The sequence below is a fragment of the Pseudoalteromonas sp. SR44-8 genome (assembly GCF_014163635.1).
Taxonomy (GTDB): Bacteria; Pseudomonadota; Gammaproteobacteria; order Enterobacterales; family Alteromonadaceae; genus Pseudoalteromonas; species Pseudoalteromonas rhizosphaerae.
The window spans coordinates 1-57,671 of the sequence record NZ_JACJDS010000004.1; the positions used below are offsets into that span (position 1 = coordinate 1).

At 40.4% G+C, this 57,671-nt stretch carries 46 protein-coding genes and 1 pseudogene (1 of these 47 running past the window's edge); 16 read left to right on the plus strand and 31 right to left on the minus strand.

Annotated features, from left to right (window positions below; genetic code table 11):
- Positions 1 to 235: 235 nt before the first annotated feature.
- The 9 genes and pseudogenes from H5183_RS21925 to H5183_RS02505 form a co-directional block, all read right to left on the minus strand.
- Positions 236 to 553, minus strand: a pseudogene (locus tag H5183_RS21925) (ISAs1 family transposase).
- A gap of 105 nt (positions 554 to 658) precedes the next feature.
- Positions 659 to 1,273: a hypothetical protein gene (locus H5183_RS02470; protein ID WP_182730846.1), complete on the minus strand. Its 615-nt coding sequence runs from the start codon at positions 1,271 to 1,273 to the stop codon at positions 659 to 661.
- 149 nt (positions 1,274 to 1,422) lie between these two features.
- Entirely contained in the window at positions 1,423 to 1,947 is a 525-nt protein-coding gene (locus H5183_RS02475; RefSeq protein ID WP_182717832.1) for a hypothetical protein, read from the minus strand.
- A gap of 826 nt (positions 1,948 to 2,773) precedes the next feature.
- Complete coding sequence (locus tag H5183_RS02480) at positions 2,774 to 3,025, minus strand: hypothetical protein (RefSeq protein ID WP_149980101.1); 252 nt, start codon at positions 3,023 to 3,025, stop codon at positions 2,774 to 2,776.
- Positions 3,026 to 3,068: 43 nt separating this feature from the next.
- Positions 3,069 to 3,473, minus strand: a complete 405-nt coding sequence (locus H5183_RS02485; protein WP_145236169.1) for a DUF1761 domain-containing protein — start codon at positions 3,471 to 3,473, stop codon at positions 3,069 to 3,071.
- A 284-nt stretch (positions 3,474 to 3,757) separates the two neighbouring features.
- Positions 3,758 to 4,288: a response regulator transcription factor gene (locus H5183_RS02490; RefSeq protein WP_182730847.1), complete on the minus strand. Its 531-nt coding sequence runs from the start codon at positions 4,286 to 4,288 to the stop codon at positions 3,758 to 3,760.
- On the minus strand, positions 4,285 to 5,526 hold the full coding sequence (locus H5183_RS02495; RefSeq protein WP_145236312.1) for an ATP-binding protein: 1,242 nt from the start codon (positions 5,524 to 5,526) through the stop codon (positions 4,285 to 4,287). The genes H5183_RS02490 and H5183_RS02495 overlap by 4 nt, the downstream gene beginning before the upstream one ends.
- A 55-nt stretch (positions 5,527 to 5,581) precedes the next feature.
- Positions 5,582 to 5,986, minus strand: a complete 405-nt coding sequence (locus tag H5183_RS02500) for a DUF4440 domain-containing protein (RefSeq protein ID WP_145236175.1) — start codon at positions 5,984 to 5,986, stop codon at positions 5,582 to 5,584.
- An 8-nt stretch (positions 5,987 to 5,994) separates the two neighbouring features.
- Complete coding sequence (locus tag H5183_RS02505; RefSeq protein WP_145236178.1) at positions 5,995 to 7,308, minus strand: amidohydrolase family protein; 1,314 nt, start codon at positions 7,306 to 7,308, stop codon at positions 5,995 to 5,997.
- Positions 7,309 to 7,461: 153 nt separating this feature from the next.
- Here H5183_RS02505 and H5183_RS02510 point away from each other — a divergent pair, with 153 nt between their 5' ends.
- Positions 7,462 to 8,538: a ketoacyl-ACP synthase III gene (locus H5183_RS02510; RefSeq protein WP_145236180.1), complete on the plus strand. Its 1,077-nt coding sequence runs from the start codon at positions 7,462 to 7,464 to the stop codon at positions 8,536 to 8,538.
- A gap of 55 nt (positions 8,539 to 8,593) precedes the next feature.
- On the plus strand, positions 8,594 to 8,980 hold the full coding sequence (locus H5183_RS02515) for a VOC family protein (protein WP_145236314.1): 387 nt from the start codon (positions 8,594 to 8,596) through the stop codon (positions 8,978 to 8,980).
- A gap of 20 nt (positions 8,981 to 9,000) precedes the next feature.
- Here H5183_RS02515 and H5183_RS02520 read toward each other — a convergent pair whose 3' ends face one another.
- Together H5183_RS02520 and H5183_RS02525 are read right to left on the minus strand one after the other, a co-directional pair.
- Entirely contained in the window at positions 9,001 to 10,362 is a 1,362-nt protein-coding gene (locus H5183_RS02520; protein ID WP_149980098.1) for a M17 family metallopeptidase, read from the minus strand.
- A 94-nt stretch (positions 10,363 to 10,456) separates the two neighbouring features.
- Positions 10,457 to 10,906 carry a hypothetical protein gene (locus tag H5183_RS02525; RefSeq protein ID WP_145236186.1) on the minus strand — a complete coding sequence of 150 codons (450 nt, stop codon included), beginning with the start codon at positions 10,904 to 10,906 and terminating at the stop codon, positions 10,457 to 10,459.
- Positions 10,907 to 11,068: 162 nt separating this feature from the next.
- Between H5183_RS02525 and H5183_RS02530 the strand changes: the two genes are divergently transcribed.
- From H5183_RS02530 to H5183_RS02540, 3 genes are all read left to right on the plus strand, one after another.
- A complete protein-coding gene (locus H5183_RS02530) occupies positions 11,069 to 11,239 on the plus strand; it encodes an oxidoreductase-like domain-containing protein (protein ID WP_182730848.1) in 171 nt (56 codons plus the stop codon).
- Between the two features lie 300 nt (positions 11,240 to 11,539).
- Positions 11,540 to 14,188 carry a TonB-dependent siderophore receptor gene (locus H5183_RS02535; RefSeq protein WP_182730849.1) on the plus strand — a complete coding sequence of 883 codons (2,649 nt, stop codon included), beginning with the start codon at positions 11,540 to 11,542 and terminating at the stop codon, positions 14,186 to 14,188.
- A 107-nt stretch (positions 14,189 to 14,295) separates the two neighbouring features.
- Entirely contained in the window at positions 14,296 to 15,750 is a 1,455-nt protein-coding gene (locus H5183_RS02540; RefSeq protein WP_182730850.1) for a sulfotransferase, read from the plus strand.
- Here H5183_RS02540 and H5183_RS02545 read toward each other — a convergent pair.
- Complete coding sequence (locus tag H5183_RS02545; protein WP_145236199.1) at positions 15,704 to 16,618, minus strand: alpha/beta hydrolase; 915 nt, start codon at positions 16,616 to 16,618, stop codon at positions 15,704 to 15,706. The two genes, H5183_RS02540 and H5183_RS02545, sit on opposite strands and share 47 nt — an antisense overlap.
- A gap of 123 nt (positions 16,619 to 16,741) precedes the next feature.
- Between H5183_RS02545 and rlmF the strand changes: the two genes are divergently transcribed.
- Positions 16,742 to 17,689, plus strand: coding sequence for a 23S rRNA (adenine(1618)-N(6))-methyltransferase RlmF (rlmF, locus tag H5183_RS02550; protein ID WP_182730851.1), 948 nt, complete (start codon positions 16,742 to 16,744; stop codon positions 17,687 to 17,689).
- Positions 17,686 to 18,699 (plus strand): low-specificity L-threonine aldolase, encoded by a 1,014-nt coding sequence (gene ltaE / locus H5183_RS02555; RefSeq protein ID WP_145236205.1) that lies wholly within the window; start codon positions 17,686 to 17,688, stop codon positions 18,697 to 18,699. Before rlmF ends, ltaE begins: the two co-directional genes overlap by 4 nt.
- Here ltaE and H5183_RS02560 read toward each other — a convergent pair.
- The 11 genes from H5183_RS02560 to H5183_RS02610 form a co-directional block, all read right to left on the minus strand.
- The gene (locus tag H5183_RS02560) at positions 18,676 to 19,266 is read right to left on the minus strand and encodes a thymidine kinase (RefSeq protein WP_145236208.1); all 591 of its coding nucleotides are present in this window, start codon (positions 19,264 to 19,266) and stop codon (positions 18,676 to 18,678) included. The two genes, ltaE and H5183_RS02560, sit on opposite strands and share 24 nt — an antisense overlap.
- 114 nt (positions 19,267 to 19,380) lie before the next feature.
- Positions 19,381 to 19,854, minus strand: a complete 474-nt coding sequence (locus H5183_RS02565) for a methylated-DNA--[protein]-cysteine S-methyltransferase (RefSeq protein WP_145236211.1) — start codon at positions 19,852 to 19,854, stop codon at positions 19,381 to 19,383.
- A complete protein-coding gene (locus H5183_RS02570; RefSeq protein WP_145236214.1) occupies positions 19,851 to 21,212 on the minus strand; it encodes a DNA-3-methyladenine glycosylase 2 family protein in 1,362 nt (453 codons plus the stop codon). The genes H5183_RS02565 and H5183_RS02570 overlap by 4 nt, the downstream gene beginning before the upstream one ends.
- Before the next feature lie 78 nt (positions 21,213 to 21,290).
- The gene (locus H5183_RS02575) at positions 21,291 to 21,917 is read right to left on the minus strand and encodes a superoxide dismutase (protein WP_145236217.1); all 627 of its coding nucleotides are present in this window, start codon (positions 21,915 to 21,917) and stop codon (positions 21,291 to 21,293) included.
- Between the two features lie 31 nt (positions 21,918 to 21,948).
- Complete coding sequence (locus H5183_RS02580) at positions 21,949 to 22,455, minus strand: hypothetical protein (RefSeq protein WP_182730852.1); 507 nt, start codon at positions 22,453 to 22,455, stop codon at positions 21,949 to 21,951.
- A 90-nt stretch (positions 22,456 to 22,545) separates the two neighbouring features.
- On the minus strand, positions 22,546 to 23,037 hold the full coding sequence (locus tag H5183_RS02585; RefSeq protein ID WP_149980086.1) for a GNAT family N-acetyltransferase: 492 nt from the start codon (positions 23,035 to 23,037) through the stop codon (positions 22,546 to 22,548).
- Positions 23,038 to 23,064: 27 nt separating this feature from the next.
- Positions 23,065 to 27,816, minus strand: coding sequence for a PAS domain-containing protein (locus H5183_RS02590; RefSeq protein WP_182730853.1), 4,752 nt, complete (start codon positions 27,814 to 27,816; stop codon positions 23,065 to 23,067).
- Between the two features lie 112 nt (positions 27,817 to 27,928).
- Positions 27,929 to 31,069 (minus strand): efflux RND transporter permease subunit, encoded by a 3,141-nt coding sequence (locus tag H5183_RS02595; protein ID WP_182730854.1) that lies wholly within the window; start codon positions 31,067 to 31,069, stop codon positions 27,929 to 27,931.
- Between the two features lie 11 nt (positions 31,070 to 31,080).
- Positions 31,081 to 32,301, minus strand: coding sequence for an efflux RND transporter periplasmic adaptor subunit (locus H5183_RS02600; RefSeq protein ID WP_182730855.1), 1,221 nt, complete (start codon positions 32,299 to 32,301; stop codon positions 31,081 to 31,083).
- Positions 32,298 to 33,557: a TolC family protein gene (locus H5183_RS02605; RefSeq protein WP_182730856.1), complete on the minus strand. Its 1,260-nt coding sequence runs from the start codon at positions 33,555 to 33,557 to the stop codon at positions 32,298 to 32,300. Before H5183_RS02605 ends, H5183_RS02600 begins: the two co-directional genes overlap by 4 nt.
- Before the next feature lie 53 nt (positions 33,558 to 33,610).
- On the minus strand, positions 33,611 to 33,991 hold the full coding sequence (locus tag H5183_RS02610) for a hypothetical protein (RefSeq protein WP_182730857.1): 381 nt from the start codon (positions 33,989 to 33,991) through the stop codon (positions 33,611 to 33,613).
- A gap of 166 nt (positions 33,992 to 34,157) precedes the next feature.
- On the opposite strand from H5183_RS02610, the gene H5183_RS02615 reads away from it, so the two are divergent.
- The 6 genes from H5183_RS02615 (at position 34,158) to bfr (H5183_RS02640) (ending at position 40,211) form a co-directional block, all read left to right on the plus strand.
- A complete protein-coding gene (locus H5183_RS02615; protein ID WP_145236243.1) occupies positions 34,158 to 35,021 on the plus strand; it encodes a cation diffusion facilitator family transporter in 864 nt (287 codons plus the stop codon).
- A 112-nt stretch (positions 35,022 to 35,133) separates the two neighbouring features.
- Positions 35,134 to 36,207, plus strand: coding sequence for a PepSY domain-containing protein (locus H5183_RS02620; RefSeq protein ID WP_182730923.1), 1,074 nt, complete (start codon positions 35,134 to 35,136; stop codon positions 36,205 to 36,207).
- Between the two features lie 289 nt (positions 36,208 to 36,496).
- Positions 36,497 to 36,778, plus strand: a complete 282-nt coding sequence (locus H5183_RS02625; RefSeq protein ID WP_182730858.1) for a hypothetical protein — start codon at positions 36,497 to 36,499, stop codon at positions 36,776 to 36,778.
- Positions 36,779 to 36,901: 123 nt separating this feature from the next.
- Positions 36,902 to 39,040: a TonB-dependent receptor gene (locus tag H5183_RS02630; protein ID WP_182730859.1), complete on the plus strand. Its 2,139-nt coding sequence runs from the start codon at positions 36,902 to 36,904 to the stop codon at positions 39,038 to 39,040.
- 222 nt (positions 39,041 to 39,262) lie between these two features.
- On the plus strand, positions 39,263 to 39,736 hold the full coding sequence (bfr, locus tag H5183_RS02635) for a bacterioferritin (protein WP_182730860.1): 474 nt from the start codon (positions 39,263 to 39,265) through the stop codon (positions 39,734 to 39,736).
- Between the two features lie 10 nt (positions 39,737 to 39,746).
- Positions 39,747 to 40,211 (plus strand): bacterioferritin, encoded by a 465-nt coding sequence (bfr, locus tag H5183_RS02640; RefSeq protein ID WP_145236253.1) that lies wholly within the window; start codon positions 39,747 to 39,749, stop codon positions 40,209 to 40,211.
- A 98-nt stretch (positions 40,212 to 40,309) separates the two neighbouring features.
- Here bfr (H5183_RS02640) and H5183_RS02645 read toward each other — a convergent pair whose 3' ends face one another.
- From H5183_RS02645 to H5183_RS02660, 4 genes are all read right to left on the minus strand, one after another.
- Positions 40,310 to 40,504, minus strand: coding sequence for a (2Fe-2S)-binding protein (locus H5183_RS02645; protein ID WP_145236256.1), 195 nt, complete (start codon positions 40,502 to 40,504; stop codon positions 40,310 to 40,312).
- 405 nt (positions 40,505 to 40,909) lie between these two features.
- The gene (locus H5183_RS02650; protein WP_259397088.1) at positions 40,910 to 41,536 is read right to left on the minus strand and encodes a YceI family protein; all 627 of its coding nucleotides are present in this window, start codon (positions 41,534 to 41,536) and stop codon (positions 40,910 to 40,912) included.
- 524 nt (positions 41,537 to 42,060) lie between these two features.
- Positions 42,061 to 42,582 carry a type 1 glutamine amidotransferase domain-containing protein gene (locus H5183_RS02655; RefSeq protein WP_259397089.1) on the minus strand — a complete coding sequence of 174 codons (522 nt, stop codon included), beginning with the start codon at positions 42,580 to 42,582 and terminating at the stop codon, positions 42,061 to 42,063.
- A gap of 396 nt (positions 42,583 to 42,978) precedes the next feature.
- The gene (locus H5183_RS02660) at positions 42,979 to 45,027 is read right to left on the minus strand and encodes a TonB-dependent siderophore receptor (protein ID WP_182730862.1); all 2,049 of its coding nucleotides are present in this window, start codon (positions 45,025 to 45,027) and stop codon (positions 42,979 to 42,981) included.
- Positions 45,028 to 45,130: 103 nt separating this feature from the next.
- Between H5183_RS02660 and H5183_RS02665 the strand changes: the two genes are divergently transcribed.
- Both H5183_RS02665 and H5183_RS02670 read left to right on the plus strand, forming a co-directional pair.
- Positions 45,131 to 45,988: a LytTR family DNA-binding domain-containing protein gene (locus tag H5183_RS02665; protein WP_182730863.1), complete on the plus strand. Its 858-nt coding sequence runs from the start codon at positions 45,131 to 45,133 to the stop codon at positions 45,986 to 45,988.
- A 294-nt stretch (positions 45,989 to 46,282) separates the two neighbouring features.
- The gene (locus tag H5183_RS02670) at positions 46,283 to 46,840 is read left to right on the plus strand and encodes a TMEM165/GDT1 family protein (protein ID WP_145236272.1); all 558 of its coding nucleotides are present in this window, start codon (positions 46,283 to 46,285) and stop codon (positions 46,838 to 46,840) included.
- A 13-nt stretch (positions 46,841 to 46,853) separates the two neighbouring features.
- On the opposite strand, the gene H5183_RS02675 is transcribed toward H5183_RS02670, so the two are convergent.
- The 3 genes from H5183_RS02675 to H5183_RS02685 form a co-directional block, all read right to left on the minus strand.
- Positions 46,854 to 48,047 (minus strand): PepSY domain-containing protein, encoded by a 1,194-nt coding sequence (locus tag H5183_RS02675; RefSeq protein ID WP_182730864.1) that lies wholly within the window; start codon positions 48,045 to 48,047, stop codon positions 46,854 to 46,856.
- 17 nt (positions 48,048 to 48,064) lie between these two features.
- Positions 48,065 to 50,221: a TonB-dependent siderophore receptor gene (locus H5183_RS02680; RefSeq protein WP_182730865.1), complete on the minus strand. Its 2,157-nt coding sequence runs from the start codon at positions 50,219 to 50,221 to the stop codon at positions 48,065 to 48,067.
- Positions 50,222 to 50,320: 99 nt separating this feature from the next.
- Positions 50,321 to 50,884 (minus strand): hydrolase, encoded by a 564-nt coding sequence (locus H5183_RS02685; protein ID WP_182730866.1) that lies wholly within the window; start codon positions 50,882 to 50,884, stop codon positions 50,321 to 50,323.
- Positions 50,885 to 51,017: 133 nt separating this feature from the next.
- Between H5183_RS02685 and H5183_RS02690 the strand changes: the two genes are divergently transcribed.
- Positions 51,018 to 55,556: an EAL domain-containing protein gene (locus H5183_RS02690; RefSeq protein WP_404936099.1), complete on the plus strand. Its 4,539-nt coding sequence runs from the start codon at positions 51,018 to 51,020 to the stop codon at positions 55,554 to 55,556.
- A 4-nt stretch (positions 55,557 to 55,560) separates the two neighbouring features.
- Here the strand turns inward: H5183_RS02690 and H5183_RS02695 are convergent, their stop codons facing one another.
- Positions 55,561 to 57,671, minus strand: partial view of an ATP-binding protein gene (locus H5183_RS02695; protein ID WP_182730867.1) — the 3' portion only. 667 nt of this gene lie beyond the right edge of the window; only the last 2,111 of its 2,778 coding nucleotides appear in the window; its start codon lies beyond the right edge, outside the window; its stop codon occupies positions 55,561 to 55,563.

Sequence of the window (57,671 nt, forward strand, 5' to 3'; positions counted from 1 at the left end):
TATAGAAACCATATTATAAATAATAAATATAATAAATAATACGAAGAAGTTAAACTTAAATAAAAGATTTAACATATAAGTCATATAATACTTTTAGCCGCCCAATAAAAACTAGACTCATTATTATTAAAAATATATACGGTATAAATTCAATGCTATTAAAACTAATTGTTGTCTGGTAGTAAGTTATCATCATATTCACTTGAACAAAGGTCTTGTTTCAACTTTAACACGACTAAACCCACCACTGTAGTGGCATAGTTAATTTAGAACAGTCTTTCATCCAAGAAGAAAAAGAATCTTGAAACTGCGTCATATCAATGCGACTCATCACACGAGCGATTGTGTCATGGCGAGGGATACCTTGCTAAAGAGGAACGTACTTCCTGAGCCAATCTAATCTATCATGGCCAAAATCTTCAATATCTTCCCAGCCTTGGCACCCAGATATGACAGCGCTGACAGCTAAGAATATGATATCAAGTAGTTTATTGACAACTTTCCCCTGCTGGCGAGGGTCATCAATTGATTCGAAATATTTAAATAGTTGAATAGTTGAATCTCAGGCATGGGGGCTCCTTAAAAAGGAGTATAAGATCATACTTTTAAGTCAAGATAAAGTTCGTGATCTTACCCTGAGACCTGACCCCATTATTTTTTACTCTACTGAATATATGGAGGTAACTTCAACTTTATTATCTTTCAAATGAATATTAGCTTTCCACAATTGAGAATTTATATAAACTTTTATAGAGTATGCATTCTTTTCAAATAAGCCTGTTACTACTGGACTAATTGAAACAGCGCCAGGAATACTGGTGAATTTATTTAATTGACTGTCAAAAAACCAGTCAAACATATTCACCCTTTTTTTAATGGCGTTCTCTTTGTTATTTCTCAACTCTTCCATAAACCTCCAGATAACCCCATAATCTTCTATAGCAACGGTAGGCTCTAAACGGATGGCTCCATCAAAGTTACAACTTTGATTAGTCACAGCGACTTCCAATGTGGCAACATAGGGCTCAACTTTATATCCGCCAACCACGCCATAATGTTTTTTGTAGCAAATGCCATCAGTATTCGAAGGCTCTTCTACAAATATTGTATCACCACATTTAAAATGGAATTTGCCCCTTGCGTCATTTAATTTCTTCATTACCATTAGCTTATGCTGGTTATTTAGAACGCTTTCTCCACAGCTAACATGCAAATTACTAGTACTAACAACACTTGCAATAGCTAGAATCGTCGGACCTATCGCGACCACCATGATTTCTCCTCTGGTTTATAACTATCGGGGTCATATAACTATCGGGGTCAGATCTTGTTTTTTGCCACTAATTACATAAAGACAAAAAGTAAGACCTGACCCTATTCACTTTATTACTAAAGGGTGACTCTGTTTACTTTTCTGTTAGTTTAATCATCAGGCAAGGTAAGTAAATCATCAACTATTCCTAACTTACTAAGCAATGAAATGAATCTTGACTTTTTTTTATCTATCACATATTGCGCATCCATAACTACCGAAAAAACAACGTACTCAATGCCTTTTTCAAAATTCAATCTATCTCTTTTTATTAGCGTAGTGTAAGTTTTGACTTCAAGAGGTTTAAATATTACATCTCCTTCAAGTGGCGAAAACTCTACATTTTTAAACGATAATGGGTTGTCAAACGGGTTACTCGTTGCATACACGTCTTTTGCTCTATAAAACTTAAAAGCATGCTCAGTAAAATGAGTTTCATCGAAATAATTTGAAATTACTTTAATTTCAAATGCCGTATTATTTCTTAAAACAACACTCGTATTGCAATATACCAAATCGCAAATAGTATATACTACGGCTTCAATAGCTTTAGGTGGTTTTTCAATCGCATTTGAAAAGCATACCTGTGAATTAACTATTAAAAATAATAAAGTTAAAAATCTATATTTTGACATTATATTTCCTTGATGCACTATCGAAAAATTTGTGCCTTTCCTATTTTACTTTACGAGCACTTACTTCCTTCTAAAAAACTTTCCGAATATTTTATATATACAATCAGCAGTATAACTAAAAAGTGTAAGGAAGAAATAAAACAATAACGACAATGGTACTATTATTGTCAACAACCCCCAATCATTTGCACTATAAGAGATTTGGCAAATTGTCAATGCAACTATTGAAAACACACATAGTAAAGTAAATGCATTTTCTTTTACATCTTCAAAAAGAAAGCTCAAAGAAAAGAAATTGGATTTAGAACGGAAAATATAAAAAATACAAGTGGTTAACGCTATGGCTATCCCATAGTGGTGATTTAAACTAATCACCAATAAAAATTGAAATATAATAAAAATAAAAATTACTTTTTTAATCATTTTTATTCCTTATTGATTCTAAAACTATTTACAAAACGCGACATAGCTAGAGTATGTTTTCTTTGTTCCTTGCAGATACATTACCCCATATCCAACTTCGTAAGAAGCTCCGAGTGCATCTATAGAAAATGAATCTAGACGATGCTCAATTGCATACGCAGCTCCGTGTACCTTTGCGCTGTACTTCTTAAAACCTCTCAAAAATGCAGCTCCTATTGTTTCAATTTCCGAAGTAGACCAACCTCGGATACCATCAATATCATAAAAAAACTGTGCAATTACTATTTAAAGTCGTATTAAATTAAAGAGTTACAGTTTATTTATAGTTAAATCAGATACAGGAACAATCAGACTAAAAAATGATTAAATCAATAAAATATGAATATACGCTCAAATTAAATGACTACTTAAACGTAACTTTGCCGCCGATCATTTTATACGCGGGTGCGCCTCGAATAATTGCTTCTCGAGCAAAAGGGCGTGAGCAGTTGGGGCATACGCAAGGAATTGTGGTGAAATCTTGACTGATCCGTTCGATAAAACATTTAACCAATGCCCCTTTGCCGCCTTTACGATATTTGAATAGAGGAGCTTTACATTGACTACAAAAAATATCGACCGTTTTAGTAGGGCCTTTTTTATTTGGTTTTGCCATTATTTTGTTACTTTTACTACAAACACGCGAATAGATTAACAGCTTATGGCCAAAGTCCAAAGATTAAGCCCATTAAAGTAAACTGTAAAATATGGTAACCGCTATTGATTAAAAACAGCTTTAGTGGTCGTTGTTCATAAATATAGCTCATTCCTAAGGCACTGCTTACCCAACATAGTCCAACCGCAAAGCCAACGCCTACCGCAACCCCTAAATGTGGATGTGGTCCTAAAAACAGTGATAAGCCAAAAGCGATAAATAAAGATAAAACAAAACCGCCACCAAATACCCATTTTGGATTTGTTGCTTTTAAATCCAGCTCCGTTAATCCACAGCCTTCTAACCAGGCTCGTTGAAACAACCAAGGTGAATACCAAACGCCTCCTAACATAAAAGAAGACATGGCAGCTAATAATACGGCTACAAAATCCAGTTGTGATAAATCCATAATGACTACTTATGCTGATTGCAAAAAATACAATGATATTTTTACTGTAGTTAATGAACGCCATTGCAGCAACTATCTAAACTGCAAAACTATCTATGATGCGTGGCTGGTGCCCAAATATAAATGCACTAAAGTAATCTGAGCTTCATTTAAAGTGACTACAGGCGACTGTATTACTTAGTTGACCGGGTAAAACTTATTGCCTAAAAGGCAACAATAAACTTACTGAGCATTACTAAACCGGAAACCGTGATCCGCAATAACGCTCACTATTGCGCTAGGATTTACTGCTGAACTGGTTTTTTTTGTAGCTTACGCTGTAAAGTCCGCCGATGCATATTAAGTTGCCGAGCAGTTGCTGAAATATTACCTTGATTGGTATGCAGCACTTGCTGAATATGTTCCCACTCAAGACGCTCTGGCGACATAGTTACAATATCATCTGCAATTAACTCAGTAGTTGGCTCGCATGTGCCTGTTAAGGCTCGTAATAACGTGAGCATATCAACGGGTTTTGTTAAATAATCATTTGCACCTAGGCGCATAGCCTCTACCGCTGTGGCAATACTGGCATAGCCTGTTAATAATACAATATGTGCGTCTGTTAGTAATGCTCTCAGTGGTGCGATAAGAGCTAAACCGTTATCGTCAGCTAATTTCATATCTAACAGAATATGTGTCGGTGCGAAGTTTTTAGCTATGCCAATAGCCTCGGCTTTATCATGTGCCAGCTGACATGCAAAACCGTGTTTGGTTAAGCGCCGCGCTAGCGTATTGGCAAGATTAATATCATCTTCAATAATTAATAGCTTCATACAGGCTCAACTTGTGGCTCATCAATGGTTAATTGTACTTTGGCAACCGCGCCACCTTGTGGGTGATTAAATAATGTTAAAGAGCCTTGTAAACGCTCAAATGTTACATTTGAAAGCATAACTGCAAGCCCCATCCCCGTTTCACTAGGCATTAGCTGACCCCCTAACTCTGCCAATTGTGCTGCGCTAAATCCTTTACCAAAATCACGTATAACTAAACTCACTGTTTTAGGGTTATCTGGAGTCTGTTGCCAGTTCAATTCCAGTGTTTGTTGCTGTGCCTGTTGATTGGCAAAAGCAGCATTTTGCAACAAGTTTAATATCGCTGGCAGTAACATAGCATCATTAGTAACCGAGCTAGCAGGCGCTGCATTTAGCCAATTAAGCTGTTGATCGGGATACTGTAATAGCATTGTATCGCTAATTTGTTGAGCTAATGCGTTTAACGATACAGTCGCTGCAACCGTTTGTGTGCGTAGTTCAGATGACAGGGTACGAAACTGTTTTAACTGCTGTGCGCATTGCAACAAGGGCTGCTGCATGTCTTTCACAATCTCATTATCGGGCTGCTCTTCAAGAAGCTCTTCATACAATAATTGTAAATTGGCGATTGGGCTGGCTAATTGATGAGTAATTTGTGCCGCAGCACCATCAAGCGTGACTAACTGCTCTGCTCGTAATTGTTTTTCTCGCACAGTTGCAATTGTGCGCTCTCGCGAATGCAGTGCACGGTTCATAGTGCCGATAACGAATGCTATAACGCTAGCACTGATCACAAAGTTAACCCACATACCCACAAAGTGACTGGTCATTTGCATATGATGCATGCTGTGCTGAGGCATTTTAAATAGCAGCACGCTATAGGCGGTGATCGCTAATACAGCAATATAAGCTAAGCCGCGAGCACTGACACTCACCGCAGCAATCATTATTGGTAACAACAGTAACGACACAAATGCATTGGTCGCACCACCACTCAAAGACAGCAATACCGATAAAAAAAGCACATCGGCCGTAAGCTGCATTAACATCCCAAGTTCTTTCGCTTTACTGACATTACGATAAGCAATCACGCTTAAAATTTGGAATACGGCTTCAAGGGAGATCACTACCAGTAGAGGCAATAAAGGGATTTGGTGCTCAAGTAAAAAATAGACTGCTACAACGGCCAATAGTTGAATTGCAATTGCACCACTGCGTAACATCAGTAAACGGCTAATCGCAGGATCAGTGCGCATTAAAAACGCCATACATAACTACCTAATAAAAAATGCCTAATTAAAGAAGGTTAACCTAATCATCATCCATAGAGATACTAAACACAGCACACGGCGTTCCTTGATGAAACACCATTTTCCACTGGCCTTCGGTTAATCGCCACAGCGACATCCGTAACGAATAGTTAAACTCAGCGCGCGCAGAGCGCCGATATGCCGCTTGATAACTTAGTTGGGCAATATCATCACTAAGCATTCGGCCTTTAAAATGCTGATTGTAAAACTGCGGCACGACTTCGGTAGGTAACCGCGTTAATACTTGATATTTATTAAATACAGTACCATTAGCGGCAATTTCAATAAAATCATCATCGAGCAAAGCATCCAATGCCTGCTCAGATTGACGGATCTCAGGATCTAATAACTGGCGCTCAGCGTCAATCAAATGATTAAACAATGATGCCTTGATTTTGCTGCCCATACTGTATCCTACAATTGGTGTTTATATATTTGCCCTGCTTTCATCACAAATTGTACATTTTGCAATGTCGTTATATCATCAAGAGGAGAGCCATTAACGCTGATGATATCTGCTTGTTTACCAACACTCAACTGCCCTAGTCGGTCTTGTTGGCCGAGTAACTTAGCGGCATTAACTGTTGCTGACATAATAGCCTGCTTTTCAGTCATGCCATATTTAACTAACCATAAAAACTCATCAGCATTATTACCATGGCGTGATACGCCAGAATCTGTACCAAAAGCAATATTAACATTGTTTTTTAATGCCAGCTTAAATGAAGCTGCAACATTTGGTACAACGGTGCGTACTTTATCAGCAATAGCTGTTGGCATATTTGGGTTACTGAGTACTTCTTGACTGACCGTTTGGCCTGCCAATAACGTGGGCACTAAATAAGCGTTATATTGCTTAAATAACTTTACAGTCTCTTTGTCTAGGTAAGACCCATGTTCAATTGAATCAACACCTGCACGTAATGCCGCTTTGATCCCTGATGTACCATGAGCATGGGCTGTTACGCTGCGCCCTAAGTTATGTGCAGTATCAACAATCGCCATCAACTCTTGATCTGTGAACTGCTGATTGACACCCGCTGCGGTATTACTTAACACCCCACCCGTTGCGGTAATTTTAATTACATCAGCACCTGATTTAATTACTTCACGAACCGCGCGGCGACAATCATCAGCACCATCACACACCCCTAACCCTCCACTTATCACATCACTAATATCTTTACGGTAACCGTGCAGATCAGCATGCCCGCCTGTTGGGGTAATTGTATCTCCTGCAGCAAAAATACGTGGCCCTTGAATATCTCCACGCTCAACGGCACGCTGTAGTGGAAAGATCACTTTATAACTGCTACCTAAATCACGTACCGAGGTAAAACCGGCATCAAGACTACGCTGTAAATATTTAATTGAGCGCAGAGCATAGTCCGCTTCATACTCTGTAAGCCATTGATGAGGGTTTGCGTTTGCGTCACGCTCAAATGTAACATGTACGTGCATATCAATTAATCCAGGCATAACAAATTGATTTTTTAAATCAATGATCTTTGCATCGGGCAATGCTAGATCAATAACACTCACATAGCCTTTTTCGATGCGCGTGATGATAGCGTCTTCTATAACAATAGTGCGTTGCTTTTCTAGTATTTGTTCAGCACCTGCTAACATTGATCCTGCGTAAATAACCTGAGTTTGTGTTGCAAAACTCGCCGCAGAATATACCGTCGTACCCAATGCAGCCAAGATAGTAATTAATTTTTGTTTCATGTTTACCTCATTTTTCTACTACCATTAGCCTAAATTACGTTTAATTACCACTATTTACGACGTAAGCTAAGTTATAAACTAGTCTTAGAACTGGATTTTTGGTATAAATCAAACATAGATGACACATGTCTGACCACTTAAAGAGAGCACACTATGACCTACGCACACATAACGGGTTGGGGTAAATGTATCCCACCAGCGCGTATTAGCAACGATGAAATTAGCCAATTAGTTGATACCAATGATGAATGGATCACATCCCGCACTGGTATAAAAGCCCGTAGAGTAAGCCACGTTAGTACTGCAGAGCTTGCCACTGTAGCAGCTAAACATGCAATAGCCTGTGCTGGCATTGATGCTAAAGACATTGACTTAGTGTTATTAGCAACATGTACGCCCTCTACTATGGTGGCAAACACAGCTTCGTTAGTACAAAAAAACATTGGTGCAGTTGGCGCTGCCGCTATGGACACCAATGCAGCTTGCTCTGGTTTTTTATATGCAATACAAGCAGCGACTGCACAAATTCAAGCCGGTATGATCAAAAAAGCTGTAGTAATTGCTGCTGAACGTATGACCTGGTATGTAAACTGGGATCGCCGTGACAGTGCGGTGTTATTTGGTGATGGCGCCGGTGCCGTAGTACTTGAAGCAGCAGACACGCCAGCGGGTTTACTCGCGACAAAAACAGGCTGTGATAGCGAAGACCGTGATATCTTGCATATCACTAACTTTGGTAGTGACTTAAATAAATATGTGCCTATTGGGCCATCTGATTTATTATTTGAAGGTCGCGAAATCTTTAAGCGCGCAGTAAAGGGCATGAGTGAAGCCTGTGACGATGTGCTCACACAAGCAAATTTGAGCCTTGATGATATCGATGTACTTGTGCCACACCAAGCAAATTTACGTATCATTCAAGCCATTCAACATCGCTTAAAAGTGCCAGATGAAAAAGTAATGGTTAACATTGGCGAATACGGCAATACATCGGCAGCAACTATTGCAATCGCATTATGCGAAGCTGTTGAGCAAGGATTAATTAAACCACATGCTAATATCATGTCTGCAGCATTTGGTGCCGGATTAACTTGGGCTGCTAGTTACATAAAATGGGGCGAACGCGTCACGCCAATCAGCGTTAGCGATGCAGCACTACCACCGTGTGATAAAACCGGTTTAGAGTTAGTGGCCCCCGCAGTAGCAGCTTGCAAAGGTAGTGATCAATAACATACTCAATATGGCGCAGCTATACTGCGCCATTTACCACAGATAGCTAAAAATGATGCAATTGCTAGGAATTCACCACGCTGCAATTATATGCAGCGATTACACCCGCTCAAAACATTTTTATCATCAGATCTTACAGCTGCCCATAATTGCAGAGCATTTTCGCCAACATCGCCACTCATACAAATTAGATTTAGCCTTGCCTGATGGTAGCCAAATAGAGCTATTTTCATTTGATAATGCACCAAAGCGACCTAGTTACCCAGAAGCACAAGGTTTACGACATTTAGCATTTAAAGTGGCCAATATTGAGCAAAGTAAAGTGTATTTGCAAAGCCAAGGTGTGGCAGTAGAAGAGATTCGAACTGATGAATACACAGGTAAACAATTTACCTTTTTTGCAGATCCTGATGGGTTACCGCTTGAGCTTTATGAGGCATAACCTCACAAAGCTCAATAAATTTATTTAAAACGACTTTGTAAGTAGTTAAATACGGCACGAATACCGAGTGCTTCACCACCGACTGGACGACCTGGTAATGAGCGGATATTCCATGCCATTACATCAAAATGTACCCATGGTGTGGTTGGCTCTACAAATTCTTTTAAATAAAGTGCAGCAGTAATTGCCCCGCCGAATGGGGTACTTGCACAGTTAGCCATATCAGCAACATCACTTTTTAATAAACTTTTATATTGCTCAAAAAGCGGTAATTGCCAAACAGGGTCGCTTACTGCAATACCGGCGTCAATAATGCCATTGGCAACATCACGCTCAGTTGAGAAAAACCCTGGTAACTCAGTGCCTAACGCAATACGACAAGCACCGGTTAAGGTTGCAAAATCAATGATCAACTCAGGATTGTCATTTTGTGCTTCCGTGAGTGCATCACATAACACTAAACGCCCCTCTGCGTCGGTGTTATCGATTTCGACCATAATGCCTTTACGTGTTTTAATTACATCGCCAGGGCGAAATGCATTGCGCGATACCGCATTCTCAACAGCGGGTACCAACACGCGTAAACGAATTGGTAAATTTGCCGCCATAATTAACTGCGCTAAACCAATTACATGCGCTGCGCCGCCCATGTCTTTTTTCATATTGCGCATACCTGAGCTTGGTTTAAGATCTAAACCACCAGAATCAAAACAAACACCTTTGCCGACTAAGGTGATCAAAGGAGCATCTGCAGCGCCCCAGTGTAAATCAAGTAAACGCGGTTTATTTTCACTGGCGCGGCCTACCATGTGGATAGTTGGATAGTTTTGTTCTAATAATTCATCCCCTATCCATTCATTGAATTGACCATTGTAAGTGTGTGCTAAATCAGCCATCACTTGTGATAAGTGCTGTGGCATCATGTCTGCGGCAGGCGTATTAACTAAATCTCTAACTAAGTTAATCGCATTGGCTTGGCGTGTAATACGCGCAAACAATGCTTCATCAGCTATTGCTAATTGTGCTTTTACAGCACCTTTGGCTTTATATTCGCTAAATTCATAACCACCAAGTATAAAACCCAGAGCAATCTGTTCTAATTGTTGTTCACACTCTTGAACTTGGTAAATTCCTGCTGGCAGTTTGCTGGCTAATTCACCCGCGAGCCAAAAGTCATCAACGCTATTAACTAAACAATACACCTGACTTAGCGCTCCACTTTGTGGATTGACCACCAAGGCTAAACCTTGTTTTGCAAAATCACAGCTATTTAGCCAGTTTTGTAAAAAAATTGGCTGCTGTGCTTGCCATGTAGCTAAGTCATTTTTAACAATAAAAGATAAAGGAATACCCGTAGAACTATGACGAATTAATGTACTCATTAAATGACTCGTTTAAAATTATATGATGATCAAGCATATCAATAACTCAGCATAAAAGGTATAGCACAAAGACTATCCTTTAAACTGCATGGCATTATTTTTTTACAGGTGGTTTTACGTCTGATTTTGCCGTTTTTTCAGCGTGGTGGTGTTGCTGCTCTTCATCAGCGATCTGCTGGTCAATATCTTTAAGTGATTTATTTATATTAAATGAACTTGGCAGTACATCAACTCCAACCCATTGACCCAACTTAACAACCAGTGGAATAGTCACAGGTGCAAAAGGTAAAACAGCAAAAACACCTAAACCCAATCCTTTGAGAATATCAACAAACTGGGCATTCGCTTTTTGCAGATCCTCTTTACTCACATCTCCTTGGGTGTAGCGACGATAAATTGTGAGCATTTCTTTGGTTTCTTGCTTTTCCTGCGCCAGTGCAATTTTAAGTGCTACCATAGCGCGCTTAAAACGCAACTGTTGGCGTTTTGTACTAATTTTTGCCACTCGAATTGGGGCACGATGAATAACTTTATATAGTCGCATAACGCTATTCTCACATAGCCTTAACACTTCACAAAGCATAATTTAATACAATCACCGATTAACAGATCAACATCATTTCTCAACTAGCAAAAAAGCCATGATTAAGTATAATCACGGGCCAATAAACAGCCCATGCTATTAAATCTGTAAATAATGGATAAAATGCCGCAAAACACAGCCGATATACCATACCGAGTTGACGACACAAAACCAACCAGACCGGCTGCTGATCAGTGCTGCGGTGGTGGCAGTTGTTGCCCATGTGTTTGGGATGAATACCGAGAAGCGTTAAAAGTTTGGCGACAACAAAATCCTGAACAAACTGATCATTAATAATTATTGAACTTTATTGAATTTTACTTAGTCTAAAGATTTATTTACAAAATTATTATTTCATTTACTTATAAAAAAATCCCACTTATTACTTTATTTCTAATTTCCCTTTTCAAAATATCATTACTTTTCATATAGGTATGTAAACCTCTAATTTCCTCTATAGAAAAACCAAAAAAAACCAAATCATTTAACACCTTGCACAATTATTTAACAAGTTGTATAACTTTAATAGACTATTTGGCTTTTTAAAAATCATATAGTTACGAAATTACAATAATTCTAACTGGGGAAATTAGAATGAAATTTAGAAATAACATATTAAATCATGCAGTTAAAATTGCATTAACGACAACCACCGCAGGCTTATTTATTTCGGGGACTGCCTTAGGTGCAGATGAACAAGCTGAAGTAACTAAAGTAAATAAAAATGTAGAAAAAATAGCCGTAGTGGGTACTCGCTCTGCACCGCGTTCTATTGGTGATTCACCGGTACCTATCGATATCATCGGTGGTGAAGAACTTGGTAAATCAGGTAATACGGATATGCTAGAGCTATTAAAAGGCTCAATTCCATCATTAAACGTGCATTCAATGCCTATTAGTGACGCAGCATCTTTGGTTCGTCCAGCTAACTTACGTGGCTTACCTTCTGACAGTACATTGATATTACTCAATGGTAAACGTCGTCATCGTGCCTCTGTTATTGCCTTTTTAGGTGGCGGGATAAACGATGGCGCACAAGGTGCGGACATTTCAGTTATTCCAAGTATCGCTCTAAAACAAGTTGAAGTACTAAGAGATGGCGCAGCCGCTCAGTACGGCTCAGATGCGATTGCTGGGGTTATCAACTTTGTACTAAAAGATGCCTCAGAAGGCGGCAGTTTCGAAGTACGCCAAGGTCAGTACTATGAAGGCGACGGTGATACAACACAGATTTCCGGTAACATTGGTCTACCATTTACCGACAATGGCTTCGCAAATTTAAGTTTTCAATACAAAACGGCTGACGCAACTAGTCGTTCAGTGCAACGTTTTGATGCAGCAAACTTAATTGAGGCTGGTGTTCCTGACATTGCCCCGATTACACAAATATGGGGCGCACCAGAAGTTGATGACGATATCTCTATTTTTGGTAATGTCGGCCTTGAGCTGACTAAAAACTCCGAATTTTACATGTTTGGTAACTATTCAGAGCGTGATGTACGCGGTGGTTTTTATTATCGTAATCCAACAACTCGTCCTGGTGTTTATGGCGGAACAATTCGTGATGTTAATGGTACAAATATGCGTCGCCCTGGTGATGATAATCCAGCGGGTCAAAAACTGTGGGATGATGCAACTCCAACAGTGTTAGTCGCTTCACTGGATGGATATGATCAGCAAATAAACTGTCCTCTTGTCGAACTGCAAGCCAATGGCGCACCAGATCAAGCTGCTATAGATTCTCTAAGTGCTGCAAATTGCTTTGCCTTTAACCAAACATTGCCTGGTGGTTTTACACCTAACTTTGGTGGCAACATCACAGATACTTCGCTTACGATAGGTACTAAAGGCGAGTTCACTGGTGGTATGTTAGAAGGTGCGTACTACGATTTAAGCGGTACGGTCGGCTTTAATGAATCTCGTTACTTTATTTACGATACTGTTAATGCATCATTAGGCCCTGATAGCCCGCGTGATTTTAGCCCAGGTAAATACTCACAATTAGAGAAAAACTTTAATTTTGATTTATCAAAAGGCTTTGATTTTGATCTAGCATACGATGTGAACATAGCCGGTGGCCTTGAATGGCACGAGGAAACATTTACAGTTACCTCTGGCGATGTAGCATCATTTACAGCAGGCCCACTAACGGATCAAGGTTTTGGTATCGGTTCAAATGGTTTCCCTGGCTTTAAACCATCTGACGCTGGTGAATATACTCGTCGCAACTACGCCGCTTATGTCGATATTGAAGCCCCATTTACTGAAGAGTTCTTAATGGGTTTAGCCCTACGCTATGAAGACTATGATACGTTTGGCTCTACTGTTAACTATAAATTGATGGCTCAATATCACTTAACCGATGATTTAAATGTTCGTGGTTCAATCAGTTCAGGCTTTCGCGCGCCTACCGTTGGCCAAGCCAATGTCAGTAACGTGCAAACAAACCTAAGCAGTGGCGTATTGGTCGACTCTGCTTTACTACCACCGACCAATCCAATTGCGGTACAGTTAGGCGGTACAGAGCTTGAGCCTGAAGAGTCGCAAAGTTATACCTTTGGCGCGGTATACACCATCGGTGAAGTATTTCTAACCATTGATTATTACAATATCCAAGTTGATGACCGTATTAGTCAATCTGATAAAATAGAGCTGAGTCAAGCTGATAAAGATACGCTTGAAGCCGCTGGTGTGCCAAACGTGCAAAGCTTAGCGCAAGTAAGCTTCTTTACTAATGACTTTGATACCACAACTCAAGGTGTAGACTTTGTAGCAAACTATGCTACAGATTTACTCGGTGGTAGCTCAACATTTAGTTTAGCTTACAACTGGAATGAAACTGAGGTTACTCGCTCAACTGATATTACTGGGGTGTTTAAAGTAAGCCGTTTAGAAAATGACTTACCAAATCACCGTGGTACGCTTAGTTGGTCACAACAATGGGAAAGTTTCTCAATGTTTACTCGTGCAAATTATTTTGGTGAATACCAAGGTGTGCATGTAGATTATGATGCTACAGCGAAAACAGCTGATGCGGCAATTACGCTCGACGCTGAAGTAACTTACTTTTTGAATGATTCGATTAGTTTCTCAGTCGGCGCACAAAACCTGCTCGACCAAGAAGCAGAGAAACTTGATTTTACCGTGGCACCTAATAATAACTGGGGTGGTAAATACTATGAAACTTCGCCATATGGTATAAACGGCGGCTTCTATTATGCCAAAGCAACTTATACGTTTTAATCATAATTAAGCGTTGAAAAGAAAGGCGAAATGCTCAAGACATTTCGCCTTTTTCGTGCTATACCCAAATAATAAATATAGTAATTAAAAAATAAAAAAAGTGATGTATGTTGCTAAAAAAAGCTAACCAACTACTTGCCGAAAACAAACTCCAAGAAGCGGAGTTTCACTATAAAACCTTGCTTGAAAGTGATCCCCAAAATGGCGAAGCGCTATTTGGTTTGGGCCGTATTGCACTGCGCTTAGAGCGCTTTGATGCTGCAGTTTATTTATTACAAAGAAGCTGTGAACGTCTACCTAATATGTTGGAGCCACTGCACGCGTTAGCGGATGCATTTAATGGCGTTAATTCGCCAAATGATGCATTAACCGTACTGGAGTATGCAAAAAGCATTGCTAGTCATAACCCAGAGCCACACTATTATCTCGCACAACATTATTTAACCCATGGCGAATTAGATAAAGCACATACCACCTTTGCACAAGCACTAAGTATTGGTTTATATCCGGTCACTGCTTATATTTTATTTGAACTGGTACAACTTGGCCGCTTTGATCAACAGCATAACTACATCAGTAACTTGCATCATTTACTCACACAAACCAATAATTTACGTTTAAAAATGGTTTGTTATTACGCCTTGGCAAAAAGTTATGATCAACTCAATGATATAGAACAAGCTGTAAATTATTATAAACTAGCCAATAAATTGCAGCTGCAATTGAGTAGCTTCAACACTGAACAATTAACGCCGTTTTATCAAAGTATTATGCGTTATAACCCAAAAAGTTTATTTGCCACTATCAAGCCTGGATTTACTGGTACTGTTACGCCCGTTTTTATTATTGGCATGCCACGCAGTGGCTCAACATTATTAGAACAAATGTTAGCTTCACATAGTGAATTTGCAAGCCTTGGGGAAGATCGCTGTATTAGCTCGCAAGTTGTTGCATTCATAGAACAACAAACCAAGTTGTCCTACCCTGAATGTATCAGCGCACTAACACCGCAACTGATTGAGCAAGCGCGGGCTCTTTATACCGCACGGTTAAAACAAGCAAAACCTATTCGCGCGTTCATGATCAACAAATTGCCCGCTAATTATCAATCGTTAGGGCTTATCTATTTATTGTTTCCAAATACTAAGTTTATTAACTTGCAGCGCGATTTTAATGCCACAGCTTGGTCCGTTTATAGTAATTACTTTGCAGAAAATGAACCTTATTTTTGCTCATTACCTGAATTTAAACGTTACTATGATTTATACCAAGGTTTGATGACGCATTGGCAACAAGCAATACCTTCGGCTATCTTAGATGTTCATTATGAGCAACTGATCAGCGAGCCGCGCGATACGTTAAAAAGCGTATTTACATTTTTAGGTACCGCATTTGAAGCACAATGTTTAGACTTTTATAAATCAAAAAAACCAGTTACCACGCTTAGCAAAGCAGCTGTACGAAAACCGCTACATAACCGTGCAATAGAACACTGGAAACGTTTTGAAACGCCACTCAGGGCGTTGCTGAATGACGCTCAAACCACGTCACTAGATCCTTAAATTGATCTGCTTTAGCACTAGCGTGCGTTAACATATTAATATGATCGTAATCATATTGATGGCCGTGTTTTTTCCCGTACATTTGCAGGTGTTGAATACCAGTACCTGACTCGGCAATAAATTTTTCAATATCAATTTGTTGTGCAAGCGCTTTGTCTTTCACCCCCCCTATGTGTAAGGTCGGTGGCAAACTTAAGCCAGCCACAGCTTGCGCGTAATCAAACCCGTCGTCGCTATCTAACCATGGTTTACGTTTAGCCCATTGCATACTTTGATAATGCGACTTTTTAGTTTCATCATCACTGCCCCACTTGAGTCTTTTGGCGGGTAAATAACCATGTTTTTTAGCCAGTATTGGCGCTAAAAAATACCAAATCAAATTTCCTTGAAGGTATTTTTGTGGATGATGATTATAAAGCGAGCGTTTAGTACCAAAGTAAGCACATGCTTTTACATCATTGATATACTGTGGGAAACGCGCAAACACACTATTCATTAATACACCACCCCAGGAATGGGCTACCCAATACGCTGGTGGTCTACCTTCACGCTCGGTAATTTTAGCAATAAAAGCGGGAATATCTTCAATAATAGCTTCGGTTTGGCCATAGTGAGCATGCTTTGAGATAGCCGGTTTGCTGTCACCACGACCTCGTAGATCAGCCACATAACACACATATCCTTGCTCAGCTAAAAAAGGTGCTAAACCCTTATTTGAATGCGTATAAAATATTTTGCCATTTTCAACAGCACCATGCATAAACAACACAGCTGGCCCAGCGGCTTTGCTGTTATCTGCTATGCGGCGCAAATGTAATGTTTGTAGCTCAGTTAGTTTAATAAATACTGATTCTTGTACGATCGCCATTTCAGTTCCTTGTTGTCATTGTTATGAACCGCAACTCATCCTACCAGTAATTTAAACAAGATCACACGTCAATGTGTTTCTCTGGTAAAATAACTTTTTTGTTTGTTAAGCTAATTATTTGTTATGAAATCAACACCATTAAAATCAAAACTACACCCTCGAAATCGCCATAACGAAGGCTATGATTTAGACTACCTAAGTATTCAAGTGCCCACTTTAAAACCATATATCGTGCTTACTCCCAATGGTACTAAAAGTATTGATTTTAGTGATAACAAAGCAGTAAAAACGCTTAATCAAGCACTTTTGCAAGCGTACTATAACGTTGATTTTTGGGATATACCTGAACACAACCTTTGCCCACCGATTCCAGGACGCGTTGATTACATTCACTACTTAGCCGATTTACTAGCAAACGATAATCAAGGCGTTATACCTCAAGGCAGACAAGTTAAAGTGCTGGATATAGGTACTGGTGCGAACATAATTTACCCGTTACTAGCAAGCCATGAATATAACTGGAGCGTCACAGGCTCAGATATAGATCCGAGCGCTGTAAAATTAGCCAAACAAATCGTACAATTTAATAATCGCAAAATTACCGTCAAGCTACAAAAGCAGTCGCAGCATATTTTTCAGGGGGTAATAAATGCAAAAGAGCTTTTTCATATTACATTGTGTAACCCTCCTTTTCATGCCAGTGAACAACAAGCAGCTCAAAGTAGCGAGCGGAAATGGAAAAACTTAGGCAAAGCCCCTAAATCGGCTTTAAATTTTGGCGGGCAACATAATGAGCTTTGGTGTAAAGGTGGCGAAGCGCAATTCATTTGTACCATGATCGATGAAAGTGCCCTATTTGCTGAGCAGTGTATGTGGTTTACCTCTTTAGTTTCAAAAAAAGAAAACTTAGCCACGTTACAAGCACAATTAAAAACACACCCTGTGGCTGAAGTTAAAATCATTGAAATGGCGCAAGGGCAAAAAGTGAGTCGCTTTATTGCGTGGAGTTATTTTGATCAACAAACTCGCCAAGAGATCAGCCAGCAATTTACACAACCGGAGATATCATGATTGATTTTCGTTCTGATACTGTCACTAAGCCCTGCGCTAAAATGCGCGAAATTATGTTCAACGCCCCTTTAGGTGATGATGTATATGGTGATGATCCCAGTATTAATAAATTAGAAAGCGTTGCAGCACAGCGTCATGGCTTTGCCAGTGCATTGTTTTGTAGCTCCGGCACCCAAGCAAACTTATTAGCGTTAATGGCTCATTGCGAACGTGGTGATGAATATATTTGTGGGCAAAATGCACACAATTATAAATTTGAAGGCGGTGGCGCGGCAGTGCTTGGATCAATCCAACCGCAACCTATCGAGAATGAAAATGATGGCAGCCTCTGCTTTGACAAAATACGCGCCGCTATCAAACCCAAAGACTTTCACTTTGCTAATACCCGCTTACTCAGTTTAGAAAACACCATTGGCGGTAAAGTGCTGCCATTAAGTTATTTAGCCCAAGCGCGTGAGTTCACTCACAGCCATCAATTAGCACTGCATTTGGATGGTGCTCGCGTTTATAACGCTGCGGTTGCGCTTAAGGTAGATATTACCGAGATAACCAAACACTTTGACTCCGTGTCTATTTGCTTATCAAAAGGCTTAGGCGCACCAGTAGGCTCATTACTACTTGGCTCTGTTGAACTGATCAATAAAGCAAGGCGTTGGCGTAAAGTACTTGGCGGCGCTATGCGCCAAGCTGGTATGCTGGCAGCCGCTGGCCACTATGCACTTGAGCACAATGTTAGTCGTTTAGCCGACGATCACAGCAATGCGCGTTACTTAGCGCAGCAGCTCAGTGCTATTGAAGGCTTTAACGTTGACTTGTCGCGCGATACAACCAATATGGTCTATGCAAATGTTGCTGATAATGTTGATATTAATGCCATTGCACAGCAACTAAAAGGACAAGGGATAGTATTCAGCCCAAGCAAAACTTTGCGTTTAGTAACTCATTTACAGATCACTCGAGCCGATATTGATCAATTTATAGCAGCGTTAACTTCGGCGCTGCATGTTTAACGCAGCTTTATAGTGTTTGCGGCACACCGACACATAACGGTCGTTGCCGCCAATTTCCACTTGATTACCATCGGCAATCGCTTTGCCTTGCTCATCCGTACGCAATACATGGTTCGCTTTGCGACCGCAATGACACACCGTTTTAAGTTCAACCAGTTTATCAGCCCACGCCAGTAAGTACTGCGAGCCGCTAAATAACTCGCCTCTAAAGTCATTACGCAAGCCATAGCACAACACCGGAATGCCTAATTCATCCACCACATCGGTCAGTTGCATTACTTGCTGACGTGATAAAAATTGACATTCATCCACCAGCACACAGTGACGTTTTTGTTCACTATTAAGCTGTTTGATCAGTTCAAAAACATCTTTGTCAGCATCAAAAATATGTGCATCAGCTTGTAAACCAATTCGAGAAGATACCTTACCAACACCGGCACGATCATCCAATGCAGCCGTTAAAATAACAGGCTCCATGCCGCGTTCGCGATAGTTAAATGCCGATTGTAAAAGCGTGGTAGATTTACCTGCGTTCATTGCAGAATAATAAAAGTACAGCTGAGCCATGAAAATGCCTACCCTGAAAAAAGTGCGCTAATGCTACCTTAATCTTGATTGAACATCACCTTTTTTACCCGTGCTAAAACTAATTCCTGGAGTCTATTGACCCTTTTTTGAAGATTAAATCAGCCCTTCGTGCTCAAGTAACCACTGCTTGCGCTCTAGCCCACCCGCATAGCCGGTCAATTTACCGTTGGCACCAATAATACGGTGACACGGCACAATAATACTGATTGGGTTTTTACCATTAGCAGCCCCCACTGCGCGAACTGCCTTGGGATTATTGAGTGCATGAGCAATATCTGAATAACTCTGTGTTTGTCCAAATGGCACCGCGGTGAGCGCTTGCCATACCGCTTGTTGAAAAGCAGTACCATGGGTGGCTAGAGTGACATCAAAGGTTGTTCGCTTGCCTGTAAAGTAGTCATTAAGCTGCGCAGCACAATTTAAAATATGTGGCTGCTCAACCTCTGAAAATGGGGTTTCTGAGCACTCTATAACTGGATAAAAGCCCACATAACTCACCCCGTGTTGGTTACCTTGAATAATAATCTCATCAATTGGGCTGGGTATGCGGGTTTGAATAATAGTCATGTTAGCTGCTGCCATAGTTGAAAGGTTAAATAGGAGCGAAATGGCGCGCACATCTCATCATTAAATGGTTTTGCCCCCGCCTGTGCTTTCTTTACACCTAAATCTCCTGCTAATAAAATATCGGGCTGACTTTGGCCGCGTAATTTTGCATAGTTTACTGTCCAAGGTCCAATCCCTTTGAGTGGCAGCCATTGATCAAGCTGTTGACAATCAGGATTATCGGCGCAGAATTGCGCTAAATTACGCAGCGCATTCTTTCTCGCTTGAGGCATTTTAAAAAATGCCAGCTCACTGTTTGCCACTACCTCAGGGGTTGGAAAATACACTCGCTCGCCATCTTGTTCGCCCAGTTCATCCACCAGCTGAGTCACTAAGTTATGCGCGGCAGTCACACTGACTTGTTGGCCAAGTACCGCACGAATACCAGCCTCAAATACCGACCAAATACCCGGTAACCGCAGCCCTTGGGTTAACACAATTGCCCCTTGAAGTTGAGTTGTTAGGTGTTGTTCGATTTGCGCAGTATCGGCATCTAAATCGAGCACCCTGCGAATTTCACTTAAAATAGGCTGTAAAAAGCGTGGCTGATCAATATCAATGCTGACTAAAAAATGATGTTTGTGCTCTACAAACTCAGCCGTAAACTGGCCTTGGCAATGCTGGTTTTTAAAGCTGCGACCATAATATGTCTCACCAAGCCACTCAAGAGGTGAAATTAACCGCTTAGCTAAAAATTGCTGTAACGCAGCCCAATTATAAGGGGGCCGAAAAGGTAATTTAAGCGTCAACATCGCACGTGATGTACTACGCTCACCACGCATTTTTGACGGGCAAATATGTAACTGCTGTAAAAAAGCATCATTAAAGCGACGAATACTATTAAAGCCCGCTGCAAAAGCAACTTGGGATACCGACAGGCTTGTTTCTTGTAATAATTTTTTAGCGAAATGGCATTGATTAAATAACCGATATTGAGTTACTGAGATACCAAAATGTTGCTGAAATAACTGCCTTAAATAGCGGCTACTCACGCCTAGTCGCTCAGCTAACCGTTCACAGCTTTGTTGTGTTGTTAAGTCACTGTCTATCAGATGTTTGGCTCGCAGCGCTGTGGTTTTTGTTCCTTGCCATGCGCTACTTCCAGGGGCGCTATCTGGGCGACAACGAATGCACGGGCGAAATCCAGCCTGGGCAGCATTATGGGCATATTGAAAGTATTCTACGTTTTGCTCTTTTGCAGTAGGGGCAGGACAAATTGGCCGACAATAAATACCGGTGCTTTTAACACCGATGAAAAAGAGTCCATCAAAACGATGGTCGCGGCTTTGTCTGGCAAGTTGCCAATGACTAGTATCCATAAGGTGCTCTTAACTATACATCTGCTAATAGAGTACGTGAAAAAACACAGTTTACTAGCCATTTTCGGCACTCAACCTTTATTCGCTGATTGATTTACTGGTAGCAGCTAAATAACGACGCTCAACTTCAGCCCAATTAATAACATTATAAAATGCTGCGATATACTCCGGGCGGCGGTTTTGGTATTTCAGATAATAGGCGTGCTCCCACACATCTAAACCTAAAATCGGCGTGTTGCCGTGCATTAATGGACTGTCTTGATTTAAACTACTTTCCACCACAAGCTGGTTATCTTTATTAACACTTAGCCACGCCCAGCCACTGCCGAAGCGACTAACAGCTGCTGCTGTAAATGCCTCTTTAAAGTTATCAAAGCTGCCAAGCTGCTCTATGATCGCATCTAATAAACTCCCTTTTGGCTGACCCCCACCATTGGGGCTCATTACTGTCCAAAACAATGAATGGTTTGCATGTCCGCCACCATGCTCTTGCACTACTTTTTGCAGCTCAGTTGGCAACGTGTCAATCTTTACGAGTAACTCATGTACATCAGTATCGCTATACTGGGTATTTTCAAGTGCCGCATTGGCTTTATTGATATATGTTTGATGATGCAAAGTATGGTGGATCTCCATAGTTTTAGCATCTAAATGTGGCTCTAACGCATCGTACTCATATGGTAATGGGGGTAATGTAAACGCCATAATTGTTCCTTGTCGGATTAAGAATAAGTGATCAATGCACAGTGGCAGTTTGATCTGGGGTGTAACTTAACGTCTGATTGATTTGTTCTATTAATTGCGGGTAATGACTGTGCAATTTGGCAAACCGTACTAACTCTGTGTAGGTTTTGTGATGATGGTGCACAACCACTGTACGCACCGTATCGCATGAATGCTGGAGCAAATGACTTAAACTTATATGCACATCACACAAGCACTGACACGCTTGCTCTGCTTGATTCATCGCTCGATATGTATCCGCTAAATTATGAGCGGCAACAACGAATGCGGGGCAGCAATGTTCAATTGCGCTAATAACTGACTGGCATATTTTTGCTTGGCTAAATTGGCTTAATAAACGAGCTGCGAGGGTGTGTGCTGTCGTGTATTTATCGCGAGCTTCAATTAAAGCACCGCGTTCAAACGCTGTATTTCCAGCAATAATGTTGGCTTGCCAAGGACTTAATACTTGCTCAACCTGAGACAATTTATTACTGCTGTGAAACTGTGGGTGTGACATAAAAATCACCTGCACAAAATTAAATGATGTGATTAATTTACACAGCCAAACAACTTAATGCAAATGATTTTTATTTATATTTGCGTATTTTTATTTCTCGGCAAAATCAATTAATGCTTGTCCTGTAAGTCGATAAATGATCCACTCATTTTGTGGCTCTGCCCCCATACTATTGTAAAAATCGATCGCAGGTTGATTCCAGTCAAGTACCACCCATTCAAAACGGCCACAATCTTTTGCGATAGCTTGGCGTGCCAAATGTTGCATAATCAATTTACCCGCACCATTACCTCGGCTATCTGGGCTAACATATAAGTCTTCAAGGTACAGGCCATTCTTGCCAAGCCAAGTCGAGTAATTGTAAAAGTACACCGCAAAGCCAATTGGCGTATCGCCTTCAAAACAAATTAAACTATGCGCTGTTGCACCTTCACTAAACAGGGTTTTTAAAATCGCCTGTTCATCGGTTTTAACTGCATCGGGCTCTTTTTCATAAATTGCCAATTCGGTAATAAAATGCAAAATAGTAGCAGCATCCGAAGGCTGCGCATCTCTTAAGGTAATCGTTTTTTGGTCTGTCATAAGCTCTCTTATTTATTACTGCATTGTTTAATACTGATCTAGTTTATCTTTTAATATTTGTAGTTGAATTGGTTTAGCCAAGTAGTCATCCATTCCAGATGCTAAACACAACTGTTTGTCTTCATCCATTGCATTGGCTGTGAGTGCAATAATCGTGATCTGTTGATGTTTAGCACCCGCCTCACCGGCACGAATTGCGCGAGTAGCGTCAAATCCATCCATCACCGGCATTTGGCAGTCCATGAGCACTAAATTAAAGTGTTCTGCAGGTACTTTCGCTAAAATATCAAGAGCTTGCTGACCATTCTCCGCTAGCGTTACGGTAAAATTCAGTTTACTTAACATTAGTTTAGATACTTGCTGGTTAATCGGATTGTCTTCAACCAATAAAATATGGCTATTTGCTCTATGCTGATCACTACGCAGTGAGGATATATAACTTGATGTCACTAAAGGTAAGTCTGTCGAACACTGTTCATCAGCGATCACTGCTATTGTTGAAATCAAATCAGCAGTGGTAATCGGTTTTGGAAAGTACGCTTGAAATCCAGCATCATTAAACCGCTGCGCGCCTTCCATCCCCGCAATACTGGTCATCATTACTAATGGCATAGCTTTAAAATCATCATCAGCTTTTAATTTTCGACACAGCGCTAAGCCATCCATTTCTGGCATTTGCATGTCTAATAACGCTATATCATATAAACTCTGTTGAGCAGCTATACGCTTTTCACACAGCTCAAGCGCCTGCCTTGCATTACATGCAAGCTCTACTTTAGCTCCCCAATGAGCAAGCTGTTGGCTTATCACAATCCGGTTGGTTTCGTTATCATCAACCACCAATATAGTGAGCTTGGTCAGATCTATGGTCGGTATACTGCGTTCGGTTTCGCTCCCCTCTTGTAGCATAATCGTCGCTGTGAATTCACAGCCTTGGCCAACTTCGCTGGTTAAAGTGACAGTTCCGCCCATCAGCTCACACAGCTGCATACAAATTGCTAAACCTAAGCCAGTACCGCCATATTCGCGCGTAGTCGACGCATCAACTTGTGAAAAAGGGCTAAATAAATCTTTTTGCTTGGTTAGATCAATTCCGATGCCGGAGTCTTTTACACTAATACTGAGCTGATATTGCTGTTCAATGGCGGTTACTGATGCGCGGATCAATATCTCCCCCTGCGCAGTAAACTTAACAGCGTTACTCAGTAAATTGGTCAACACTTGGCGAATACGCCCCGGATCGCCTTTAAATTGCACCGGTGTCACAGCCACTAAATCGAGAATGATTTCAATATTTTTCTCTTGCGCTGATAACGCTTGAGATTCAGCTATTTCGCCAAGTAAATTACAGACATTGAAGTTGATGCTTTCTAGCTCGATTTTACCAGCTTCAACTTTCGAAAAATCTAAAATATCATTAATTACCGATAATAAAGAATGCGCACTATTTTTAGCAATAGCGACTTTCGTTCGCACCGGCTTGGTCAAGGCCTCAAGTTCGATCAGCTCAAGCATACCCAACACCCCATTCATTGGGGTGCGTATTTCATGGCTCATGGTTGCTAAAAATTGGCTTTTTGCTGTTGCTGCAGCATTAGCTTTAACTAATGCAAGTTTCAGCTCTTGAGCGGTTTGCTTTCGCCTTTGCGACATTAACACGCTGCCCACTAATGTCGCTAAAGAGCGTAAATAGGTTTCTTCATTTTGGCTCCAACAGCGATAGCTATCGACACTTTCCGCACATAGCACCCCTAAAATGCCCTCACCGGTAGATATCACCGCATCGAGCATCGAATTAATATTTAATGGCGTTGTGTAAGTATCAATAAATTCTACAGTTGCAGGATGGCTATTAACATCATTAATTGCCACTAAACCTTGTGCAAATATTGCTTGGTAATAAACGGGAAATTGACTCGCTTTAAACACTAAAGGCTGCTCGACAAAGCCTTGTTCATCAATAAATAAACTCACGCACGTCATTTCATCGCTAGCTTCATCAAACAACCAAACTGCTGCGCGTTGCACATCTAGTACCTCACACATTGACTGCGCAACTAAATTTTTTACTGCATCGAAATTACCAGCCTGTACCTCAGGAGAAACTGTTAAACTAGCCAGGTTTTTATTGTACTGATTGGCTTTTTTACTCTCTAATTCGAGGTATTTGTAAGTATCAATATTTTGAAATGAACCATACACACGCACACAACGTTCATTTTTAAATTCAACTTGGCCTATCGACTTAACCCATCTTTCATTGCCTAACGCTGTGACAAGGATTAACTCTATTTCCCAGCTGTTACCATTAATAACAGCATCTTCGAACAGTTCGCTAATTTTATTACGATGTTCACCTTGCTTATAAAAATCAAGAGCTTGCCCTATTACTGGCTGATAGTCGTCAGCGACTTCATGAATTGCTTTGACTTCATCAGACCAGTACATAGTCTGTGCTTCTAAATCAACTTCCCAGGCACCAATTTGACCTTGTTTACTCATTGCTTCAAGTAAGTTTTGTTGGCGGTAAAGTGTTGATTGAGTATGATAACGTTCGGTTATATCATGAATAAAACCATCTAAATACAATACTTTGCCAGCCTGATCATACACTGCTTGACCTTTTTCATGTACCCAATGAATACTGCCGTCAGAAGCGACCAAACGGTATTCTAATGACCATGGCTGACGAGCATCAACATCGACTCTCACTTTCTCTGCCACGCTTGAGACATCATCCGGGTGAATTAATTCAATGAAGCTCAGCTTATGATTATCAACTAAATCACTTGGTTCATAGCCGGTAATAACTTTTGTTTGTTCACTCAGATAGAGCATGCTCCATTGGGCATCGTATTTACATCGATACACAATGCCTGGAATATTGCCAACCAGAGACACAAATCGGTCGCGACTCAATTGCAATTGTGCTTCTGTTTCTTTTCGCTCTGTAATATCAAGATGAGTACCTATCATTCGTTTTGCAGAGCCATCACTATTGCGCTCAACGATACGTCCTGTGGTCAGTACCCACACCCAATGTCCGAGACGATGCAACATACGAACTTCGCAGACATAATAATCGCTCTCACCCGCAAAATGCTGTTCTAAAAGCTGCCCTGAAGTAACAAGATCATCTGGATGAGTATATTTGTTCCATGTATTAAAATCAGTTGGTTGTAGTTCTTCTAATTTATAGCCGATAATACTCGCCCAGCGGTTATTAAAATATGCTTTGCCGGTATCTACATACCAGTCCCAGATCCCTACTGCAGTGCTGTCCAGCACTAATTGCAATTGTGTTTTATGCTGTTCGAGTTCAAATTCTTGTAATTTCAATGCGGTAATGTCTGTGCGTATAGCAATATAACTTTGCGGTTGCCCATGCTCATCTAAAAAAGGCGCTACGGTGGTATCGACCCAATAAAAGTCACCATTTTTTGCTCGATTACAGATTTGGTCATGCCATACATTGCCTGCGATTAAGGTTTTATACATGCCTTTAAAAAAATCTTTAGGGTGAGTCCCGGAGTTTAAAATACGGTGATTTTTTCCTAACAATTCACTTTCGCAGTAACCGCTGATCTCACAAAATTTCTTATTAACAAAGGTGATCGTGCCCTTGATATCGGTCACTGCAACAATTGCATGTTCATCAAGTGCGCTTTTTTGTTCCGCTAGTTGTTTTAAGGCAAGCTGAAGCGCTGTGCTTTGATGCTCTAGCCGTTCTTGCTGTTGTACCTTGCTACTGACTAAGTGTTCTAGATCAATCGACAGCTGATGTAATTCACTACTGTCTTCCAGAATAGGAATATTGTTGCGCTCACCTCGAGTTATTTCAGCGCTGGCATTGGCAAGGCTAATGAACGGGCGAGATAAACGTCGTCCAAACCACCACGATAGAATTAAGATCACTAAAAATGCAAAAGCATTAGCAACCACAGCTGCAAACTTATAGTCACTGGCACCTTGCAACATAAAGGCTGCAGGCTTTTCAACCAATAGCTGCCAGCCTGTGGCGTTTGCAAAATTCAAGTCCGTTAAAATGGCATAGTGTAATGTGTCATCTATTTTTCGATAGGTAAAAACCTGTTCAGTATTTGCCACATTAGTAAAATAATCAGCTTTTGGTAATACACTCGGGTGCAATTGGGCACCTTTGATTTCACCTGCTTTCACAATAAAGAAAGTTAGTCCCTCATTATTATTATGAATATGTTCTAAATTATCGAGCAAGCCTTGAAAATTTATATTCGCTAATACTATTGCATAAAGCCCGCGTTGCTCGTCTATCATAGGTAACGCCACAAAATGATGTGTTTCAGCCCCCATTGAAGATATAAATACACTTTTTTGCCCTTGCTCAATAGCCGCTAGCATCGCAATTAACTGATCACGATTTAAGGCTGAAAACGCACTGTTATTAACTGGGTTTGGGGTATTTGAGGGGTCGAAGATAATATGAATTTCATTGACAAAATCATATCGATCAACAAACTCATCAATCAGTAGCCGTTTATTTAGCTGGCTATGACTTAGTTGATCATTTAATAGATATAGGTCTTTAATGTGATCTGCAAACCAAATATTCGCAAATTGCTTACCAATACTGCTTAATTCACCAAGTTCAGTTTGGGCACTTTTTTCAAGGGAGTTGCTTACATGTTGAAGACTAAACCAAGACATTAAAAATAATGGTGCTAGCGCAATGACAATAAAAGTAACAATCAGTTTCGTCCGTATAGATTGGCTTTTATTTTTTAACAGGCTATTCAACATTGTATTTCCATAATCAACTTTTTATTGTTTTAGAAACTTACTTACATATATTAATGCACTAAATAACACAAGACGCAAGTTTATGCGCCTTGTGTAAGGTACTGCAGTAAAGCTAGTTTTTATTCCCATTGACACGATAAAACTGCTGACTAAATTGAGCGTAGAGTACCGGCAATACAAATAAAGTAAGAAAGGTTGCGGTAAATAATCCGCCAACAATAACCGTTGCTAATGGTTTTTGAATTTCAGCGCCGATGCCTGTTGATATCAACATGGGTATCAAACCAAGCGCTGAGGTTAACGCTGTCATTAGTACCGGTCGCAGCCGAGCTAGTGCGCCATTAAATGCCGCGCTTTGTAGACTATCTCCCGCTTTAACGCGATTATTAATACTCTCAACCATCACCACGCCGTTAAGCACTGCCACCCCAAACAAGGTAATAAAACCCACAGAGCTTGGCACTGATAAATATTGCCCTGATACGTAAAGTGCAACCACACCACCAATAACTGCTAACGGCACATTGACTAAAATCAGCAATGCTTGGCCTATTGAGCCAAATGCAAAATACAAAAGTAATGCAATCAAAGCCAGCGAAATAGGCACCACGATAGATAAACGTTGCTGCGCCCGTTGTTGGTTTTCAAATTGACCGCCGATATTCACACCATAACCTGCGGGTAAATCAACTTGCTCAGCTATGGCAAGGCGAATATCCGCGACGACTGAGCCCATATCGCGCCCTTGTACATTGGCTTGGATCACTACTCGGCGCTGAACGTCATCACGGCGCACTTGTGGCGGACCAGATTCAATATTAACCGTTGCGACATCTCCAACCCTAACCACGGCACCTGTCGGTGAGGATAAACGTAGGTCTGCAATGGCTTCTGGGCTGTCACGAAACTCTGCACCAATGCGCACATAAATATCATACCGCTCATTGGCATTAATAATTTGCCCTGCCGCAGTGCCGCCAATGCCATCTTGCACTATCGACATTAAATCACCCACAGATAAACCATAGCGAGAAAGTGCTAACCGGTTCGGTTTGATCACTAATTGTGCTTCACCAGCAATTTGTTCCATTGCCACATCTTTAGCGCCAGCAACACTTTTTACAGCTTGCTCAATTTGCTGCCCTTTAGCGACTAACACATCTAAATCAGCACCAAACAGCTTAATCGCTAGTTGCGCTTTCACCCCTGATAGTAGCTCATCCACCCGCGTGGCTATCGGCTGTGAAAAGTTAAACAATAAACCAGGAAACTGCGCTAATTTTTGTTCCATTAACACTTGCAGTTGTGCACGATTAGCAGCTGATTGCCATTCACTCACCGGCTTTAAACCTAAATAAATTTCAATATTATTAACTGGCTCTGGATCCCCCCCGACTTCTGGGCGACCAATTCGGCTAAGTGCATACTCAACTTCAGGAAAGGCCAATAATATCGCTTCCAACTTAGGAGCGACCATTAATGCTGTATCCAAGCTTGCCGAAGGTGCCAGTGTTACCCGTAAGTTAATAGTGCCTTCTTCAAGCTCTGGCACAAACTCAGTGCCTAGTTGCGGCAATAAGATACCAGCAATCACCACTAATATTCCCGCCAGCGAGATCACCGTTTTACGTGCGTCCATTGCCCAGCGTAAACATATTTGATAAGTTTTATCTAACGGCTCAAGTAATACACTGCGCCTAACTTTGACACCTTTAGAAAATAAATACACTGCCATTGCTGGCACGATTACTAGCGCAACAATCACAGCAGAAATAATAGCTAACATGATACTTATAGCCATTGGCTGGAATAATTTAGCTTCTACGCCTTCAAAACTAAACAACGGCATAAACACGACTAAAATAATTAGTGCAGCAAAAAATACCGGCCTGGCAACTTCTTTAGCCGCCATAGTGATAAATTTAGCCGGTGAGTGATCAGCATCAGTATTGTTAGTTAAGTGACGAAAAATATTTTCCACCATAACCACCGAGCCATCCACCAGCATACCAATTGCTACAGCAATACCACCGAGTGACATCAAATTAGCCGAGAGCCCTAACCACGACATGACACATAAAGCCATACTAATGGAGATTGGTATAGACAATAAAACCAATAATGTGGCGCGTAAATTCATTAAAAACAACGCCAGCACAACCACAATAAATACAAACGCTAATAGCAAGGCATCTACCACAGTATCAACCGCTTTGGTGATCAAATCAGCTTGGTCATATAACGGTTCAAACGTTACCCCCTCTGGTAGTGCTTGATTGATCATCGCAATCCGCGCGCTAATACCATCAATGGTTTGCTTGGTATTTGCACCAATGCGTTTTAATACCACTCCTGTCACCACTTCACCTAATGATTGCACACTACCTTGACCATCTTTTTTACTCATCGTAGCGGCACCTTGGCGAATTTCACTGCCAAGCGTCACCTCTGCCACATCGGCAATGGTGATCACTGTGCCATTGATGGTTTTCAATGGCGTTTGTGCTATTTCTTGCAGCCCTAGTGTGCCGGCATTAAACCAACCTGTTCCACGAATAACTAACTGCTCTTGGCCGCGGTTCATATACCAGCCACCTACATTGGTGTTGTTTTCTTCCAGTGCAGTGACCACTTGTTGTTGCTCGAGCTGATAAGCCAATAACTTATTTGGGTTAAGATTTACTTGGTATTGACGCACATCACCACCGAACGACAGTACTTCGGTAACCCCATCAACGGGTAAGATGAGTAACTTCACAATCCAATCGTTTAAGCTGCGCAGCGCCATACTATCCAAGCCAGATTCAGGTGATGCCGCTAATAAGTATTGGTAAACCTGCCCGAGCCCTGACGTATTCGGGCCCATTTCTGGCAAACCAATCCCGTCCGGGATCAGTTCTTTCGCTGCTTGCAAACGCTCAAATACCAGTTGGCGGGCAAAATAGATATCCACCCCTTCTTTAAACACCACGGTAACACCAGAAAGCCCCGTTTTAGAAATCGAACGAACTTGCTCTACATCAGGTAATGCATACATGACCGCTTCAATTGGGTAAGTGATCAGCTGCTCAACTTCAACGGCAGCCAAACCTGTTGCTTCGGTATTAACAGCCACTTGCACATTGGTAACATCTGGAAAAGCATCAAGGTTGAGTTTTGGGATCACCACAACACTGGTGACAATTAATACACAAAGAGTCAGCAAAACCAGTAGTCGATTAGCAATCGCACTATCTATTATATTATTAAACATAGTGTTAGCTCCTAATGGTTGTGCGGATCAAAACCGCCTTTAGCTTGTTCTGATGCGACAAAAAATGCTCCTTGAGTAACGACTTTAGTGCCCTCAGCTAATCCTTTAATTTCACGAAGCTGACCAAACCGTCGGCCACGTTCAATTTCAGTTGCTATAAGTTCACCGTCTTCATCTTGCACATATACCGCCCAATCACCATCTGGGTTCCTAAGTAGAGCTTGCTCTGGTACTGCCAACACTTGTTGCTCAGTTGAAAATTCAAAATACACGTCACTAAACATCCCTGGGTGTAATTGATGCTGGCTGTTTTGTACACTCAAACGCACAATCCGTGAGCGAGTGATCTGATCTATAGTGTGTGCTTCTTGGATCACCTTGGCTGGGTATGTGAATTGATTCACTTTCACTTGCGCTATTGTGCCTGTATCAATATTAATGGTTTGATTTGCCGACAATTGCGCTTCAACCCATAGTAGACTTTCATCAGCAATCAGCATCAGTTCAATTCCCGCATCGACCCGCTGCCCTTGTGCAAAATTATCACTGAGCACAGCCCCTGACGTACCAGCGAATAATGTGTACTCCCCCAGTTTATCGGCTGGGCTGACCGCACTTTGCGCAATTGCTTTAGCCGATAAACCAAACGCCACAAGTTGACTGTGAGCCACTTCATATTCTGCCTTGGCTGTGAGTAAGCGTTTTTCGCTCACCGTACCTTTGCCCATTTTTTGCACCCGCTGCCACTGTGCTTTAGCTAATCGATAAGTGGTTTGTGCACTGGCGACCTCGGCACTAAATAAAGTCACTAACGGTGCGCCTACTTGAATATGTTGTCCTAAGGTTGCGTGACGTTTCACCACAATTGAATCTACCCGTGGCGATAACACATAACTGCTATAACCATTAGCTTTGATTTCACCAGGGGCATATAGCTGCGCTTGATAAGTGCGCTTCACTAATGGGCTGATCTGCACATTTGCTAAACGCATTTGTGTCGGGGTTAAACGTACCCCGCCGGCTTGATCATGTTCAACATTCTCACTCTGTTGTACTGCTGTGGTAGCACTATGATCAAGGGCTGCATCTGGTGTATGAGCGTGCGGTGCTTCTTCACTGTGTTGATGACCTGTTTTTGTATCATCAAACTTTTGTTGTGCAACAGTGGTTGCCTGCCCTAAATTGCTAAAAATAAATAGCAGAGCAGAAAGAATAATTTTTAAGCGCGTCATAGTGCAGCTCCATCAGTTAGGGGATCCGTAAAGGTAGAAATATAATGACTAAGTTGACCACTTTGCGTTAACCAATTCACGCTCGCCAGTTGGCTTTGCTGAACAATTTCAATGCCAGCAAGTAATCCTGAAATACGCTGTTGGCGCATGGTTAGGTACTCAGCGGTACTGATATCACCGCTTTGCCATTGTTGCTCTATCAACGTAAGGCTGCTATCTGCATTTGCTTGGTTAATCGACTGCCAACGCTTAACGCGCTGAGCGTACGCTTGCATCACCTCTTTACTGGCTTGCGCTTGAAACGTCATAGTGCGCTTTAAAGCTTGATATTCGGCTTCTTTTGACATCACCATAAATTCTGCAGCTTGATATTCATCGCTAAAATTATTCACTATATTCAGCGGCATAGAAAAACTCACAGAGACAAGGTTATCATCACCATTTTTACCTGCTACAAGCCCAATGGTTGGTTTGACGGCTCGCTCTGCTTTGATCACCTTTACTTGCTGACGCTGTTGTTGCCATTGTGATTTCACCAGCAAAAGTTGTGGATGTTGGACCACATTTTCAGTATCTGTAGTGAGTTTAATACCACTGAGTAACTGTTCAGGTGTCAGCTGTCCATCTTCGTGCCACGTTGGTAACAGTGCCTGCACAGCTAATTTAGCATCTGCATAAGCACTGGCTTGTTGGGCGGTTTGATTCAAAATTTCTGATAGTGAGTACAATGCTAATTGTTCATCCAGCAACCCGACTTCTCCGGCCGCTCGACGGCGCTTAACCACGGTAACTAAACGCTCTAATTGCTGCTCTTGCTGTTGCGCTAACTGAAAAGCTGCTTTACTACTGCGCCAATTGATAAGCGCAATCAGGGTTTGTTCAACTAATTGTAAATACGTTAATTGCAAACGCTGCTGCTGTGCAACCAGTGTAAGTAGCGCCGCACTGTGTTGTGCCTGTTGTTGATCATTAATATCAAATGTTTGGCTCAGCCCAATACTAAAATTATTAGCATCGCCTTCTTTTTCAATACTCGACTCAAGGTTTGGATTATATAGAGATTGCCCTGCGGCTCGCACAGATGCAGTGGCACTTTGCAGCTGCTGAAAATCAGCCTGTAAATTTGGGTGTTGTTTTAATTGCAACAACAACCAGGTTAAATCGGCGGTATTGTGCGTTGGCGCAGCCAATGCGGGTGGTGCAGCTAATACAGTCGCACACAGACAAGCAAACCCAAATGGTTTGTATAAATTCATAACATATACTCTTACTAAATAAATCGGTGACCATAATATTGGCCAGCTAAAAATTAACTTAGTGAGTGAGTAATTGGAGGGCGTAGATCAGGAATAAGCAGACGCGAATTAAATACAGGGGCGTTCAAACTAATAATGTCGTAGCTTGGTAAATTGACATGCTGCTGCCACGGCTCAGTAAAAAATGCAGGGATATGACATACATGACAATGCGCATCATCGGCGTTATCAGCTAAGGCTTGGCTTAATTGCTGATGTTGCAGTTGGTGAATATCATGATCGTTATTGACAGAGCAGTGTTCGTCTAATTGACTTTGTTGATGTAATAATTGCGAGGTTACATTAATAGCAGTGTTATGATCAGCCACGTCAAAACTATCCAGCACAGGCTGAAGTAGTACAAACGCTAAGATTAACAACACTAATTGCTTCAAGCAATATATCCTTTGAACGATTTCCAAGCTAACTTAACACATCTTTTCGTTACTGAAAAGTGCTTAACCGCTCGCGACAGATGCCAACTTTATGCCGCTGGCTAATTCAGCAATGCTCATTTAGTATTGTAGTATCAATATAATAACAACTTAGGCAATACTCAATATGGCTCATCAACATTCTCATAGTCATCACAATGACGACCAAAGTGATCGCCAGCTAGGCTTCGCTGTTTTTATCAATGTGCTACTTACTATTGCCCAAGTTGTTGGCGGTCTTATCTCTGGCAGTCTGTCTTTAATTGCCGATGCATTGCATAATCTCAGTGATGCAGCGGCTATTTTTATCGCATTAATCGCCCGTAGAATTGGTAATAAACCCGCTAACGAGCACTATCATTTTGGTTATAAACGTGCAGAAATTTTAGCCACATTGTTAAACAGCAGCACCTTAATCATTATTGGTGGATTTTTAATACTAGAAGCCATTGACAGCTATTTTAACCCAACCCCAATCGATGGCTGGATTGTAGTGTGGGTGGCAGCATTAGCACTAGTAATTGATGTTGCGACGGCGGTGTTGACCTTTCGTGCGGGGGCAAAAAATAGCATGAATATTCGCGCTGCATTTATTCATAATGTGTCTGATGCTATGGCCTCGATCGTGGTAATTGTGGCTGGTACCTTAATTATTCTCTATCAATGGTATATTGTTGATTTGATTGCCACAGTATTCATTTCGGCATATGTAATTTATCACGGGGTATTACTACTGATTGAAAGTTGCAAAATTCTTATGCAAGCTGCGCCCAATAACTTTAATCGTGAAGCAATCACTAATGCGTTACAAAAGCACTTTACAATTAGCCAAGTACACAGCATTAAAGCCTGGCAAATTGATGAGAAAACGACCTGTTGCGAACTGGTGATCATAGCTACTCAGCCACTTGATATTGACGCAATTAAAGACTATTTACACCATGAATTTGCTATTGAGCAATGTATTATTGAATATAAACAGCCACAATAACAAACCATGATGCGAGCTCATAATTGCATTTAATCGTATTTTTATTGAAAACAGCTCGCGTTCTCATTTATCATCGCATCTTTATTTTTATAAATATCATAGGATATCTGTGTTGTTAAAGCTGTGGTTACGCCGTACTCATTTAATACTGACATTAGTTAGTGGACTGTTTTTGATCTGTTTAAGCATCACCGGCGCTATTTTAATTTACGCAAAAGACATTCAGCAAATCATTAATCCGCAATATTGGACAGTAACCCCGCAATCAACACCACTGGCCTATCCGGTGCTTATCAATACGCTGGCTGTTCACTCCAAACAAAATGTCACTTTACTTATGCCAGAGCAGCAGCCCACTGTTGCATGGCAAGCCCAGCTTGCTGATAAAAACTATATCAGCGTTAACCCATATACCGGACAAGTACTGCTCAAATATGATTATTACAGTACAGTGTATGGCTTTACCATGGCCGTTCATCGTTGGCTATTATACCAAGATACAGATGGCAAAAAGCCACTGCGCAATTGGGTCTCTATCTGTGCGTTAATTTTTATTATCAATATATTCGTTGGCGTATACATGTGGCTTAAACCTAAAAATCGCCTAAAACGTTTAGTAATAAAACCCAAGGCTAAATTACGTATTTTGCTTTACCAACTCCATACAGTGATTGGCATGTATCTGTTTATCCCTCTTATTTTAATTGCCTTTACTGGTATGGCATTTCACTGGAAAGACGAGACCAAAGCAGTGCTTGAGTTTGTAACACAAAATAATGTAGAGGCACGCCCTAAAGCGCCGGAACTCGAGGTGCCAAATATAATCAATGGCGATAATTTTGCAGTGGCTATACAAAACGCATTAGCTGTATTTCCTAAGGCTGAATTATTTCGTATCTATTTGCCTAAAAAAGCCAGCGACCCAGTTGCCCTTAGAGTAAGAAACCCTGATGAAAGTCATGCTTATAGTTGGGTATGGGCCGATCAATACACCGGTCAAGTCCTGCAATCTTACGATGCCTCAAAGGCCAACCTCACAACTCGCGCGTGGAATTTTAAATACAAATTTCATATTGGCGATTTTGCCGGTTTTTTGGTGCAAATGTTATGGCTATTGGTTGCACTACTGCCTGCTTTTTTTACTATCAGCGGGGGTTACTTTTGGTATAAGCGCCATTATAGATAACCCAGCATTATAACGTTTTAATAAATCAGCTCGCACTGGTGATGTTGAACAATAACTTTAAGTTCACACCACCAGTAACACTGTCAGATCAACTCATGCCACCCTTACCTTTCAAATAACTGCCGTTCCTGACTCGATGTAAATGTACTTTTTGCCTTGTAGCAACTCATACTTTAAACAAGTGATGTTGCTTTATTTTTCCTATTTTAGCTCCTAAAATTAATCGTACCAATTACATTAAATTAATCACTTATTAGCGTATCAGGAAAAAAGCTTAAGGACGAGAGCTATGAAAAGTGTTCTATTATTATTTATAATCAACCACTTGTGCTTTTTTATAGCAGCCGAGTTTTTTACTGGCACCTTGAGCAAACCATCAGATAATAGCTTTCTATCAGTGATAGGACTCATTTATGCCTTTGTGGGTTTTCCGCTCCAGTTACTTATTGAGCTACTACTGCTTATTGGCTTTTGTTATCAACTTTTTAATGTCGGAAAATATCAAGCAAGTGCGCCGCTTTGGTTAGCATTTTTTGCAAGCATAATGCTGATGTTTAACTTTTTTGAATAGCAAAAAAAACAAAATGCAATTGATAATAACTATCAATGCCCTTGCCTTTACACTTCTTTACACTTATTATTGCGCCAATAAAAACAGCAATATCTCATAATTACATAGTCGTAAAGGATCTTCATGTTTAAAACCTCTTTCACTTTATTAGCCCTCGCTGTAAGCACTGCCACTTTTGCCGATGAAGCAATCAATAAAAACCAATTAACCGATACGCAAATGGAGCGTGTGGTTGTCTCTGGTAGCCGTGTTTTTGAAAGCATTGATGAGGTTCCCGCATCAATTACTATTATCAATCAACAGCAAATCGAAGAGCATTTAAAAGTAAATCCAGAGCTACAAAGCTTACTTGCGCAAATGGTGCCGGGCCTTGCCCCTGATACAGGTAGTTCGAGTAATACCGGGCAAACGCTGCGTGGTCGCGCACCACTTATAATGATTGACGGCGTGCCGCAATCAACCCCACTGCGTAATGGCTCTTTAGGTATAAAGAGCCTCGACCCAAGTGCTATCGGCCGCATTGAGGTGATCAAAGGTGCCACCTCTATTTACGGGAACGGTGCATCAGGCGGTATTATTAATTACATCACTAAACAAGCAAAAAGTGATGGTAAAACCGAAGGTGAAATAAGTTTATCGAGTCGCTTTAGTGCGGTAAAACTTGAGGAAAGTGCCGGTGCAAGGCTATCAGCAGCCATTAATGGCCGTGCTGACAAATTTAGCTATTTAGTTACTGCCAGCTATGAAGAAAATGGCGTACAACGCGATGCCCAGGGTGACATACTCGGTTTACAATATGGTTTATCTGACGCAGTTACACAAAACTACTTTACTAAATTGGGCTATGATTTTGATGACGAAAAACAGCTACAATTTAGTTATAACTACTTCAGTTCGCAGCAAAAAACTGACCTTGGCGATGTTGCTGGCGATATCAGCTTAGGCGAAAAAACCTACGCAATCCATGTACCACCTGAATTACAAAAACAAGGTAAACCACAAGGCCCCGAAGGCAACGAAAATATCACCCTAAAGTACATAGACTACGCGCTATTTGATAACACCCAAATGACCTTAGATCTTTATATGCAAGATATAGAAAACGTGTTTTTCTTCTCCCCCAATCTTGCTAATCAAGACGAAAATTATGACGGCGGCCAGTCAATTATAAGATCAGAGAAAAAAGGCGCACGCGCAACATTTAATACCCTAATAGATTTTGATTCTATCGAAGCCTCATTTATTTATGGTATCGATGCATTAACCGATGTGACTTCGCAGCCACTTGTTGATGGCCGTATCTGGGTTCCAGAGATGGATATGCAAAGTGTTGCTGGCTTTTTACAAACCAAATGGGTGATTGCTGATGACCTTATTGTCAAAGCCGGTGTTCGCAAAGAAAGCATTGATTTAACGGTAGACGACTACCGCACACTTAAACTATGTAAAACGCCAACTCAGTGCTCAGTACCTATTAACGTTAAAGGCGACACTATAGATTACGATGCAACAACCTATAATGTCGGTATTAAGTACAACCTTGATGAAAAATTCAGCCCATTTTTAAGTTACTCACAAGGCTCCGATATTTCAGACATTGGCCGTTTGTTGCGTGCTGCCACGGTAAACGATATTGGACAGATCCAAACGCAAGCCTCGATCATCGACAACTATGAAATTGGTTTTAATTCACAATTTGATAATGTACGTATTGAAGTTGCCGCCTATCGTAGTACCTCTGAACTTGGCACAACCAATAAATTTAATGAAGTGACCGGCGTATATGAACCAGTACGAGCACCACAGGAAATTTGGGGCTACGAAACACTGGTAGATTATACAATTTCTGCAAACCTAAAATTACTGGCAACGTATAGCTATGTTGAAGGTAAAAACACCGAAGCAGATGTTTATTTAGGTTCTAAACAGATCAGCCCACCAAAAGCGACAGCTAACCTAAACTGGCAACCCAGTGATGCTATGTCTCTAACATTAAGTTACCTGTATGTCGGCGATAGAAAACGCTTTGCAGCAAATGACGATGGCAAATATGTGGGCGATCAGGGCCCTGTCGAAAGTTATAATATTTTTAACTTAACTGGCCAATACCAATTTGCTGATAACTGGCAAGGGTTTGCAGGTATTGAAAACTTATTTAACGAAGATTACTTTCCAGCCCGCGCTCAGTCATATACATTCGGCGGCTATAACATCAAAGGTCTAGGAACAACAGCAACTGTTGGCGTTAAATATAAATTTTAAGCATCATTAAACTCGTTCATTGCGCTGTGCAATGAACGAGCCTTTCTTAATTTAACCTTTAACCTTAAATATAAATAGCAATCTGTTCATAAAGCAACCAACAATGCAAACTTAAACGAGAATCACACGCAATATTAACCATATGATTTAAAAGGAAAATACTTGCAATTTTGTGGTTTTACACTAAACTTGTCGCAATTATGAATTTCAAGGTAGGCCGTTATGAAAGGTAATCAAAAAGTTATCGACAGCTTTAACACATTGCTTGCAAATGAACTTGCAGCAATCGATCAATATTTCATCCACTCACGTATGTACGATGATTGGGGTTTAGATAAACTTTATGTACGCCTTAATCATGAAATGGAAGAAGAAAAAGATCACGCTGATTGGTTAATTAAGCGTATTTTATTCCTCGAAGGCGTACCGAACATGACCAAACGTCGTGCTCTAATTATTGGTCATGATGTTAAATCAATGATGCAAAATGACTTAACCCTAGAGCTTGAAGTCGTTGAGTGTGTTAAAGAAGTAATTGCAGTCTGTGAGCAAGAAAAAGACTATCAGTCACGTGAGATCCTTGAAAAGCTATTATTCGATACCGAAGAAGATCACGTTTACTGGCTTGAACAACAACTTGGCTTGATTGATAAAATTGGTAGCCAAAACTATCACCAATCACAAATGGGCGAATAGGAGCTAAATTATGAAAGGCGATAAAGACGTTCTTGTTGCATTAAATAAAATACTGGCAAATGAATTAGTAGCCATTAACCAATATTTTTTGCATGCCCGTATGTTTAAAGATTTTGGTTTTAGCGCATTAGACAAAGCCGATTACAAAACCTCGATTCAAAAAATGAAAAACGCTGACCGTTTAATTGAGCGTATTTTATTTTTAGAAGGCTTACCTAATCTTCAAGATCTTGGCCGTTTACGCATTGGCGAAAACAGCGAAGAAATGATTGCCTGCAACATGAGTTTTGAACTAGATTCATTGGTTGATCTAAAAGATGCGATCAAACTTGCTGAAAGTAAAAAAGATTATATTAGCCGCGAAGCGCTCGATAACATTTTATCTGAGCAAGAAGAGCAAATTGACTGGCTAGAAACACAACAACAGTTAATTAAAAGCACCGGTATTGAAAACTACCTGCAGTCGCAAATGTAACGTTTGGTTAATACCAAAAAAGCAGCTTAGGCTGCTTTTTTAGTTTTTATAATACAGATAAATGTCACTGAGTTTAAACGATTACCAATAAGCAATAGCTACGCCACTTGCTCAGTAATATCAGCAATTTGAATAAGCTTACGGTTGAGGATCTTTTTAGTACAGCCGCAGCATTTGCCGCACTGGCTACCGACTTTAAGCTCTTTAGAAAGCTCGCGCATTGTAGTCGCGCCTTCGTCGATTGTTTGTTCAATTTTTTTATCTGTCACACCGTGACATAAACAGATATACATGAATACAAACCACTCTCAATTACATTCGAGCTTGTATATTAATCTAAACGTAAACGGTTCGCAATTAATAATCGCATAAAATTGAGAATTATTTTTATTTGCTTAATTCCATACAGTTTTAAATGATCACCGCAATCCGGTTATACCAATCGTGTTAAGTTACTGACCATGTATAGCGACAGATAAATACAGTGATAACAAGGCGTAAATTTTGACATGTAGTTGTTCTACTTGAAAAAATTACAACGCAGTTAGCGCTTTATTTAGCTCGCTAGAATGGTTAAATATTTAAGTCGATTGGTATTAAGATTTAAGAGGCTGATATGTGCCCTAGCGGTCATTCAGGGATTATATTCTATCTGCAAATTTCACTCATTGACGATTTAGTAGCTATCTACTTACTTCTTATTGCTTACCAACATTAAGAAATTCCGCATAAACTTCTAAGTCAATTTGATCCCCAACAATCGGTATATAACTGTCCATGCCAAAGTCAGAACGTTTGATTTGACCTACCGCGCTAAAACCAATGGTGTATTTTCCTGTCATCCAGTTGTCTGCTCCACCGTGAAATGTGGCTTTAAACGTCACAGGTTTGGTAACACCTCTAAGAGTTAAATCACCTGAGAAATTAAAACTGTTATCAGATATAACTGTAACAGTGTTGCTAGTAAATGATGCCTGCGCAAAACGCTCACTGTTAAACCAAGTGTCATTTTGTAAGGTTTCTGCTAAGTCAGCATTATTAATATCAATAGAGCTAATATCCACCACTGCGTTTAATGACGCGGCAGTCATATTATTAGGATCAAAGTTGAGTTGTGCATCAAATTTATTAAAACGCCCTACATAGGTTGATAACCCTAAATGTTGGATTTTAAATATTAATGCAGCATGTTGACTGTCTAGCTGATATTCGCCCGCTTGAAGCGCTATCAACTCAGATTTAACAGTTGGTGCAATCCAACTCACACAACTTGTCAGTAACAGCGCAGCACACATAACTGAGACCGAATGTATAAATGTTCGCATTGTATTCTTTAACGCTGAGTTCATAGTAGTAAAGCCATTAGTAATGTGTTGAGTGTAGGTAAAATAAAACGTCATTTTTCATAAAATCAAAATATATAATGCCTCATATTTTCCATTTTCACTTCTCTTTTATATTCTGATGGAGTGAAGCCGTGAATTTTTCCTTCACGCTCAAAGCCGAACTACTCAAAAGTGCATTTAGCGGACGGTGGTAACGCCCTAAAAAGTAAAGTGCGTAGCTGAGCGAAACCGAGTCAAACTTTAGCAGTTCCGCCTTAATTAGCTTATTAAGCGCCGTTATTACTGTCTTAAGGTTATCATTTCTTTTGCTACAAGTGCAGCTGAAGGCAAAAACATTGTTGAGATAATACGTTGATCTGCAATCACAGCGTGTTTATCTTTTAATGTTTTTTTATTTTGAGCAATAGCACCATTCTTATTAAGTTGATTTTCAATAAGAAAAGGTAAAAGTGTTCCTTGTTTTGCCCATGGTTTCGATGTTTCAGTAGAGTTAGGAAAACCAGCTATTTTTTTCCTTTCACCAAAAACTCCCCATTAGATAATTTCACGTTTACAATGCCCGCTGAGCCATGACCACCAACACCTAAAATACCACCTGACTCATAAATACTACTGATAATGGATTGGATTTGTTTGTTATCTGTAACGTCAAACATTACTCCATAGCCACCACCTATGAATACGCCCCAATAGTCATTTGGGTCAATTTGAGCAGGTTTGAATGAGCTGTTTGCTTTTTCTAAGAAGCCTTCATATTTGATGGTGTAACTACTTATACCTAAAGGCTCCAACATAAACTTAACTTCTCCACCATTAGGTGATACAAAGTCAACTTCAAAGCCGTAGCTAAAAAAAATGTGATACGGAGGTGCAAATTCCCATAAATTATTTCTTGCGTCATGCTGTTCAGGATCCCCCATATTTATCATATTAGATGCCACTATCAGTACCTTCTTTTTAGGCTCTGCTATTGCATTTGTGGCTAGCAAAGCGCCTGTTAGTAAAATAATGGATAAGAGTTTCATTTTTTTCCTTTATAAATAATTAAACTATTATTTAGACGAGACAAAAGACGAAAAGGTTTAAATATAGAATTTGTATCGGTACTTAAAAGCGTATTAGGAAGGCCTGCAAGATAGAGGTTTAGTCAAGTCAGATAAAATAGTTATCAATGAACGACCGCTATCCGAACGCAGCCAACTGTAAAAAGAGGGCCTATGTAGTCTTAGTCTTTGCAGCTTATTTTCTGGTTGGGTTTTAAACGCTAATAACTGCTGGCAAATTTCAATTTATCGAAAATTCTTAACCCCTATAATTTCATTTAGTGCTAGATTTTCTAAATTTTTTATCAACCATAAAACGCTAAATTTATATTTCAGATGCTCAACCCTCTCACACTTAAAGTAAGAGGGTTATCATCTTTAAAAGTTAATTGTGATGCCAATAGATGGTAAAGGCATATCAGGGAACTGGTAGTCTTGTTCAAACTCGCTGTAGTCTTGATTGTATTCTAGCTCCTGTACTGCGCGTGAAGCATAAACATTTAACACTTCAAAATATAAATTAGCATCAAAGCCATAGAGCTGTGTTTTATAATCTGCACGAATGTCTAAACGGTGGTAATTGCTCCATTGTGAACTGTTAAATTCACTGTATTTTGGAATATAAAAGAGCGCATTTTGACTGCCAGTTTCTTTATAAGGCTGTGCAGATAATACTGGCGTATAGCGCCTGCCACTTTGAAATCGCCATTTTGCACCGACTTGCCAGTGATCATTCCATTTATAATCTAAAACCAAGTTTGCAACCCAAGGCAGGTCAAATTCAGAATTAAACGCCTCTGCTGTTAATGGGTTCTTTCGCTCTGTTTTACTATAAGCAATACTTGCCCAGCCAAACCAGTCGTTCGACAGTTGCTTATTTACAAGTATTTCAATCCCATACGCTTCGCCACTGGCAACATCATCAAAAAGCAGATCACTGAGTGCTACATCGTTTTCGCTGCGAGCTTGTGCTTGCGGGTTTGCAACAACGAGGTTTTTCAATTCTTTGTAAAAAAGCTCTGTTCGTAGAGCTATTCCATCAGCTAATTGTGAATCAAGGCCTAAAACCCATTGCGATGAATTACTCGCCTCAAGGCTTGGCTCTCCATATTGAGCGGTTAAAAATTGATAGTCATCTATAAAGGTATGATGGATCCCGTAGTTTAGTCTGAGCGTGTGATTGTCATCGAGGTCGAAGCCAATCCCTAATCTTGGTTCAACATAACTTTGGCTGTTATTGTCTGTGCCAACAACAGCAATGCCGATTTGATAATCAAGTTTAGCAGTGATTTGCCCCGTAAGATGGGTGTAAGCATGATAATCTGAAATAGTTAAAGTCCCTTGCTCATTAAATTTAGGACTAAAGTAGCTAGGTGGGCACATTTCAAATTCGGTATTACACGGCATCAACCGGCCACTGGCTAGATAGTCTACCGACGTGTCTCTATATGTGGCACCAAAATTTAACGTAAAGGATTCTGCTACGTATTGGTTTTCAGTTTTGAAAATCAATTTTGTGATATCTGCATCCCATCTAAAAACCTCCCCTTCACGCTCTTGCTGATTTTGAGTCAATAAATTAACACTAAAATTAGCCTCTATTACATCGCCAAAATGTTGCAAACTCACCGCTTGACTGTGGTAGTAAGTTTGATATCTTTCGCCGCTGGCTAGATCAGGATTTTTAGCAATATCTCTACCGTCTTGATCAAACGCTATTTCGATATAATCTTTTGCGCCACTGGCGGAGAATCGAATAATATTGTTTGCGTCAAAATCCCAAATAAATTTTGCCTGATAGTCTCGATTTCTCGGTGGTACCGCGAAAGAAAAGTCTTCGTCTTCTATAAAATTATCAACATAAGTATGAACTAAGCTTTCTCGAAAAGAAACGTAGAACGCTGCGTTGCTTGATAAGGCCTGTTCATATAAAAACCCACTTCTAAAAAAGCTTAAGTCGATCACTCGTGCCGGCTCCACACCATTGGGATCTCTTAAATTGGTTAATATCACTCCGCCATTCGCATTTGCGTATTGACTGCTCCAAGCCCCCGTTTTCAACTCAAAACTCTCAACGAGAAGTGGGTTATAAACACTTAACCCGTCATTATGAAAAACATATCCCATCTCCAAGCCATCGGTAAGATATAAGTTGTCATTGCTCGAGCTACCACGTATTGCAGGCTGCGCAACCGGGCCTCCGGTGGCGGGAGTTGCAAGTACAACCCCCGGCAGTGCTTCTAAGCCCTTTAATGGATCATTCCCGGTGCCTGGTAATGATAAGAGCTTGTCTGAACTGATCTTTAAACCATCTGGTTTAACTGCGATCACCGTTATTTCTTCGAGCTCTTTTTCATCACTAGCCTGAGCGTTAATGACTGCCAAAGCACAGATTGTTAAAGGTAATAATCGTGTCATTTTATTCATAGTATCCATTCCTTGTATAAATTGTGATGACAACAATTTACGCCATGGATTGAATTTGCTTTAATTAAGTTTGTTGATTTTGAACGAATGGGCAGCTTTTTGTATGAATAGGCATTTTCCGTTAGGTGAGATAAATCCTTGGCGATATTTTTTTATCTTGGGGTTTATTTTAGCAAGCTTATTTACCCTCGTTAACGATGATGAAACACGTCATGTTGTTGAAGTTTTTTTACAGTGGCAGCTTCAAGTTCATAGCGGATCATTATTTTTTATCGCCACTCACCTATTTTTAACTAGCCAATTATCAGGACTTAACAGTGCTTTAAAGTTGCTAGTGAGCGCATTTATTGCCTCTCTATTTTATGCCCCCGTCTCACTGCTATTTGATGTTTATTGGCTACATGATACTGATTATACCCTCGCAGCTTTAGTCCAAGAATGCAGTGATATGATCCCCACGGCAATGTTTTCTTGGTTAGTTGTAAATCTACCTTGGTTAACTGGGCTTTCTTTGCAAAGAAGAATACCTTTACCAGAAATGCCGCCCGACACGCCAACTTTAGCAATTGCTCGCACAATACCGATATCCCCCCCCTTAGCGCCACTCAAAGCTGCAGAAGTAATAGAACCAGAAACAAAAAAGCTTACCGCATTTTTACAGCTCGCTACTGTAAATAGCGTAGATGAAATAGTCTATTTAAAAGCCGAGCTACATTATTTAAAAGTCGTTGCACATGATTTCGAAAAACTGATCTTATTTAATTTAAAAGATGCCATATCGGCTTTGGCCGAAGCTGATGAACAACATACAATGAGTCAAACTCACCGTAGTTATTGGGTCAATCGGGCGTATATTCGCAGTGTAAAAAGTAAAGGTCGCCAAGCAACACTACTCATGAGTAATGATGATAAAGTGTTGGTAAGTAGGAATAATATGCAAAAAGTAAAAGCATGGTTTTAAGCATACGTTTATATTCAATTACAGAGTTCAGCCTCAGCCGCACCACAAAACCTATTGTTGTACCTTTACTCTAAAAAAGAAATGTGGCAAAGTGCGCACTTCTCGGGGGAGTAGCCTGCTTGATGCCTTTTAACTTAAAGCGCAGCAAGTAAACTTATCAACATAATTGCACCTCATGTGCATGGTAAGTTTGTAATGTAGCAAGCATTATCGGCAAGACCTGGGTAAACACTATCCTCATGGCGGGAGATAGGCGTTTACCTTGGTTTAATGTTCCCGCCTTATAGAAGTAAAATGGATACATTTATCACATCAACCGTCACCGTTGCTTTAGCTGAAATAGGCGATAAAACGCAACTTTTATCCCTGCTGTTAGCTGCCCGCTTTGCCAATAAACCTGCACTTATCTTAGGTATTTTAGTCGCTACTATTATCAATCATGGTTTATCTGCATGGTTGGGCGATTATTTATCGCAAAGCTTTACCTCTTCGTACCTGCCTTGGATTGTGAACGGCTGTTTTATTGTCGTTGGCTTATGGCTACTGATCCCAGATAAAGATGAAGAAGTAAGCAATAAGTACGATCAATACGGGGCTTTTTTAGTTGCCTTGGTGCTGTTTTTCATTGCCGAAATTGGCGATAAAACCCAAATAGCAACAGTATTGCTTGGCGCTCAATATCAATCAGTGTTGTGGGTAACCATAGGAACCACTGTAGGTATGTTACTTGCCAATGTGCCGGTTATTTATGCTGGCAATGCCTTGCTAAAACGTATTCCAATGGCAAAAGTAAGAATGCTTGCTGCAATAGTGTTTGTTGCTTTGGGTTGTTACGGCCTAGTTACAAGCTAACTTTATCTGCACGTTACAGCACCGGCGAATATAGTTTTGCTGGTGCTTGGCGTTCACTAAATGTTTGCGTTGTGAGGATCAGCGAACAACATACTAATAAAACACTTACTGCACCCATAATACCAAACCATTGCAATAATGAAGGCTGCTTACGCTTTACTCTCAGCCAATTCATATACAATCCAGCCATACATATACAGGTCATTAAAAAACCAAATACAGCCCAAATTAACTTCGTACCTAGCCCTGCAAAGTTGCCAAAATGCAAAGGATCGGCGGTATCTTTAATGCGCGCGATAATAGGTAAATCTGCGGCTTTTTGAATTGCCAGTGCGTCTGCTGAAGCTGGATCTAAATACACTTTATTAGCTCGTAAACGTACTAAAACGTCATCATTATCGCCCAGTACCACAACCGGCTTATTTGCTTTATTTGGGTATTGTATAGCGCGAATCTGTAAACTTGGAAACGCTGATTGCGCCGCGTTTACCATGGCACTTATCGCTGGCGGATGCGCTGCGTCAGTTTGTAGATCCGTAACCTCTGCGGGGGGTTTTATATAATGGTCAATTTTGGCTGTTTGTAGGGTGTGTTCAACTAAGTACCACACGCCAGTAATGGCCATGACCACAATAAACCAGTAACTCCAAAGCCCCAGTAATTTATGCCAATCAGCCCAGCTGCTACGATTGGTTGTTTGTAATTGCCGTGGCTTTTTTAAAAAATGTCGCCACCACTGGCGATAAACAATCGGACTGGTAAGCACTAAAATAACCAAGAGAATAGCTAAACTCGTGACGATCAACTTACCGGTCCAACCCATCGATAGATTCATGTGCCAGTTACGTAAAAAACGCGATACTCGCCCCCACTGACCTTCGCCAAGCCATTGCCCCGTCGCACCATCAACATACACAAACAAAAACTGTTGCTGCCACTTAAGCGACACTTCGGTTGCTAAGTAAGGTTGCTGATGGCGCAATATGCTAATGATTTGGCTGCCAGGATAACGCTGGGCAAGTGTATTCTCAATTGCAGCAAAGTCAGTATTAGGGGAATGCGAGAGGGCACGAAATTTACTATCACTAAGATATTCAATTTCGTGGCTCAAGGTTGCCAACGTGCCAGATAAACACGTTATCAATAACAAGCTGCCAACCAAGAGCCCTGCCCAAGCATGTAAGTTAAACCACTGCTTTGCTTTCATAGTACGAAATTGTCAGTTTAGAATGTGTACTTAGCCGACAAATAGACGCGGCGTGGTTCGCCCGGGAAATGCCCAGCACGAGTTATAAAGCCACTTGATGCATACTCTTTATCAAACACGTTTTTAACTGAGAGCTGCCAAACCCATTGTTGATATTCAGTCTTCCAAGCCATGTTATAAACGGTATACGGCTGTACTTTATCACCGTCTAAACTGACTTGTTCATCAACATAATCAAGACCTGCCGCGATTGATGAGTGCAACTGCGGTAACTCATAACGCGTCCACAACCCTGCGGTATTTTGTGGTGCATTGGCAAATTTATCGCTGCCTTTTGCTTGCGCGGAAAATTTTTCACTTTGCTCAACAATACGCGTGTCGTTGTATGCGTAACTTGCTGTGATCACTAAACGTTCGGTGACATCGCCAACAATCTCAAGTTCAAAGCCTCGGCTATCAACTTCGCCTAACGCTTCCATTTGATCAACGCCGGTGTCTGATAACTTAGTGCTGGCTTGTAAAATATTGTTACGGATAATGCGATAAGTTGCCATGTTCACAGCCAACGAGTCATCAAGTAACTTAGTACGTAAACCAAGTTCACGAATATTGCTGTGCTCTGGTTTAAATGGCCCGCCTACATCTTGATTTTGGTTACTAGCCGATTGTGGCATAAAGCCTGTGCCATACAGCGCATAAGGGAAAAAGGTATCGTTTAAGTTATAACTTGTGCCAATACGATACGTCACATCGCTGTCTGAAAACTCGGTGTTATTAAGGACATCGGTGTCTTCAAAACGATCGTACCGTAAGCCAACCATAACATTCCATTTATCCGTAACATCAACTTGGTCTTGTGCATACAGGCCAATACGTGTTGACTCAGTACTTGCTAAACGCGGTGTTACGTTTGCTAAATCATAATCATCTTTTGAAGTCAGTCCATACACAGGATTTAATATTGAGATCCCTGGGACTGGGGCCCCTTTGCTGGCTTGTACAGCTGTTCTATATGCTGATTCAAACTCATGCTTATACCAATCTACACCCACCAGCATCACATGTTGCATAGCGGCAAGCTCAGTGTCAGCAATTAAATTGGCAGTAAAACTAAGCCCGGTATTTTCGCGTTGTTGATCACGAAATTCGCGCTCGCTCCAATCCAGTACTCCATCGCCATCTGTGTCACTTAGTCCACGCGGCTCATGATAGTTTTGATTAGCATCGTTACTAAAATAACGCGCAGTGATATCACTACGAAATACCTCATTAAATTGGTGCTGAAAACTTGCTTGAAACACGTCAGCAATAACGGTTTGATAATCCGTTGCTTCATTATGATTCCAGCTAATGTCGGCAATGAAGTTACCGTTTTTATCCACTGGCACGCCACGTAATCTAGCGCCGCCTAAATCTTGATCAACATGGGTATATTGCAATACCAAATTAGTATCGTTACTAAAATCAAATCGATAGCCTAAATCAATAATGGTATTATCTTCACTGGTATTTTCACGAAACGGTTTATCTGAATCTTTATAAACACCAACACGGTAGGCTTGGGTCTGTGCGTCATTGGCACTGCCCGTTGATTCGATTGCGGCACTAAAAAAATCATCATTACCCAGTTCAACTGCAACGGTTGTTTTACTATCATAGCTGGGCTTTTTGGTCATATAATTAATGATCCCGCCAGGGTTACCACTGCCGTACACAGCGCCACTAGGGCCTTTTAAAACAGCCACTTGCTCAATATTAAACAACTGTGGTACCGCAAAACCACTAAATGGGTCACCTTTTACACCATCGTATAAAATTTCATCTTGGCGAAAACCACGAAACGTAACACCTGAGTAACTAAAGCCATTAACACCCGCGATATTACTGTATAGATCAGTTACTTGACGTGCAGCCTGATCGCTGATTAACGCTTGCGGAATAACCTGGATTGACTGTGGAATTTTCTCTAGCGGCGTATCGGTACGAGTACCAAACGTTGATTCTGTTGGGCGATACAGTGAAAACGCTCGTCCAACGACTGAAATGGTTTCTATGTCGTTTTTTACAACAGTAGACTCATCAGTTGCAGATCCTGCTGCTGTTGTTTGCGCAGCAACGACAACAGGCGCAATGGTAATATAACTTAGGGCTAATGCTATTAAAGAAGGTTTCATTGATATTTATACAGCAATCAAAATAATTTACGGCATGATAATAAAAACCACTATCATTTACAATGCTGAAGTGGAATTATTCTCTTCTTGTTGCAAAGCTTATTTAACAATCTTTAAAATCTCTTTAAATACAGGTGTCGCTGCCACTTCGGTCCATTGAAAAATCACACTTTCAGCGCAGCTGATCACAGCACCGGCTTGTCTTAACTGAGCGATGGCTAAATCGCGGTGCAGATCATTACGCGAACTAATCGCATCCATGACTAAAAACACCTGATAACCTTGCGCCAATAAATCTAAACAAGTTTGTAATACGCATACATGCGCTTCCATACCAACTACAATGATTTGCGTGCGCTTATAGCTAGCAATAAGCTCTAAAAAACCGTCCTCTTTACACGCGCTAAAGTGGGTTTTATCAAAGTATTCAGCCTGCCCAATCTGAGCTTTTAATTGCTGATCAGTTTCGCCAAGCCCTTGTTTATATTGTTCGGTGACTAAGATAGGAATTTGCAACAATTGTGCGGCTTTTACTAATTGCACTGTGACCTGTTTTACTTGTTCATAACGAGGCATCGCCGGACTTAATTTGTCTTGAATATCGACAACTAACAGCAGACTTTGCATGGTGTGAGTATTAAATGAATGAGGCAATGTGAACATCCTGTAATCTAAACATAGCTAACAGCATAAGTGATTTGTTATATAAAGTTAATTCTTTAATTAAACTGTAAGTTGTTATGCTATATTTACTAACGGATAACAACTATTTTACCTCAGGGGAGCTGTATCATAAGTGCGGTTGAATAACTTTTTTTTCATTTTATTTAGTATTTTATGCACTTTGTTTAGTGTTAATTCCAGTGCTCAAAGCTATGCTCAGCAATTACAACGCTTGTCCACTGATGAAGGGTTATCACAAGGCCACGTTACTAGCACACTGCAAGATAAACTAGGGTTTATTTGGATCGGAACGATGCAAGGTTTAAACCGGTTTGATGGCTACGAAGTAAAAATATTCTCTGGTGAATACACACTGGATCAACTCTCGATTATTCTGTTGTTTGAAACAAGCAATGGCGATATTTTTGTATCAACTGAATATTCTGGTGCGTTTCTTATAGATCCTGTGACACTTAAAGTCAGTAAAGTTTATTCAGGTAAGTTAAACGCTGAAGATAAACACTTTTCTCCTATTTTTGCCATCGCTGAACATCAGCAGCTGTTTTATTACGCCATTAACCAACATGTGTATGCCTTTGATCCACAAAAAAATACCTATACCCATGAGTTTTCAATCAGTAAAGATGATAATTTTGTCCGCGCAATTACTGTTCATAATGACTTTTTGTATATTGCCACCACTGATGGGTTGTACTCTAAATCATTAATTGATGAACATATAACTAAAATACCTTTAGTTGCCAAGGATAAACTCAACCTCGATAACAATAATATCAAGTTTTTAACCGTCGACTCGCAGCTTGGCCTGCTGGTTGGCACGGTCGAAGGTTTTTATTCTATTGCATTTAATAACAATGAGTTATTAGACTTCAACAACGTAAAAACGCTGCTTGCAGAACATAATATTTGGGACTACGTTAATACCCCTTATGGTGAATTTATAGTCACCGAGGATGGTCTGTATGAATACCATCGCCATACTGATCACAATGAGTTTCTTTTTCGTTTTGATCAAAGTAAATTCAACATGACCGACAACACGATTTTAGATGTAATGGTCGATAAAACAGGCCTTATGTGGCTTGCCTCGCGCTCACAAGGTGTTTTTACTTGGTCAACTTTAGCAAGGCGTTTTGGCAATATTCAAATCACCAGTAATGATAAATTGCACAGTAATGTGATCTTTGCTGTTTACCAAGACAATCATAACGTTTGGCTGGGCACCGATAATGGTCTTGCCAAAATGCGCCAAGATGGGACAACAGAGAAAACTTACTTAGTCAGCAATGACACTAAAGCGTTTTATGGCCAATTTGCTGTGTATGGCATTGCCTCGGCACACTTAAATGAGCCAGATCGTTATTTGTGGTTACTACTTTATGATGGTCTTGCTTTATTTGACAAAAAAACCGAACAAAAAATAGCTCTACCAATGCAAGGCAATACACAAGCCATTATCGACAGCGGCCCAGCTTATGGCTATCACCAAATAACGACTGATACCTTTGCATTTTTTAGCGAGAATGATTATTTCCTGTATGATGGAAACAGTGGTCAGACTAACGTAATTAAAGGTCTCAAAGAGCAGTTAGATCCCGTCAACGTGCACACCTTTTTAAAACCGTTACCTAATAAACCCGATGACTATTTGATCAGCGTATCTGGGGCGTTATATCGTTATAATGAGTCTAGCCAAAAACTCACCTTAATATACAAAGTTGAAAATTATAACCCAATAAATTATGTCACTATTGATGACTGGGTGATCGATTATAACAATACGCTATGGCTTGCCTCTTCCCAAGAAGGGCTAATTGGTCTTGACGCCAACAGCTATGAAGTAAAACACCGTATAAATCTCAGTAATGGCATTAAAACTAAAACAATTGTCGCTTTGCAAATCGACCAATTTGGCTTTTTATGGATCAGCAGTAAAAATGGCCTTTATCGGCTCGATTTAAGTTCAATGCAACTCAATGCATATACTGTTAAAGATGGCTTAACTGTGAATGAATTTAATATCGACTCACATACACTGTTAAACGATGGCCGCTTAGCCTTTGGCAGCACACGTGGCGTGCTAACACTCGCCCCACAAGACTTTTTATCCGTCCCTAATGATCGTGACAGCACTGTGACTGAAATCACCGATATATCGTTACTCTCACGCTCACTTAATTATCATCCATTGCAATACGCCAACCAGCCTTTACAACTGACTGATGAAGACATGGGTTTAGAAGTTAGTTTTTCCAACTTTGATTTTCAAAATGTTGATAGAACACGCTATAAGGTGTCATTAACTGGCCCAAGTAAATTAAGCTATGAAAAGCTAAATAACAATAAAGTCTTTTTTACTAAACTTCCTGCTGGTGATTATCAACTTACAATCGCAGCATATAACTTAAATGACTCAGGCCTCGGTGATGAAAAAACGCTTAACTTTAACGTTGCTTATGCCCCGTGGCGTTCTCCTCTTGCAATAAGTCTTTATTTATTACTTACGTTTTTAGTGCTATTTGTTATTTTTTGGCAATACCGCTCTCGTCAGCGCATTATTAAGCATACTCATGATGAAATACTGCAATCACAACAACAAACTGAGCTTGCTTTAAACAGTAGTAAAAGCGGTGTATGGGAAGTTGATATTGGCGCACACTGGATAAAACAGCAGCGCTTAAAACACGAACTAGGCTATCAAACTTTGCCTCAGAAGTTTAATTTTGACGATTTTTGCGCATTAATACACCCTGATGATAAGCGCAAAATACTGCATGATTGGCATATATTCATCACTCAAAAAAATGCTCAACAATGGCAGGTCACGTATCGGCTTCAACATGCTAATGGAAACTGGCTTTGGTACCACGACATAGGTAAAGTGATAGAAACGAATGAGCAAGGCTATCCTACAAGATTAGCTGGAATTTATACTAATATTACAGAGCAGCGTGCTACAGCACATCAAGCTGCGGTATTAGGTGAAGCCTTTAGTCAAATAAACGATTGGCTACTTATTTTAGACAGTCAACTCATTCCATTTTCTGTTAATAATAGCTTTGCTGAAGCCTTCTCAATGCAAAAAAAACCAGCAAAGCTTGAGCTAAAAAGGTTTTTAGCGGCACTGGGTAAAAAACAATATGTCGACTTCATCAATATTCTAAAATCATTGCAGCCAAAGCAGAACTGGCGCGGTGACGCATATATAAAAACTAAGATAAATCCGTCGCACCCCATTCATATCAGTATTACCGCAGTGGCAAAAGACAGTAATGTGGTGAGCTATTATGTGGTAGTTATTTCTGATTTAACTGAGCAAAAACGTGCTGAAAATGAGCTTCGTTATCTGGCAAACTATGATCCATTAACTAAGCTGCCAAACAGAACATTAATGTATCAAAAGATATCGCATGCGATCAAAGATGCCGATACGCGCGCGAGCCTTGTTGCTTTGCTGTTTATAGATTTAGATAAATTCAAACCGGTGAATGACTCGTTTGGTCATGCGGTTGGCGATCAGCTATTATGTGATATTACCCATCGAATGAATAGCATGCTTGATAATAATGCCATTGTCGGGCGTCAAAGTGGTGACGAATTTTTGTTATTGATTAAAAACTTAGACTCACCACAAAGTTTAAGTAACTTAGTACGTAGCCTAACTGCAGAGCTTGCAAAACGGGTGGTGATCAACGATTTTGCAATTAATATCTCGGCCAGTATCGGTGTGGCACTCTACCCATTTGATGCCGATACCACCGATGAGCTTATTCGTAATGCCGATATAGCGATGATGCATGCAAAACAATCGGGCCGCAACGGCTTTAAGTTTTTCACTGAACAAATGAATAACCAAATCACCCAAAAGCTGCTGCTCGAAAATGCTTTAAAAGACGCCTACAAGGACGATTTGTTTTTTAATAATTACCAGCCAATTGTTAACAATAAAAGCAAAAAAATCAAAGGGGTAGAGCTCTTAATGCGTTGGCAGCATCAGGCTGAATTGATATCCCCAGCAGTGTTTATTCCTATTGCTGAAGAAACTGGTTTAATCGATGTACTCACCGAGCAAGCGCTGACCCGTGCACTTGAAGATCTCGCACCATTATTTAAAGCTAATCCGCGGTTTTACCTATCTTTAAACTTATCACCAGTGCATATTTTAAAGTCTAATTTAGCCGAACGCTTATTACTTATTCTAAATCAGCATCATATAAAACCTGTTCAGTTACGTTTAGAGATCACCGAAAACACCTTGCTTGATGACAAAAACAAAGCGGCTAAGCAGCTGCAAGCACTCAGAAGCGCTGGTTTTAAATTGTTATTGGATGATTTTGGCACCGGGTATTCATCTTTAACGTATTTAAGTCAATTTCCAATTGATGTGATTAAAATTGATCAAAGCTTTGTGCGTAATATCGGGCGAGATAGCAATAATGAGTCAATTATCAGAACAATCCATACCTTAGCTGAAAACCTAAATCTGTATTGCATTGCAGAGGGTGTAGAAACAATTGAGCAAATACGCTTTTTAAACAGTATCGGCTGCGATGACCTTCAAGGCTATTACTTTGCAAAACCAACAACTGCCGAGATTCTCATTAGCGATGCGTATATCCAAGCACTGCAAGAGAAATTGCAAACTACATAGCTAGTTAACTCAATGTATCAGCCCACTTTTTAAGGCATTGAAAAAGTTGGGCACGATCGACCGGTTTGGCAATAAAATCGTCCATACCCACTTCTAAACAACGTTTTTGATCGTCTTCAAAAGCATTAGCAGTAATGGCTATAATAACCACAGGGCCAAATTGAGCACCATTGTTACGGATTTCAGCTGTGCACTGGTACCCATCCATAATAGGCATTTGGCAATCCATCAAAATAATATCGGCCATGTTGTGTTGTAAGCACGCCAGTGCTTTTTCACCATCGTTAGCAACCTCTAAGGTGCAATGAGTATCACTGAGCATTTTAGCAATAACGATTTGATTGATTTGGTTATCTTCTACCAGTAATACTTTCAATCCAGTTAAATCAGGGATGTTTTGCTGTATGTCAACTTCGTCACTGAGTTGCGCCACCTCAACAGGAATGGTGATAGTAAAGCAACTGCCTTTGCCAATTTCGCTGTGTAATTTAAGCTTGCCCCCCATTAACTGAACTATTCGCTTACAAATAGCCAAGCCTAAACCAGTACCACCATATTGCCGCGTGGTTGAAATATCTGCTTGAGTAAACTCACTAAACAACGATGATTGCTGCTGCCCAGAAATACCAATACCTGTGTCTATTACAGCCACAGACAAATGATTATCAGCATAATCAATGTTCATAGTTATACTGCCAGTTTTCGTGAATTTCCCAGCATTACTCAACAAGTTATTGACAATTTGGCTTAACCTTAATGAATCTAACTGCACCACATCTGGTACTGACGGGGCAATATTTAATACAAATTCAACGCCTGGCTGTACGCCAGTATTTGTAAACACCTGCGCTAACTGGGTAAGCAGTTTTCGTACATTAACTATATGAATATCTAGTTTGACCGCCCCCGCCTCAATTTTAGAAAAATCTAAAATATCGTTTAAAATCAATAATAGATTTTTTGCGCTTTGCTGTATCATTTGCAACTGTTCACGGTATTCCAACTTCACGTCATCAGCATTAAGTAAAATATCAGTCAGCCCCATAATACCGTTCAACGGGGTGCGAATTTCATGACTCATATTCGCTAAAAATTGTGATTTAGCTTTACTGGCCTGATTTGCAGTTGCCACAGCTTTAACTAATTCATCTGTTTTTTCATTTACTTGATACTCTAACTCTACATTAAACTGTTTTAAATGCAGATTAAGTGCTGCATTTTCAGTATTTACTTGTTCTAGATCTTTAAAGTTGCTGGTCAATTTAAATGCTAAAGTTGCAAATTGCTGCTGTAAACTCAGTACTTCCAGCCACGCATTATTTTGAGTCTGTAAATCACTGATATCAGCTTTAGGATCAAAGGCATCGATTTGTTCGGTAAGCTCTTCTATTGGCCTTACCAACCAACGGCTCAACTGGGTGATAAAAATACTGATCAAAATAATCACCACAAAAGTCAGTAACAGTGATTGCCCCCACGCACTTGCCGCCACAAGATTAGCGTATTTACGTTTTAATAAGCTTGCCACATACCAGCCTTGATGCTGTGATAAATATATTTTTACGTAATATTGTTCACCATCAATGTCGGTGGTCATAATGGCTTGTTGATCACCTTTTAACTGGGTAAATTTATCTTCAGTGAGCTGAGTCAATACCGAATAATGATTAGGCAAGGTGCTAAATACCACTTGTTTTTTGGCATCAAGAATTATCAATTCACCATCATTATCAAATATGGTTGGCCTAAATTGCAAAAATGAGCCCAACACTAACGAGCCTTCAACAACTCCCCGAAAACGCCCGTTAATATGCACTGGTGCAGAAACACCAACAATAGGTTCATTACCAAATCCTCGGCCCCTAAAAACATTAGAAATATAGCCTGTTGGCGAGTCTTTACCTATTGTAAAGTAATCCCGATCGGCAACCGATAAATCGCTACCTTTTAAGCTTTCTTGTAAACTAAGTGGGTAAAATATCCGCGCAATTGCGTTTTCATCCGTAACCATTGATGTAAGAAAGTTAGGGTATAGTGCCATCAAATGACTCAGTGCTAACTGTTTATCAACCCCCTGCTCTATGGCTTTTGCAGTTAATACGATGCCACGGCGAT

What these genes read in the sequence shown, in the direction of transcription:
- H5183_RS02470 (WP_182730846.1), bottom strand. Translation starts at nt 1,273, where the DNA reads ATGGTGGTCGCGATAGGTCCGACGATTCTAGCTATTGCAAGTGTTGTT.
- H5183_RS02475 (WP_182717832.1), bottom strand. Translation starts at nt 1,947, where the DNA reads ATGTCAAAATATAGATTTTTAACTTTATTATTTTTAATAGTTAATTCA.
- H5183_RS02480 (WP_149980101.1), bottom strand. Translation starts at nt 3,025, where the DNA reads ATGGCAAAACCAAATAAAAAAGGCCCTACTAAAACGGTCGATATTTTT.
- H5183_RS02485 (WP_145236169.1), bottom strand. Translation starts at nt 3,473, where the DNA reads ATGGATTTATCACAACTGGATTTTGTAGCCGTATTATTAGCTGCCATG.
- H5183_RS02490 (WP_182730847.1), bottom strand. Translation starts at nt 4,288, where the DNA reads ATGAAGCTATTAATTATTGAAGATGATATTAATCTTGCCAATACGCTA.
- H5183_RS02495 (WP_145236312.1), bottom strand. Translation starts at nt 5,526, where the DNA reads ATGCGCACTGATCCTGCGATTAGCCGTTTACTGATGTTACGCAGTGGT.
- H5183_RS02500 (WP_145236175.1), bottom strand. Translation starts at nt 5,986, where the DNA reads ATGGGCAGCAAAATCAAGGCATCATTGTTTAATCATTTGATTGACGCT.
- H5183_RS02505 (WP_145236178.1), bottom strand. Translation starts at nt 7,308, where the DNA reads ATGAAACAAAAATTAATTACTATCTTGGCTGCATTGGGTACGACGGTA.
- H5183_RS02510 (WP_145236180.1), top strand. Translation starts at nt 7,462, where the DNA reads ATGACCTACGCACACATAACGGGTTGGGGTAAATGTATCCCACCAGCG.
- H5183_RS02515 (WP_145236314.1), top strand. Translation starts at nt 8,594, where the DNA reads ATGCAATTGCTAGGAATTCACCACGCTGCAATTATATGCAGCGATTAC.
- H5183_RS02520 (WP_149980098.1), bottom strand. Translation starts at nt 10,362, where the DNA reads ATGAGTACATTAATTCGTCATAGTTCTACGGGTATTCCTTTATCTTTT.
- H5183_RS02525 (WP_145236186.1), bottom strand. Translation starts at nt 10,906, where the DNA reads ATGCGACTATATAAAGTTATTCATCGTGCCCCAATTCGAGTGGCAAAA.
- H5183_RS02530 (WP_182730848.1), top strand. Translation starts at nt 11,069, where the DNA reads ATGCCGCAAAACACAGCCGATATACCATACCGAGTTGACGACACAAAA.
- H5183_RS02535 (WP_182730849.1), top strand. Translation starts at nt 11,540, where the DNA reads ATGAAATTTAGAAATAACATATTAAATCATGCAGTTAAAATTGCATTA.
- H5183_RS02540 (WP_182730850.1), top strand. Translation starts at nt 14,296, where the DNA reads ATGTTGCTAAAAAAAGCTAACCAACTACTTGCCGAAAACAAACTCCAA.
- H5183_RS02545 (WP_145236199.1), bottom strand. Translation starts at nt 16,618, where the DNA reads ATGGCGATCGTACAAGAATCAGTATTTATTAAACTAACTGAGCTACAA.
- rlmF (WP_182730851.1), top strand. Translation starts at nt 16,742, where the DNA reads ATGAAATCAACACCATTAAAATCAAAACTACACCCTCGAAATCGCCAT.
- ltaE (WP_145236205.1), top strand. Translation starts at nt 17,686, where the DNA reads ATGATTGATTTTCGTTCTGATACTGTCACTAAGCCCTGCGCTAAAATG.
- H5183_RS02560 (WP_145236208.1), bottom strand. Translation starts at nt 19,266, where the DNA reads ATGGCTCAGCTGTACTTTTATTATTCTGCAATGAACGCAGGTAAATCT.
- H5183_RS02565 (WP_145236211.1), bottom strand. Translation starts at nt 19,854, where the DNA reads ATGACTATTATTCAAACCCGCATACCCAGCCCAATTGATGAGATTATT.
- H5183_RS02570 (WP_145236214.1), bottom strand. Translation starts at nt 21,212, where the DNA reads ATGGATACTAGTCATTGGCAACTTGCCAGACAAAGCCGCGACCATCGT.
- H5183_RS02575 (WP_145236217.1), bottom strand. Translation starts at nt 21,917, where the DNA reads ATGGCGTTTACATTACCCCCATTACCATATGAGTACGATGCGTTAGAG.
- H5183_RS02580 (WP_182730852.1), bottom strand. Translation starts at nt 22,455, where the DNA reads ATGTCACACCCACAGTTTCACAGCAGTAATAAATTGTCTCAGGTTGAG.
- H5183_RS02585 (WP_149980086.1), bottom strand. Translation starts at nt 23,037, where the DNA reads ATGACAGACCAAAAAACGATTACCTTAAGAGATGCGCAGCCTTCGGAT.
- H5183_RS02590 (WP_182730853.1), bottom strand. Translation starts at nt 27,816, where the DNA reads ATGTTGAATAGCCTGTTAAAAAATAAAAGCCAATCTATACGGACGAAA.
- H5183_RS02595 (WP_182730854.1), bottom strand. Translation starts at nt 31,069, where the DNA reads ATGTTTAATAATATAATAGATAGTGCGATTGCTAATCGACTACTGGTT.
- H5183_RS02600 (WP_182730855.1), bottom strand. Translation starts at nt 32,301, where the DNA reads ATGACGCGCTTAAAAATTATTCTTTCTGCTCTGCTATTTATTTTTAGC.
- H5183_RS02605 (WP_182730856.1), bottom strand. Translation starts at nt 33,557, where the DNA reads ATGAATTTATACAAACCATTTGGGTTTGCTTGTCTGTGTGCGACTGTA.
- H5183_RS02615 (WP_145236243.1), top strand. Translation starts at nt 34,158, where the DNA reads ATGGCTCATCAACATTCTCATAGTCATCACAATGACGACCAAAGTGAT.
- H5183_RS02625 (WP_182730858.1), top strand. Translation starts at nt 36,497, where the DNA reads ATGAAAAGTGTTCTATTATTATTTATAATCAACCACTTGTGCTTTTTT.
- H5183_RS02630 (WP_182730859.1), top strand. Translation starts at nt 36,902, where the DNA reads ATGTTTAAAACCTCTTTCACTTTATTAGCCCTCGCTGTAAGCACTGCC.
- bfr (WP_182730860.1), top strand. Translation starts at nt 39,263, where the DNA reads ATGAAAGGTAATCAAAAAGTTATCGACAGCTTTAACACATTGCTTGCA.
- bfr (WP_145236253.1), top strand. Translation starts at nt 39,747, where the DNA reads ATGAAAGGCGATAAAGACGTTCTTGTTGCATTAAATAAAATACTGGCA.
- H5183_RS02645 (WP_145236256.1), bottom strand. Translation starts at nt 40,504, where the DNA reads ATGTATATCTGTTTATGTCACGGTGTGACAGATAAAAAAATTGAACAA.
- H5183_RS02650 (WP_259397088.1), bottom strand. Translation starts at nt 41,536, where the DNA reads ATGCGAACATTTATACATTCGGTCTCAGTTATGTGTGCTGCGCTGTTA.
- H5183_RS02655 (WP_259397089.1), bottom strand. Translation starts at nt 42,582, where the DNA reads ATGAAACTCTTATCCATTATTTTACTAACAGGCGCTTTGCTAGCCACA.
- H5183_RS02660 (WP_182730862.1), bottom strand. Translation starts at nt 45,027, where the DNA reads ATGAATAAAATGACACGATTATTACCTTTAACAATCTGTGCTTTGGCA.
- H5183_RS02665 (WP_182730863.1), top strand. Translation starts at nt 45,131, where the DNA reads ATGAATAGGCATTTTCCGTTAGGTGAGATAAATCCTTGGCGATATTTT.
- H5183_RS02670 (WP_145236272.1), top strand. Translation starts at nt 46,283, where the DNA reads ATGGATACATTTATCACATCAACCGTCACCGTTGCTTTAGCTGAAATA.
- H5183_RS02675 (WP_182730864.1), bottom strand. Translation starts at nt 48,047, where the DNA reads ATGAAAGCAAAGCAGTGGTTTAACTTACATGCTTGGGCAGGGCTCTTG.
- H5183_RS02680 (WP_182730865.1), bottom strand. Translation starts at nt 50,221, where the DNA reads ATGAAACCTTCTTTAATAGCATTAGCCCTAAGTTATATTACCATTGCG.
- H5183_RS02685 (WP_182730866.1), bottom strand. Translation starts at nt 50,884, where the DNA reads ATGTTCACATTGCCTCATTCATTTAATACTCACACCATGCAAAGTCTG.